The 57,671-nt window shown below is 55.6% G+C and carries 46 protein-coding genes (2 of these 46 cut by a window edge); 28 read left to right on the plus strand and 18 right to left on the minus strand.

The genetic code is table 11. The features are described 5' to 3' along the window. From SH678x_RS22415 to SH678x_RS22425, 3 genes are all read right to left on the minus strand, one after another. On the minus strand, positions 1-758 hold the start of the coding sequence (locus SH678x_RS22415) for an AbgT family transporter (RefSeq protein ID WP_496920698.1). Its footprint begins 859 nt before the window's first position; only the first 758 of its 1,617 coding nucleotides appear in the window; it begins with the start codon at positions 756-758; its stop codon lies beyond the left edge, outside the window. Between the two features lie 36 nt (positions 759-794). Further along, positions 795-2,612 (minus strand): SLC13 family permease, encoded by a 1,818-nt coding sequence (locus SH678x_RS22420; RefSeq protein WP_496920699.1) that lies wholly within the window; start codon positions 2,610-2,612, stop codon positions 795-797. A 149-nt stretch (positions 2,613-2,761) separates the two neighbouring features. Further along, positions 2,762-4,354, minus strand: coding sequence for a DcaP family trimeric outer membrane transporter (locus SH678x_RS22425; protein ID WP_496920700.1), 1,593 nt, complete (start codon positions 4,352-4,354; stop codon positions 2,762-2,764). A 576-nt stretch (positions 4,355-4,930) separates the two neighbouring features. Here SH678x_RS22425 and SH678x_RS22430 point away from each other — a divergent pair. Then, complete coding sequence (locus SH678x_RS22430) at positions 4,931-5,809, plus strand: DUF4142 domain-containing protein (RefSeq protein ID WP_496920701.1); 879 nt, start codon at positions 4,931-4,933, stop codon at positions 5,807-5,809. Between the two features lie 69 nt (positions 5,810-5,878). Here the strand turns inward: SH678x_RS22430 and SH678x_RS22435 are convergent, their stop codons facing one another. Continuing rightward, positions 5,879-7,072: a polysaccharide biosynthesis/export family protein gene (locus SH678x_RS22435; protein ID WP_496920702.1), complete on the minus strand. Its 1,194-nt coding sequence runs from the start codon at positions 7,070-7,072 to the stop codon at positions 5,879-5,881. A 10-nt stretch (positions 7,073-7,082) separates the two neighbouring features. Further along, positions 7,083-8,555, minus strand: a complete 1,473-nt coding sequence (locus SH678x_RS22440) for a tetratricopeptide repeat protein (RefSeq protein WP_496920703.1) — start codon at positions 8,553-8,555, stop codon at positions 7,083-7,085. 278 nt (positions 8,556-8,833) lie between these two features. On the opposite strand from SH678x_RS22440, the gene SH678x_RS22445 reads away from it, so the two are divergent. Next, positions 8,834-9,052 carry a hypothetical protein gene (locus SH678x_RS22445; RefSeq protein ID WP_496920704.1) on the plus strand — a complete coding sequence of 73 codons (219 nt, stop codon included), beginning with the start codon at positions 8,834-8,836 and terminating at the stop codon, positions 9,050-9,052. Next, entirely contained in the window at positions 9,019-9,354 is a 336-nt protein-coding gene (locus SH678x_RS22450; RefSeq protein ID WP_496920705.1) for a type II toxin-antitoxin system PemK/MazF family toxin, read from the plus strand. Before SH678x_RS22445 ends, SH678x_RS22450 begins: the two co-directional genes overlap by 34 nt. Before the next feature lie 16 nt (positions 9,355-9,370). Here the strand turns inward: SH678x_RS22450 and SH678x_RS22455 are convergent, their stop codons facing one another. Then, positions 9,371-10,330: a hypothetical protein gene (locus tag SH678x_RS22455; RefSeq protein ID WP_496920706.1), complete on the minus strand. Its 960-nt coding sequence runs from the start codon at positions 10,328-10,330 to the stop codon at positions 9,371-9,373. A 49-nt stretch (positions 10,331-10,379) separates the two neighbouring features. Next, a complete protein-coding gene (locus SH678x_RS22460; RefSeq protein ID WP_496920707.1) occupies positions 10,380-10,766 on the minus strand; it encodes a RidA family protein in 387 nt (128 codons plus the stop codon). A gap of 397 nt (positions 10,767-11,163) precedes the next feature. Here SH678x_RS22460 and SH678x_RS22465 point away from each other — a divergent pair, with 397 nt between their 5' ends. From SH678x_RS22465 to SH678x_RS22490, 6 genes are all read left to right on the plus strand, one after another. Then, a complete protein-coding gene (locus SH678x_RS22465; protein WP_496920708.1) occupies positions 11,164-12,900 on the plus strand; it encodes an ATP-binding protein in 1,737 nt (578 codons plus the stop codon). A 2-nt stretch (positions 12,901-12,902) separates the two neighbouring features. Continuing rightward, entirely contained in the window at positions 12,903-14,168 is a 1,266-nt protein-coding gene (locus SH678x_RS22470) for an SIR2 family protein (protein WP_496923094.1), read from the plus strand. A gap of 707 nt (positions 14,169-14,875) precedes the next feature. Continuing rightward, positions 14,876-16,069, plus strand: coding sequence for a hypothetical protein (locus SH678x_RS22475; RefSeq protein ID WP_496920709.1), 1,194 nt, complete (start codon positions 14,876-14,878; stop codon positions 16,067-16,069). A 175-nt stretch (positions 16,070-16,244) separates the two neighbouring features. Then, positions 16,245-16,499, plus strand: coding sequence for a hypothetical protein (locus SH678x_RS22480; protein WP_496920710.1), 255 nt, complete (start codon positions 16,245-16,247; stop codon positions 16,497-16,499). A gap of 95 nt (positions 16,500-16,594) precedes the next feature. Further along, positions 16,595-17,494: a tyrosine recombinase XerC gene (gene xerC / locus SH678x_RS22485; protein ID WP_496920711.1), complete on the plus strand. Its 900-nt coding sequence runs from the start codon at positions 16,595-16,597 to the stop codon at positions 17,492-17,494. 509 nt (positions 17,495-18,003) lie between these two features. Continuing rightward, on the plus strand, positions 18,004-19,383 hold the full coding sequence (locus tag SH678x_RS22490) for a sigma-54-dependent transcriptional regulator (protein WP_496920712.1): 1,380 nt from the start codon (positions 18,004-18,006) through the stop codon (positions 19,381-19,383). Positions 19,384-19,753: 370 nt separating this feature from the next. Here SH678x_RS22490 and SH678x_RS22495 read toward each other — a convergent pair whose 3' ends face one another. Then, a complete protein-coding gene (locus tag SH678x_RS22495) occupies positions 19,754-20,161 on the minus strand; it encodes a DUF6960 family protein (protein ID WP_496923095.1) in 408 nt (135 codons plus the stop codon). Positions 20,162-20,429: 268 nt separating this feature from the next. On the opposite strand from SH678x_RS22495, the gene SH678x_RS22500 reads away from it, so the two are divergent. The 3 genes from SH678x_RS22500 (at position 20,430) to SH678x_RS22510 (ending at position 23,601) form a co-directional block, all read left to right on the plus strand. Continuing rightward, positions 20,430-21,935, plus strand: coding sequence for a hypothetical protein (locus SH678x_RS22500; RefSeq protein WP_496920713.1), 1,506 nt, complete (start codon positions 20,430-20,432; stop codon positions 21,933-21,935). A gap of 131 nt (positions 21,936-22,066) precedes the next feature. After that, positions 22,067-22,615: a nuclear transport factor 2 family protein gene (locus SH678x_RS22505; protein ID WP_496920714.1), complete on the plus strand. Its 549-nt coding sequence runs from the start codon at positions 22,067-22,069 to the stop codon at positions 22,613-22,615. A gap of 536 nt (positions 22,616-23,151) precedes the next feature. Then, positions 23,152-23,601: a hypothetical protein gene (locus SH678x_RS22510; RefSeq protein ID WP_496920715.1), complete on the plus strand. Its 450-nt coding sequence runs from the start codon at positions 23,152-23,154 to the stop codon at positions 23,599-23,601. A 126-nt stretch (positions 23,602-23,727) separates the two neighbouring features. Here SH678x_RS22510 and SH678x_RS22515 read toward each other — a convergent pair whose 3' ends face one another. Beyond that, positions 23,728-24,333: a DUF4339 domain-containing protein gene (locus SH678x_RS22515; protein WP_496920716.1), complete on the minus strand. Its 606-nt coding sequence runs from the start codon at positions 24,331-24,333 to the stop codon at positions 23,728-23,730. 187 nt (positions 24,334-24,520) lie between these two features. Between SH678x_RS22515 and SH678x_RS22520 the strand changes: the two genes are divergently transcribed. The 8 genes from SH678x_RS22520 (at position 24,521) to SH678x_RS22555 (ending at position 33,945) form a co-directional block, all read left to right on the plus strand. Beyond that, positions 24,521-25,318 carry an undecaprenyl-diphosphate phosphatase gene (locus tag SH678x_RS22520; RefSeq protein WP_496920717.1) on the plus strand — a complete coding sequence of 266 codons (798 nt, stop codon included), beginning with the start codon at positions 24,521-24,523 and terminating at the stop codon, positions 25,316-25,318. Positions 25,319-25,721: 403 nt separating this feature from the next. After that, entirely contained in the window at positions 25,722-26,039 is a 318-nt protein-coding gene (locus SH678x_RS22525) for a co-chaperone GroES (protein ID WP_496920718.1), read from the plus strand. Between the two features lie 111 nt (positions 26,040-26,150). Further along, on the plus strand, positions 26,151-27,770 hold the full coding sequence (gene groL, locus SH678x_RS22530) for a chaperonin GroEL (RefSeq protein ID WP_496920719.1): 1,620 nt from the start codon (positions 26,151-26,153) through the stop codon (positions 27,768-27,770). Positions 27,771-27,959: 189 nt separating this feature from the next. Next, on the plus strand, positions 27,960-28,751 hold the full coding sequence (locus SH678x_RS22535; protein ID WP_496920720.1) for a hypothetical protein: 792 nt from the start codon (positions 27,960-27,962) through the stop codon (positions 28,749-28,751). 84 nt (positions 28,752-28,835) lie between these two features. After that, complete coding sequence (locus SH678x_RS22540; protein ID WP_496920721.1) at positions 28,836-29,084, plus strand: antitoxin family protein; 249 nt, start codon at positions 28,836-28,838, stop codon at positions 29,082-29,084. 186 nt (positions 29,085-29,270) lie between these two features. Beyond that, positions 29,271-30,821, plus strand: a complete 1,551-nt coding sequence (locus SH678x_RS22545; protein ID WP_496920722.1) for a sulfatase family protein — start codon at positions 29,271-29,273, stop codon at positions 30,819-30,821. 222 nt (positions 30,822-31,043) lie between these two features. Continuing rightward, complete coding sequence (locus tag SH678x_RS22550; protein ID WP_496920723.1) at positions 31,044-32,066, plus strand: LacI family DNA-binding transcriptional regulator; 1,023 nt, start codon at positions 31,044-31,046, stop codon at positions 32,064-32,066. 91 nt (positions 32,067-32,157) lie between these two features. Further along, the gene (locus SH678x_RS22555; RefSeq protein ID WP_496920724.1) at positions 32,158-33,945 is read left to right on the plus strand and encodes an MFS transporter; all 1,788 of its coding nucleotides are present in this window, start codon (positions 32,158-32,160) and stop codon (positions 33,943-33,945) included. A 7-nt stretch (positions 33,946-33,952) separates the two neighbouring features. Here SH678x_RS22555 and SH678x_RS22560 read toward each other — a convergent pair whose 3' ends face one another. Beyond that, entirely contained in the window at positions 33,953-34,804 is an 852-nt protein-coding gene (locus SH678x_RS22560) for an endonuclease/exonuclease/phosphatase family protein (RefSeq protein WP_496920725.1), read from the minus strand. A 31-nt stretch (positions 34,805-34,835) separates the two neighbouring features. Here SH678x_RS22560 and SH678x_RS22565 point away from each other — a divergent pair, with 31 nt between their 5' ends. Both SH678x_RS22565 and SH678x_RS22570 read left to right on the plus strand, forming a co-directional pair. Next, positions 34,836-36,200 (plus strand): GH1 family beta-glucosidase, encoded by a 1,365-nt coding sequence (locus SH678x_RS22565; RefSeq protein WP_496920726.1) that lies wholly within the window; start codon positions 34,836-34,838, stop codon positions 36,198-36,200. Positions 36,201-36,258: 58 nt separating this feature from the next. Further along, complete coding sequence (locus SH678x_RS22570; protein WP_496920727.1) at positions 36,259-37,173, plus strand: AEC family transporter; 915 nt, start codon at positions 36,259-36,261, stop codon at positions 37,171-37,173. A 7-nt stretch (positions 37,174-37,180) separates the two neighbouring features. Here the strand turns inward: SH678x_RS22570 and bglX are convergent, their stop codons facing one another. Both bglX and SH678x_RS22580 read right to left on the minus strand, forming a co-directional pair. Beyond that, positions 37,181-39,457, minus strand: coding sequence for a beta-glucosidase BglX (gene bglX, locus SH678x_RS22575; RefSeq protein ID WP_496920728.1), 2,277 nt, complete (start codon positions 39,455-39,457; stop codon positions 37,181-37,183). A gap of 165 nt (positions 39,458-39,622) precedes the next feature. Continuing rightward, positions 39,623-41,053, minus strand: coding sequence for a glucoamylase family protein (locus tag SH678x_RS22580; protein ID WP_496920729.1), 1,431 nt, complete (start codon positions 41,051-41,053; stop codon positions 39,623-39,625). A 195-nt stretch (positions 41,054-41,248) separates the two neighbouring features. Here SH678x_RS22580 and SH678x_RS22585 point away from each other — a divergent pair, with 195 nt between their 5' ends. The 5 genes from SH678x_RS22585 to SH678x_RS22605 all read left to right on the plus strand — a co-directional run bounded on the left by SH678x_RS22585 (position 41,249) and on the right by SH678x_RS22605 (position 48,778). Beyond that, positions 41,249-44,917 carry a GH36-type glycosyl hydrolase domain-containing protein gene (locus SH678x_RS22585; RefSeq protein WP_496920730.1) on the plus strand — a complete coding sequence of 1,223 codons (3,669 nt, stop codon included), beginning with the start codon at positions 41,249-41,251 and terminating at the stop codon, positions 44,915-44,917. A 54-nt stretch (positions 44,918-44,971) separates the two neighbouring features. Further along, positions 44,972-47,086, plus strand: a complete 2,115-nt coding sequence (locus SH678x_RS22590; RefSeq protein WP_496920731.1) for a dockerin type I domain-containing protein — start codon at positions 44,972-44,974, stop codon at positions 47,084-47,086. Between the two features lie 84 nt (positions 47,087-47,170). Beyond that, complete coding sequence (locus SH678x_RS22595; RefSeq protein ID WP_496920732.1) at positions 47,171-48,034, plus strand: hypothetical protein; 864 nt, start codon at positions 47,171-47,173, stop codon at positions 48,032-48,034. Positions 48,035-48,144: 110 nt separating this feature from the next. Beyond that, positions 48,145-48,378, plus strand: coding sequence for a hypothetical protein (locus tag SH678x_RS22600; RefSeq protein ID WP_496920733.1), 234 nt, complete (start codon positions 48,145-48,147; stop codon positions 48,376-48,378). Continuing rightward, positions 48,356-48,778 (plus strand): PIN domain-containing protein, encoded by a 423-nt coding sequence (locus SH678x_RS22605; protein ID WP_496920734.1) that lies wholly within the window; start codon positions 48,356-48,358, stop codon positions 48,776-48,778. Before SH678x_RS22600 ends, SH678x_RS22605 begins: the two co-directional genes overlap by 23 nt. A gap of 41 nt (positions 48,779-48,819) precedes the next feature. On the opposite strand, the gene SH678x_RS22610 is transcribed toward SH678x_RS22605, so the two are convergent. From SH678x_RS22610 to SH678x_RS22635, 6 genes are all read right to left on the minus strand, one after another. Then, a complete protein-coding gene (locus SH678x_RS22610; RefSeq protein WP_496920735.1) occupies positions 48,820-50,430 on the minus strand; it encodes a serine/threonine protein kinase in 1,611 nt (536 codons plus the stop codon). 249 nt (positions 50,431-50,679) lie between these two features. Continuing rightward, the gene (locus tag SH678x_RS22615) at positions 50,680-51,330 is read right to left on the minus strand and encodes a hypothetical protein (protein ID WP_496920736.1); all 651 of its coding nucleotides are present in this window, start codon (positions 51,328-51,330) and stop codon (positions 50,680-50,682) included. A 175-nt stretch (positions 51,331-51,505) separates the two neighbouring features. Further along, entirely contained in the window at positions 51,506-52,609 is a 1,104-nt protein-coding gene (locus SH678x_RS22620) for a hypothetical protein (protein ID WP_496920737.1), read from the minus strand. Then, entirely contained in the window at positions 52,606-55,491 is a 2,886-nt protein-coding gene (locus SH678x_RS22625; protein WP_496920738.1) for a protein kinase domain-containing protein, read from the minus strand. The genes SH678x_RS22620 and SH678x_RS22625 overlap by 4 nt, the downstream gene beginning before the upstream one ends. Positions 55,492-55,710: 219 nt before the next feature. Next, positions 55,711-56,331 carry a sigma-70 family RNA polymerase sigma factor gene (locus SH678x_RS22630; RefSeq protein WP_496920739.1) on the minus strand — a complete coding sequence of 207 codons (621 nt, stop codon included), beginning with the start codon at positions 56,329-56,331 and terminating at the stop codon, positions 55,711-55,713. A gap of 162 nt (positions 56,332-56,493) precedes the next feature. Beyond that, positions 56,494-56,937 (minus strand): RrF2 family transcriptional regulator, encoded by a 444-nt coding sequence (locus SH678x_RS22635; RefSeq protein ID WP_496920740.1) that lies wholly within the window; start codon positions 56,935-56,937, stop codon positions 56,494-56,496. A 236-nt stretch (positions 56,938-57,173) separates the two neighbouring features. Between SH678x_RS22635 and SH678x_RS22640 the strand changes: the two genes are divergently transcribed. Continuing rightward, positions 57,174-57,671: the 5' portion of a protoglobin family protein gene (locus SH678x_RS22640; protein WP_496920741.1), read on the plus strand. The gene runs 105 nt beyond the window's last position; the window shows 498 of its 603 coding nt (coding positions 1-498); the start codon lies at positions 57,174-57,176; its stop codon lies beyond the right edge, outside the window.

A 57,671-nucleotide genomic window follows, 5' to 3' on the forward strand; every position in this document is an offset into this window, starting at 1 on the left:
ATAGAAAACCAGAGATTGGCCGTGAGGCCGATCGTGAGGTCGGGATTCACTAACTGAATCGCGTCGTTGGTGAACTCGGTGAGAATCGCGTCGAGCGGCTTGATGAGCATGTTGACCGTAAAGGCCCCCGCCACGGCGGCAAAGCCCGCGGCGAGTCCGGCAAGCGGATGCCGACCGACGCTCAAGAACGCCGTTCCCGCGAGGGGAATCAAGACCAAGTAACCCGCGTCGGCGGCAATGCTGGAAAGAATGCCCACGAGCACCAGAAAATAAGTGAGGGCTCCCTTGGGCGACACGATCACGAGCTTGCGAATCAACGCGTTCACAAGGCCCGACTCTTCCGCCACGCCGACGCCGACCATCGCCACGATGATCAAACCGACGGCCGTGAAACTCATGAAGCTGGGAATGAGCGTCGTATAGATGAAGCGCATGCCGTCGAAGGTCAACAAGCTCCGCACACTCGTCGTGGTGGTTTCGACTTCATACGACGTGGGAAGCTCCACACCGTAGGCCACGTCGGTACCGAGTTGGTACGTGTCGTAGGGATTCGCCTGTTTGATCGTTTCGTATTCCGTGGGGACGATCACTTCGTGGGTCTCCCCGGCCCCCGCGAGATACAACACGTGCGAGAGCACGATCACTAGCGCGATCAAAATCAAAAAGATGATCGCCGGGTGAGGAACTTTATTCCCGACGCGCTCGACAATATCCAGCAGTTTCTGAACAGTGGACTTGGAAGCTTCTTTCGTGGCCATTTGTGGTCCTTTCGGGAATAAACAACCAGCCGGAAATTAAAACGGTAGTAGCCATGGTACCATCGCGACACTCACCACCAACACAACCAAGCTAAAGGGGACACCTACTTTGACGAAATCGCCAAACGTGTAGTTGCCCGGCGTGACCACCAACGTGTTCACGGGTGACGAAACCGGAGTCATGAACGCGGTCGACGCCGCCAGGGCCACGATCATCGCGAAAGGGTAGGGAGAGGCATTGAAGTCCCCAGCAATCGCCAGTGCCACGGGTGCCATCAACACGGCGGTGGCCGTATTGGAAATGAACATCCCCAAAATCGCCGTGATCGCAAATAAGGTAGCGAGCACAACTCGTGGACCGGCATTGCCAATCACATTCATCAATCCATCCGCGGCCATTTCGACACCGCCGGTCCGTTCGAGTGCGAGCGAAAAGGGCAACATGCCGACGATTAGCACCAACGTCTTCCAATCGATCGCGCGATAGGCGCTGTTGAGATCGATGCAGCCGAGGGCCCCCATCAATAAGCAGCCAATCAACGCGGCTTGCACGTTGGGGACCACACCACTGACCATCAGCACGATCACCAACAACAGACAAAATACGGCCTGCGCCATCCTGCCGGGGACGGGCAAGACTTCATCAAGTTCCACCGGCGTGTTGTAGACCACCACGTCGCGGCCCATTCCCGAGAGATTGCGAATCGCCGTCCAGGGACCAATGACCAAGAGCGTATCACCGATTTTGAGTTTTTCTTCGCGCAAACCCACTTCATAGGTTTCCTGCCCACGGCGCAGACCGATCACGGTCAGGCGATACTTGCGGCGAAAGTCGATCTCGATCAACGTTTTGTCGATCAACTCCGAGTTCGCCGGCAGGATCACTTCGGCCATGCCGATTTCTTGCGAACGATCGGTGAAGTAACCGCCCGTCATGGGGAGTTCGGTGAGGCCGTAGCGCTGCCGGAGTTCTTCGAGCCGCGCGTTTTCTGCAAACAGATCGACGAACAAAATATCGCCGACGCGAATTTCGGTGCTGGGGCTGGGTTGAATCAAAGAGCCGTGCCGCTCGATGGCAACCAAATTCGCCCCCGAGTTGTCGCGCATCCGGGCGTCGGCCACCGATTTTCCCACCAAGGGTGAGCTTTCGAGCACGCGGACCCGATGCTCGCGGTTGGCAAGTTTGTATTCTTGCACCCAATCAAGCAGCGTTGTCCGCCGCGAGAGACTCTCATCACCCACCTGGCCCGTGCTCAGCCAACGCCGCGCGAACAGCATGTAGCCAATCCCTAAAGCCAGAATCGGCATGCCGAACGGAGTGAAGCTAAAAAATTGAAAACCCTCGGCCCCATGCCGCGTAAGTTCGCTGTTGACCACCAAGTTGGGTGCCGTCGCCACGAGCGTCATCATGCCACTGATCAATGCGGCGGAACTTAGCGGCATCATCAATTGGCTCGGCGCCGTGCCCGTGCTTTGAGCGATTCGTAGCGCCACGGGAATAAAGATCGCCGTCACGGCCGTCGAGCTCATCATCGAACCCAAGCCGCAGACCACGAGCATCAACAGCACGAGTAACTTTGTTTCGCTGCTACCCGCTTTGGCGGTCAGCCAATCGCCCAGATAACGCGCGACGCCCGTGCGGACCAAGCCATCACCAATCACAAACAGCGCAGCAATCAGCACGATGTTCGGATCGCTAAATCCCGTGAGCGCTTCGCCCATGCTGAGCACACCCGTGAAAGGCAATGCCGTCAACATGATCAGCGCGACGGCATCCATGCGGGGCTTGTTGACCGCGAACATGATGATCGCGGTCACGAGCAACAACAACACAACGACGAGCTCAAAACTCATGTGTTCCAAACAATTGAAGAGTTCGTGGCGAAATAGTGCAGTGTTGGCCGTTCCGTCGCCAAGCACACGATCATTTATAATCTGGCTGTTTGGTGACCACCAGTGGAAAGGTGGTTGATTCCCCGTGAAAAGCTGTGATTTTCACACACTTAGAAGTTGTATTGCAGCAGGGCGTCGATGCGGTTGGCGTCGGCGGATTGGCCGTTGAAATTCACGCGCTCGCCCCACAGATATTCGATGCCACACGACAACCGTGGAATGGGGAGCCACCACAAACTGGTGGCCAGATAGGTGCCCGATTCATAAGTCGTACCCGGCTGGCCGATGTTGTCGTCGGCGTGAGCTTGCGAGTAGGTCGTGTTGCACAACCAGTTTGCGTTGAACCAATGTTCGTAACTCGCGTTCCAACCCAGTGCATCAACCAATTCAAATTCTCCGGTGATCGGGTTCACTTGCCCGTCGAGCCCTTGGCCGACGAGGTCTTGCACATAACGGCCGATGCCCGGGCCCCACGTGCATTGCATCAACATCCGGCTCCGCGTGAGTCCCGAGGGATCGGGATCGTGGACGGGGTCGGTACACATCAACATGGCCCACGGATGAATCACCGCGCTGCCGCTGATGCCCACCCCGGTTTCGGTTTCCGTTTCTCCGCCCGTGGGTCGATAGCCGATCGAACGCAACAACGAAGAAACTTGCAAATGCCCGCGCGTGGCTTCAAATCTCAAGTGCGTGCTGAAGTCAGGAACTTCTTGAACGGCCGTACCTAATCCACTGGTCGTAATATCCGAGAAGGGCCGTTCCATCGCGGTGGCCCAAAACAAGCGGTCGGCAAGCGGCAACGTCATCCGCAGCGATGGCTGCCGTTGGTTGATCCACCCGTTGGGGCCATTGAAATCAACCAGGCTCGGCCAGTTCTGGGCGTCCATGAACGCGGAATTTTGTTGGCCGAAGCGAAAGATGCCGAAGTCGACAAAGGCGTGCCGCAAACGAAACGGATTGCCGCCGCCACCAGCCGCTTGAGCCGGGCCGTTGAAGAAGTCCCCTTCGATAAACGTGTGAACATTCCAATCGCGGAAAGTCGTCGGTGTCCATGATTCAAGGCCAAATCGGCTCATCCGAGCGCTCACGTTGAAATTGCGGCCTTCTTCCTGCGGCACCGGAATCGTGTTCGGCACAAAGGCATCGGTGCTGCCCATGGGATTGAAGTCGCCCAAGGCCATCAACCGTGCGAAGCCACGGAAGCGGAATGAGGTGGTTGATCCCGGCACGAGGAACGAACCGGGGAACATCCCTTGCGTCACATAGTTGCCAGATCCTGTGCTGACGCGAACCGGCGTGGTGATCCGTGAAAATTCCGGCACTCCCGGCGCGTCTTGATAATCGCGAGGTTCGTAACCCCCAGGAGCGTAGTCGGGCAGGGCCCGCGCACCGATGTCGGGCGTGTTGTAATACGCGGGATTGAAATAGTAGCTCGGAAATTGCGGAGCCGTGCAGCGATAAGTATCGTAATCGCGATACGCATCCGGCGCGTTCTGAATTAGCCCAGGATCATCCTCGAGCGCGTATTCCAGCGGTTGTTGCATCGCCACCTGCAGCGGTGCTTCTTCCAGATTGTCAATTGATTCTTCTTCGGCAACGGGCGGTAGTTCCAGCTGGGCGAACGCCAATGGCGCGTACAGAACGACGAACAACATCGTCGTGAGAGACGCTAACCAGCCGTGTGCGCCGCCAAAAGCCATCGGAGAAACCGCCCAAATAGAAAAGGGTTCGCCGCAAAAGACGACGGAACACTCTACTTAATCGGCAAGGCTTTCCACCAACACCAGAAATTGTGGTGGAAGCGTGACCAAGAAGAGCTGCCAGCAGGGGTTGTGATAGCAAATGCCTTTTACAACTCCCCCTAACCCCTCCCGCAAGGGAGGGGGATCAACCAAGTTTCAAAATTCAACTGTGCGTTTTGCAATACAAAGACGGTCTTGTCGTTACTATTGTGATATATGTGTTTTCGCGGAAGGAGGTTGTTCGGCGAACAATAAGCCACCATGCATGTCTCGTCGGCAATCACCTTGTCTGCTTGCGGTTCGCCATGAGCTGAATCACTACCAACCACGCGAATCACCGCAGGCCATTCTTCGCAGTATTCGTCGGTCATTTTCAGAGCGATCAAAGATTCGCCAATTTCTCTCGTCGGCACGAGAGATGCTTCTTAAGTTTTGCTCATTCATTGTCGCGGCTGAGCGAATGCTCGCAAAACAAGAGAATTTGTCCAAGCTGCGTGGTGTTTCCCAGACCCGTGTTTCAGAGGGAGAACGATCATGAGAGTAGTTAGGTATTCAGCCTTGGTGTTGGGGCTCGTTTGTTGCAATTTGGCGATGGCCCAAACCCAAGTCGACATCGATGCCGATGTCAATCGCGGTGATCGTGTCGAAGATCGCCGCGATCAACTCAGCGAGAATCGTGACCAACGCCAAGACAATCGCCAAGACCGTCGCGCGAATCGCGAAGGCGTGGTCGAACGCATCGGTGATACCATCGAAAACAATACGGCCAGCAACAATGCCAATCTCGATCAATTTATCGCGACTTGCTTGTTGATTGGCAATCAAGAAGAAGTCGCACTGGCTCAAGAAGCTGTTGATCGGGCCGAAAATGAGCAGGTCAAGCAATTCGCTCAAAAATTGATCGACGATCATCAACAGGCGATTCAAAAGCTGCAGCAACATGCCAATCAAAGCATGGGCTTGAACGTGAATGTCGATGCGACGGCAGATCGTTCGGGCGAAGCTGCCCGTTCAGCGGAAGGTGAGCAGTATGCGTCGAATCAACCCTCGACCGCTCAGCGCTACACTGCAAACAAAGTTGATATCAACAGTAGCAACAGCAGCAGCAACATGGCCAGCAGCGGTGCGCTCAATCAAGTTCTGCAAATGAACCGCCAAGCGGCTCAAGAATGCTTGTCGATGACCAAATCGATGATGCAAGATAAGCAGGGTGCCGAATTTGACAAGGCGTTTGCCGGCAGCCAAGTTGGCGCCCACGTAGGCATGCTTGCCAAGCTGAAAGCCAGCCAGCAACATGCTTCGCCTGAGCTGGCTTCGATCATCAAAGAATCTGAGCAAACCGTGCAGCAACACTTGGATCATGCCAAGCAGTTGTGCCAAGAACTCGAATCGCAACAAGCGAGCAATCGTTAATTGTTGACAAATTCTCGATAGAGCCACCGTGCTTCAATGTACGGTGGCTTTTTTTATGCGCGTTCAAAACTACTCAATCGCGATCGTGCGGAAGTTATCGAAGTTAAACTGCCCGAAAGCAAATTGAGGGAACAAGCTGTACAAACCGCGTGTGAAGTACTGCTGAATGAACTCGTCTGTCGCTTGAATTTGCGTCTTGGGCACGACCACGATATCGGAATCATTCAGCCAAATTTCGTCGGCCGGGGCAGGGCGGCGGCCGTAGAGTGCGCCCTTGATGTCGAGCATCGTCGCCATGAGCCGCCAATCGTCACCCCGACGAAACACAACGACCTGACGCAAATTGGCGCCGGGCTGCCAACCACCGGCCATCGCGAGGGCTCCCATCAAAGTCGTGGGACCGGTGAGCGTGTATTGCCCCGGTTTGACGACTTCACCCAGGACATACACATAACGCGGCGCCCGTTGATCGAGCACGGGCGTAACGTCGACGCCGGGAATCGTCGCATTATAACGGGCATCAATCTCGTCGCTCAACTCTTCGAGCGTCAGCCCTTGGGCACACAAGGCACCAATGCCGGGCATGTAAACCTTGCCCGCCGGGGTGACCGTCAGTTTGAGATTGATACCACCCACGCCTTGCCGCGCGTCGACCGAGGCGATCAAGTCTTGCAGGCGCGTGTTGACTTTGATCGGCGTGACCGTGATCGCAGGGACCTTGTAATATTTCTTATATAGCTCTTCTAGGTGCTCGCGAAGACCATCAACAGTCATCCGTGCCGCGCGGACTTGTCCCAACAACGGGAGCGTAATCGTGCCGTCAGGTTGAACTTCGAGTTCACGAAAAATGCGATCCCCGGAACCGGAGTTGTCGCTTACACTCGCTGAGGGGGCCGTATCGCCCGTGAGCGATTCCACGCGGACGACGTCGCCGACTTGCAGTTCGTAGGGCGTCGATGTTTCTTCACGAGTCAGACGAAACACGAAGGCAATCTGATCGTCCACCCGCAGCCTATACTCGGGCACATGGGGCGTGCGGGCATGTCCGACGTACTCGCCCTGGGCGTAGGATTGCCAATCGACGCTGTGCGTGCGAGCTTTCCACCCCACTTCGCCCTGACCGACTCCCGATGTGCTATCGACCGACCAAATCGGAAAGGGGGCCGCCGGGTTCACGCATTCCTGCGCATGCACAAACGTCGCGCACAGGAGCACGACAAGCGTCAGCCAAACTTCGCAGCGGATCATTCGTGGAAAATTCATGGTGTGTGTCTTAACGCCAAACGGTCGTGGGGGCGGCCTGCGCGGGAGCAGCAGCCCGGTTGGCCACTTGCGGTGCGGGTGTCGTAAATGTATTCATCTGATCGCGGGAAAATTCTTGTTGCGAAACCCAATTCACATTTTGCCGTGGGCCGCGTCCTTGCTGGGCCAGCAATTGCGACTTCGTGCGGCTCGACTGAGCGTCCTGGGGCCGTCCCATCTCCTCCTGCACGCGGGCCAAATTGCGATAGACAACCGCGTTGGGTTGCTCGGCGGCGACTTGCGAAAGCAAATGTTGGGCTTCTGGGAAATGCCCCGTCTCGGCCAATAGCACGCCGAGTTCATGGGCGGCAAGATAATTTTCGTTGTGAGCGAGTAGTGCCGCCTGCTGGAAGGCCACCGCGCGGCGCGTGGCATGGGGGTGATGCTCGGCTTCGGTGGCGCCAAGTTGGCTGTTGAGTTTCCCCAGCGAGTACAACGCCATCGAACCCGCGGGTTCGCCAGCAACCGCAACCGCCAATTTGATTTGGGCATAGCGGTTATAGCGTTCCATCATTTGGGTGGGCAGAATTTTCGCGAGGTCGAGTTCCCGCGCGAGGGGCGTCCGATGCGCGGCACAGACGATGTCGAGCCTCATCTCGGCTTCAAGTTGCGAACCACTGGGAGCAAAATCCTCGGCTTCGTCCAAAGCTCGCAGTCCCGCCGCCAAACTTTCGGAGCGCGAACGGGTCGATTCGCGGGCGTCCTTGGCTTGGGAAATCAGCCGCAGCACTTCGATCAACTGCTTGCGAGCCGCGTAAGCGGCACCGCGTTGATTCAATTTGTAAGCCGCGGCAATTTTCTCGCGACATTCTTGATCGAGCTTGGCATCGGTCAGCACGCCGGTGGTGGCGGTCAAGGTTTCGTGCTCGATGACGTTGAGCAGATGCCGCTCTTCGCGCGAGAGTTCGTTGTAAGCAGGGACTTCAATCGCACGAACGCGCGGTTTAGCTTCGGTAGCAGCTTCGGGCTCGGGCATGGGAACATCCAAGCCGGCAAACTCATCGGGCGAGCTGAAGCCTTCGGTGGTCGATTCTGCTTCCGGCAAATCTTCCTCGGCTCGATTGACCTCGCCCAGGGTTTGCACGGTCGAAGGAAATTCTAATTCTGGGGCTGGCTGATCATCGGAAACACTTGGCAAACAAACCAGTCGGGTATCATCTGAGAATTGCCAGTAGGGCGAGGGTTGGGCAGCAACAGGCGCCGCTGCTTTGGCAACGGATTCGATGGCGGGCGCCGGTAAAGACTCGGCTTCGACAGCGACTGACCAGACTTGGTTCGTCTGCGAGGCATCCCCCGACCATTCCAAATACAGCCGCTCCATTTCCACGGGATCGGTCTTGTTGCAGCCCGACAAGAGCAGCGCGCAACCGACCCACAGGTGCAAAGCACACGTGAAACGTTGCAGTCGATGGCGACGGCGGCGCAGCGAACGATGACGGGGCATCAGTTCAACCTTCCCTGGATGAACGATTGCGGTGGGCAGCACTTCCACGGCGGGTCGTACTTCGTGATTTTGATTCGACCACCGCGGACGGGTCGAATCAGCAAAACCGTTACCATCGGACTTGAGTCGTTCGGCGCACCCGCTACAAACGCTACAGACTGACCGTCCTATTTGCTAGCAGCGGAATAATCGACAGAGTTTGCCACTTTCCCCGAGCACAACGCGTTCAATCGACTTTGCTTTACTGTCTGCCTGGGTGGGACTAAAATGACAGCACTATGAAGACCGTGGAAGCCATTATCGAGCCCTCAGGCGAAATCCGTTTAGTCGAGCCAGTCCTTGTTTCCATATCAACTCGGGCACTTGTCACGATACTCGACGAACCAGCCACGGCACGAGATTCCGCACTCCTGAGCGAAGGGGCGTTAGCGGAAGATTGGAATCGCCCTGAGGAGGATGCTGCATGGGCACATTTGCAGCCGGGCAAGTCGTCTTAGTTCGATTTCCTTTCTCTGATCTTTCGTCGGTCAAGTTACGCCCAGCAGTCGTGTTGGCAAGTGCTGATCGCAGCGACTGGATTCTCTGTCAAATCACCAGCAACCCCTATGGCGACGTGCGTGCGATACCGCTCGGCACAGCGGATTTGATCAGTGGTTCACTCCACCGCGAGAGCTTTATCCGTCCAACTAAGCTCTTCACGGCCCATAGCAGCCTGATCACAGTGACCATCGGTGCACTACAAGCTCATTCGCTCTCGGAAGTACGACACGCTATCGTACAGATCATCCAAGCTGGCTGAAGATAGTCAGGTTCTTCTAAAACATCCGCATCTGAAAACGCCCCGTGACCGGATGGGCGTTGAAGCCCGCCGCTTGGAGATGCCCCACGAATTCGGCGGGGCCATGGGTGCAATAGATTTCGGCCGCCCCGACGCGCTCCGCCGTTTCCAAAAGTTGGTCGAAGTCGGCGTGATCCGACAAGGGGAGCGCATAGTCCACGCCGTAGCGGTACTTCGCCCCCGCATCCATGGCCCAACCGCTGACCAGAAAGCTGACGGGATGCTGAATCCCTGTCAGGCGAAAATTTTTCATGCCGCGCGGAAGCGTCACCACAGCGTGGTCGGGCTTGAGTTTGCCGTTGAAGACCGACACCTCGCCCAGATCCATACCGCACTTCTTGTAAACCTGACTCACCGCGAAAATATCGGGATGCTGCTGCACGGGAATCCCCGCGAGCGTGAGGATCTTAGTCACTTCTTGGGACTTGCCCAAAGCATAGGCGTGAATCACCGGCGTGCGTCCTTCGCCAAGCACCTTACGAACAAGCTCGATCAATTCGGCGATGACATCTTCGCGCGGCGGGATGCGATACTTCGGTTTGCCAAACGTGCATTCCATCACCAGGATGTCGGCTTGCGGAAGCTCGGCTTCTTCACAGGTCGCCGACGGACCCAGTTTGAAATCACCCGTGAAGAGCAAACGCTTGTCGCCGTCATCGGCGAGCAACATGGCCGAGCCCAAGCAATGCCCCGCGGGATAGGTCGTCAGCGTGAACGGACCGAAGGGCACGGGCTGGCGATGCGGCAAGTCGGTCGTTCGGCGCAATCCCAAGCGGTGCTGATAGAGCTTCGACGTGGCCGACGTGCAGAGAGCCAACTCATGCCGCGCGATGTGATCGGCATGGGCATGCGAAACAAAGCCGACCTTCTGCCGCCGCGTAACGTCGAGCGCGAGCCCCGCTTGAGTGAGAAACAGACCCTGATCCCAGTGAAACATGAGAGATATTATAGCGGAATCTGTTCCAGGGGCGACGAAGAACGCCACGTCATGCTGGCTTGGCGGCCCACATCTCGATTTCCACAAGAAAACCTGGATACAGCACGCAGCCGATCGTCGTGCGCACTGGTTTGGGGTCCGGCATGTGCGCAACGTACACGTCGTTGAATCGCGACCAATCCTCCATGTCGGCCAGAAACACGCTCACCTTGAACACGTCGTTGAAATCGCAACCCGCCGTGGCCAACTGGAGGCGGCAATTTTCCAACGTCGCCCGCGTTTGTTCCTCGATGGTCTCACCAACGATGTTCCCTTCGAGGTCCACGGCGACTTGGCCGGATATCACAACCAGCGTATCAGCACGCACCTCCAGGACCGGCGAATACGGACCAGCGGTGGCATCTTGCACAGCACCAGCGGGAACTTTTTTACTCATGGGGATTCTCTACGTTTCAATTCTTTGAGGGCTTGGCTATTGATCGCTTCAGCACGCGGTAAACACGGCGTCGGTGAATGTCAGTTGAGCGATACACGGGACGGCCGGTGCCTGAAGGGCTTAGGGAAAGTCAGGACTTTCCGCAAAGGCCTGGTGATGATTATGGCACAAGCACTTGAGTAAAGGAATTCGGATAAAGTATTAATCGTTGATCGATGACTAACTGAGAATCTAACCCTTAGTCCGCAGGTAGTTGGCTCTACTCCAGCAGAGGAGCAATTCCTTAACGCTTTAGAACGTATGTACTTGCTTTTTCTTATTAGACCCTTTACTTATAGTGTTAAAGTCCTGGGTATCCAGCAGGTCAATCTCCAAACTTCCAAAGTCGTCATTGGTTATGTCGCAAAACGTAAGCTTGCAGTCAGACGCAGGTACACCTGCTGATGGTGAAATGAGTGCAGAATTAGCTTGGCCACCTAGCTTCACGCTTGATCAAGAAAAGATTCTAAATCTCCTAACTGGTGATCGCTTTTATTCTAATGCAAGTGCGGCTCTGAGAGAGGCGGTTCTGAACGCAATTGATGCATGCCAAAGACGACGCATCAATGAACCGACACTCCCAACAGACATTCGTGTTGAGTTCTGTCGAGATTCGTTGACATTGTCAGTCAAAGACAATGGTGACGGGATGGACAAGACGGCGGTAAGTGAACTTTTCACGCGAGTTGGCGCTTCTGCATCTAAACTAGAGGATAGCGACGCAGTTGGAGAATTCGGTATAGGAGTTGTGAGCTATTTCATGGCAGGAGATACATTTTCGATAGAAACCTGCGGTGGCTCCTCAATGCCGATTGGACTAGAGTTTTCGCGCGAAATGCTCGGCGGTGGTCAAGCGAAGCCGTTTGACGTTAGCCTCCACGAGCAGGGAACAAGGGTGACGATAAGAATTCGTGACGAAAGTACGTTCAAAACTATCAAATCTAGCTTTCCACATTGGTGCCGCGATGTTGAAGGTTTGATTGCTGTAGACCTTTCTGACGGTAAGGAGCTAAGTCAAGGCGGATCTGCCAGACCTGACGATATTATAGAACTGAACCTGCCGAACTGGATCGAACACGCCCATCTTGGACCTGTCTCAGAACCGCTAGGTTGGGGGAATATGTCAGGCAGTTCCACAATTTCTGTTCTCTACCGAGGTGTTTTTGTCCAAGAATTTACTGTGTCTAAACTCTGGGGCATTGATGGCTCAATACACGTTGATCCCAAACACTTTAGACCCAGATTAAATCGAGAAGGCTTTGTTCAAGACAACTTCGCACAAGAGGTAGAAGAGGTCCTTACGCAAGCTCATCCAAGGATACTAAGATCACTTGCAGAGCGCCTCGCGGAAGCTTTTTCTAGTGGCACTTTGGAGAAATGGGACGCGCGAAGATGGGCAACGCTGTGGCTATCAATCCCTAGAACACCTGCCTATGCCGAAACGAATCGGTTGTGCGATACCGTCTTTCGCGCATTTCCCGCATTCGAACTTGGGGTAGGCAATAACTGGACTTCCATCTCACTCGAAAAGCTTCTTACGCTCCCAAAACCAATATACATTTCGCCGCTGAAGAACAACGAACGCAATTCGGAACTCACCAAGGCTGCGGCCAGACTCCTCCGAAATACAAACAGAACCTTAATTCGTGGCGTACGCGTCGATAAACAGTGGCTAAGAGATTTAAAGTACTCATTTTTCTCAACGTCCGAATTAATAGCCAGTGTTTTTTCTTCGGAACTCGATCCAGTCGTTGACATAGAAACAGGAGCCGAGCAGATCCTCCAGGAGATAACACCGGTTGCTACTTTATATGTGCACAGTCCATCTGTCGAACTCGTAAGAATCGGTGCTGAAGGACCGCCAATCCTAAGACTGTCGACGAGACTTATCATAAATATTGATCACAACATAGGGAAAACGATCGTCGACGAGGCGATCTCAGCTAACACGGGAAGATGGTCTCTCATAGCCATCGTTGCCCGTCACTCTCACACACATATCTCGGAAGCTGCGGCCTCAATACGGAAATTTGGAGGCACAACGGAGTATTTGGGCCTTGTCAAACGCAGATACATTAGAGGGCTTTTAAATTGAAAGTGCTCCTTTTTGCAGGTGCAGGAACATCAGTAGAGCTTGGTGTACCGGCCATGGCAGGGTTAGCCACTGATTTCTTAACTCATTGCGAGCAATGGAACATTGAGTTTGCGTTGGCTAAGCAAATAATGGGTCATACGTGCGATGTAGAATTCTTAATTGAAAACTTAGACAACCTTACAACAGCCAGCAAAGCCATCGAGACACTTAGCAATAGTCTCCCCATAGAGCAGGTACAGACACTCCGAGCTGAAGTGGAGTGGTTCGTACAACATGCGGCAGAAAAAATATCATCTTCTGATGCTCATCTAATGTGGGGACCCACTCTAAGGGCCATGAAGGGACATTCTATAACTTTCGTTACCACCAACTATGATCGAGCAATTGAACTTGCCGCCAATGCCGAAGGCATAAAGCTCGATGATGGCTTTGCAGATTTTACTGGCAGAGAACTTGCGCCATGGAGAGGTTTTCTAGAGAATCCCATTGCTCCGCAAATAGTAAAGCTGCATGGCTCTACTGATTGGTATTCAGACACTAGCTCCGGCGATCCGCAGAAGCTTCGACACCCTATGCCTTTGTTTGGTCGGGGCACCCTGAGACTGCAAAGCAATGAAGAGCTTTGCTCCTCGATGGTTCTACCTTCGAGAGAAAAGCTACTCAATAACGCACCATACCCTCGAATGTCGCACGCATTTTTGACTGCCGTAGACAGCTGCGACTTCGCCGTTTTCATTGGCTCTTCATTTCGTGATCGTCATATTCGCGATCAAGCAGCTACTATTGCAGCGCGCAAGCCGCTATTCATTGTGAATCGACGCGGTCAGGCGAATGGAATCAATGGCGCGTTGGGGATTGGACAGCCGGCAAGCCAATTTTTAATTTCCACCCTTCCCGCAGCACTCCTGAGCAGTAATCCCATCGAATTCTTATCGAAATCTCTTGTTGCCGCAGATGAGACACTTAATGTCCTCCAATTGCTCAGTATTGCAAACGATTCCGCCGAAATATCCGAGCGACGCTGTAATGCGATTGAACAACTCGACAGTCTGCCGATAAATCTGGACGAATTCTTAGTCAATCAATTGCTTTCTGACACTGACTCTACCGTTGCAAAATTTGCTCTCGGTCTAGTACCCACTTCACTAGCTCAAGAATCGCTTCTCGACTGCGCAAAGAAATCAGAACACAAATTGAGCCCTGACTTCGCGGAGGAATTAGATTTGCTTGAGCAACTACTCTCAATGAAAATCGCAGCCAGTTACTAGACGACTGTCCATGGCTTTTCATCTCCGTTTTATTTTTGAATATTTGCGGAGTTCCAGAGTTTTGACAACAGTTCGTTCGTGTCCTAATGAATATGCGCAGCGCGCCCCCCGGCCAAAAATGAATGTGTACATCCGTCCATAATTCACGATAATGCGAGCAAAGCCGTCAGCCCTGAGCGTTCGGCCAAGCAAAGTGCTGAAAAGCTTGCGTGCCAGAGTGACGGCATGTTCTTTGACAACCAGGAAGCTCTTAGCCATTAGCTGTCAGCTTTTAGCCAGATAGGTCAGCGCCATCGGTACGCGCTGAAGTGAGATTTCCCCCTTCCGCCCTCCGCCTTGGAGCCACTCTATTTCTTGTCCCCTTCGGCAAAGCTTGGCCGCTTGGGCAAAAAACAGAGAGTTCGTTGGCCGCTTCGAGAGAATGCCGAGGATTACGCGGGGTGCCACTGCTGGCTTGTCCAGCAGTGCCTAGACGACACGGTTGAACTCGAAGACACGGGTGGGCAAGCCACCCCTGGCACCCGTTTCATAAACTGAAAAAAGCTCTGGCTCCGCTAGCAGTGCCGGCATTTTGGTTGATTTGACAACGTTTTCTTGCAGCGACTCTGCCGGCTCTGCCGAAGATACCGACAACACTGTGTGGCATTACGCCGCGCTGTGGCCAATTTGAAAGGGGGGCTACCTTTCACGTTGGAACGTCGACCACCATGCGTGGCACGCTTGTCTTACTTCTGATGTGCGGAATGCTGCTCGCGCAGTCGGGTTGCAGCTTGGTGCTGCCCACGATTAGCGACGAGCCCGTGATCCGCAATCCGTTCCCACAACTGAGCGTTGTGGCGATAGCACCTTTCTTCAATCAAAGCGACGAACCGACTCTCGACGGTCGCGCGGTGGCGATGGCTTACTTCGCCGAGTTGCAAAAGACGCCCGGCTTTGAAGTCGTGCCGGTGAACGTCGTCGAAGAAGCGATCATCCTGCATCGCATCGATCTGGCTGGCCCTGGCGAAGCACGTCGGCTGGCGCAGATATTGGGCGTCGATGCCGTCATCATTGGTTCGGTCACCGACTATACGCCTTACTATCCGCCGCGGCTCGGCTTGCGCGTCGAATGGTACACAGCCAATCCCGGCTTCCACGAAATTCCTGCTGGCTATGGCTTGCCGTGGTACACGCCCGAGGAAGAGTTCATCCCGGATTCGCTCGTGTATGAAGCGAAGATGTCGCTGGCTCGCGCGCAAATGGAAGGGCAGGCACCGGCTTGCGATCAAGTGATCCAACCGTTGCCGGCACCAGGCAAGTCGCCCACGCCAGCCACGCCACCGCAAAGCGATTCCGAAACTTACGAACTCGAATCGCGCGAAAGCTTGTTGGAAGAACATAGCAGTACCAGCACTTCGAATGAATTGCGATTGGTGCAAGCGACTGAAGAGCTCCCCCTGACGGCACCCACGCCCGCGGAAACAATGCCAGCCCAAGCTATGCCAGCGCAAGGAGCGCCAGCAGCGATGTGCGTCGGGAATTCTTCCGCAGCAGGCATGGAAGGACCATGCCTCACAAACGGACCAGGCGGAACAATCACCCCATACCCACTCACTTGGGAAGGTGGAGTGGGCTTTGCGCCACCACTTTCAGACACAGAACGGCCCGCTTGCATGCCCAACAATGGGCCCGTACTGATGCACACGCGGATCTATCGCGGGACCGATCGCGACCTCACCGAAGCATTAAAAGGCTATGTTTATCATAGAGACGATGCACGCTTCGGTGGCTGGGAGGCTTACTTGCAACGCAGCGACGACTTCATCCGCTTCTGCTGTCACATGCATATCTCCGAAATGCTGTCAGCGCGCGGTGGGGCGCGAAAAACACGGGTGTTGTGGGCATGGCCTGAAAGCCGATAGAGGCGTAAGGAAACTGTTCTCGCCGGAATGAAGTTTCCACCGAGCCGGAGGCTCGGACCCCATTGCCCGAGTAGTGACCCCTATTCGAGCGAACCCCGCGTATGTCCCTGCTGCCATGGACCGGCACTATGGATGCAGAGCTTCCCCCCGCGCTGCCGCACGGAGAGCTGCAACTGTGAACGATGACGACATCAATGTGTTAGCCCTGGTCAAAGGCCAAGAGCGCTACATTTTTTTGTACGACGACTCGCAACGGGCCGAGGCTCTGCGTGTGCTTGGTCGGTACGCTTCGAATCCTGAATTGAGTTTCAGTTGGTACGACGCCGCCGTGCTGAGCCAAAAGATTCGTCAGATGACGCACGAAGCCAAGAGCGAAGCCAAACCCAAGAATCGCATCTCGCTGACGCAGCCGCTTGATTTTGAAGAGTAGCAGAAAGAGGTCGGCGGCCAGACGTCTGAGATCAGATTTCATGACTCCGACTTCTTATCCTGACCACCGACCTCTCGCCTCTGGCCTCTACAAAGATGCAACGCCAAATCGCTCAATTCTTGCGTCACTTGCAGATTGAACGGGGCGCATCGCATTACACGCTCAAGAGCTACCGCGAGGATCTCACCGCGTTCGCCGATTATTACAGCGAAGAAGATGGCAGCTGCCCCGAACCGGCCGCGATCACGCCGATGGAACTTCGCGGTTTCCTTTCGGCGATGCACGAAGCCGGCTACGCGAAGACTTCCATCGCGCGCAAGCTCGCGGCGTTGCGGAGCTTCTATCGCTTCGGCCAGCGCGACGGTTGGGCCAAGACCAATCCCGCCACGGCGCTGCGCAATCCCCGCAAGTCGCACAAGCTGCCGCATTTTCTTTCGACCGACGAAGTGGGCAAGCTGCTGAGCGCACCTCAAGGTAAGACCGCGATGGCGCTCCGCGATCGTGCGATCCTCGAAACGCTGTACTCAGGTGGTTTGCGGGTGAGCGAGCTCGTGGATCTCAACGACGGCGATCTCGACTTCGCGCAAGGGATTGTGAAAGTCCGCGGCAAAGGCCGCAAGGAACGGCTCGCCCCGCTGGGTTCATTCGCTGCGAAAGCGCTCAAAGATTGGCTCGCGGAACGCACCTTAGCAAAGAACGAAAAACAGGGCCGCGAAGCGCCCGTGTTTGTGAATCGCCTGGGAACGCGGCTCACTACGCGGAGTGTGGGCCGCATGTTGGAAAAGTATCTCGCGCAAGCAGGACTTGATGGCCGCACGAGCCCGCACACCCTGCGGCATAGTTTTGCGACTCATCTCTTGGATCGCGGAGCCGACATCCGCAGCGTGCAAGAACTTTTAGGCCATAAGAGTTTGGTGACCACTCAAATCTACACGCACGTGAGCACCAACAATCTGCGATTGGCCTACGAAAAGGCCCATCCTCGGGCGAAATAGTTGCTAGCGGCTTACGGGTAAGGCGGCAATCCGCGCTCGTCTCCGACTCGCTTGCCTCGCGGCTAACTTTTCTTGTAACACTTTTCGCGGCTTCTCGCTTAGCACCGTAACCACAGCAACCTTTTTCGTCGGCGGCCGTGGTTTTGGGTGAGCAGGCAACTACCCGGCACTCGTTGTGTCGGCCACGTGCCGCCGGCGATTTTTCGTAACCGGCGATCAGGTCTGATCGCGGCCGTTTCATGCGCAGTCGTTAAAATCGGAACCTCTTGTCGCAACTTCGGCGTCGATTTTTTGACCGCTGCCTCTTCGTAACGTAGATATTTAGCGACAACCCATTGTGAAATCTCCCCACCGGTAATCGCCTGTTTCCGCCACTCCCCAGCGGCAGGTCGCCGTTTCACATGCTTTGCACCCGCGAAGCGATTTGGTTGCACCAGACCACATTTGCATTTGCGCTGGAAGTTTCTCGCGAAATTTCTACCGCTTCACGCCGGGGAGTATCTCGCACCATGTTTCAAGGTTCCATGTTGTTGGTTGACGACGACCGTCACGTCCTCGAATCAATGGCCGATTGGCTTCGCAGTCAAAGTCTGCAAGTCGAAACGTCCACCGGCTATGCCGACGCCCTCGACAAGTTGCGCCGCAAGTCTTATGAATTGGCGCTCGTCGACGTTCGTCTGCAAGACGGCGATGGCTTCGATCTGCTCGAACAGATTCGCCGCGGCTTTCCTCAAACCAACGTCGTGCTGATGACCGGCTACGGCGATGGCGATTCCGCGGTCGAAGCGCTCCGTTCGGGTGCGTTTGATTATCTCACCAAGCCGCTCATCGACGAAGAATTGTTGATGACGATTGAGCGCGCCTTCGCACAACGCGAAGTGATTGAAGAAAACAAGCAGCTGCGCAAGCAACTCGACAAGCATCACGCGATGGACAGCGTCGTTGGACAAGACCCGCGGATGCTACGCGTGTTTGATATGGTCACCAGCGTGGCCGACACCAAAGCCACGGTTTTAATCACGGGTGAAAGCGGCACGGGTAAATCGATGATTGCCCGCGCGATTCACCGCCAAAGCGGACGCAGCGGCAAACCATTTATCGAAGTTGCTTGTGGCGCGCTGCCCGAAAATTTGCTTGAAAGCGAATTGTTCGGCCACGTCGCTGGTGCCTTCACGGGTGCCACGGGCGATAAGATCGGCAAGTTCATGCAAGCCAACGGCGGCACGATCTTTCTCGACGAAATCGGCACAGCCAGCCCCGCGATGCAAGTGAAGTTACTTCGCGTGCTGCAAGAACTCGAGTTTGAACAAGTCGGCGGCTCGAAGACATTCAAAGTCGATGTGCGCGTGATCTTAGCCACGAACGAAGATTTGGCCCAAGCAGTTGCTGCCGGCAGGTTCCGTCAGGATTTGTACTACCGCATCAACGTGATCAACGTCGAGCTGCCCGCATTGCGGGAACGTCGCAGCGATATTCCGCTGTTGGCACAAACCTTCCTTGCCGAACTTCGCGAAGATACAAACCGTCCCGTGACAGGTTTCAGCGACGAAGCCTTGCTGGCCCTTGAATCGTATCCATGGCCGGGCAATATCCGTGAGTTGCAAAACGTCGTCGAGCGGGCCGTGTTGCTGGGCAAGGGGGAAGTCATCGTCCCCGCGGATTTGCCACGCGAGATTGCTGGTGGTCCCACGATGACCATGTCGCGAGTGGGTAGCCGAACGCTCAAAGAGGCTCTTGAAGAACCCGAGCGGCAGATCATTCTTGATGTGCTCGAGTCGAACAATTGGAACCGCAATGCCACGGCTGACTCATTGGGCGTGAACCGCACGACGCTCTACAAAAAGATGAAAAAACTCGGCCTGGAAGACGGGAAATACGCAGAAAGATAATGTGCAGATTTTGAACATTCGCAAATCCCAGGGACTGCAATCCCTGGGATTTTTCATGGTGGTTTTCACCGCTGGCGCTACCACTGATTCATTCGCGAAAACAATCCAACAATTTAGTTGCTTCACTTGTAACCCCTCATTACATTCTGAGTAGATTCAATTCTCGAGTAGCGGAGGGGACTATATTCCGCAGCTCGAATCCGTAAGTGCGGCCGTGTGAAACGCGGCGATTGATTCATCATCGATTTCGGGGAAACCTCTAGTCGTGAATCCACGGCCGCATCGCATTGACACCATGATTGGCACCTTGAGTACAGACGCTAAGCCGCGAGCAACCGCTTGCGGCTTAGCGTCTTATTGATGTGCCACTTCAATATCGTGTCGGCTCGACGTGCCGCAGATCCTCGGCACTATATTGATTCGGAACGAGTTGTTCGTTCTCGGCGACTTGATAGCGAATCGCCCGGGCGTTGCCGTCCCACGTGATTTCTTTGATCACTGCCGTGCGAGGCGTATTGCGATAACCGCGCGACAAAACTTCGACCCAGTCGCCGATTTCAAAACCTTCGGGCACAACCTCTTGCCACAGCGTGCGCATCACGCGCAAGCGAACGTCGCCGTAGTGGAGAATCACATAAGGATTCTCTTCGCCATCGCGGCGAAAGATGCGCTGGCTCGGAATCATTTGCCGAGCAAGCTCCACGTCCTCGGGATGGACCCAATCGTTGCCATCTTCCGGCCACCAAGGATAGCAGCCATATTTCGGATCAACTTTCATCGCGCCTCGTGCTCGGCCGAAGAACAGGCTGCCCCCCAGGCTGCCAGCCGAACCCCTTCTCATTTGTCAGTTTATGCTGGGATGTACGAATTGTCACCCATGGTGTTAGCCGCAGGCGGCAGCCGTCGGTTCAACCACGATCACTGCTGGCTTCCACCTGCGGCTAGTAGGAATTCCACGACAATTTCCAATTAAGCTCGTGGGTCACATTTGCACGGTGAGCAAACTATACTTGAGGAACAACAAACCGCACCCTCCAGTTACGGCTATGAATCTTCACGAATTTTTCGATCACCACGGCATGGCGAACAACCCGTTCGCGGATGAAGACGCGCAAACCGATCCCGTTTTTCAAGGCCGTTGCCGCACGAGCACGTTTCATCCCAATTGGGACAAGGTGTACGGCGATCCCGCGAACCCCGGCACGTCGATTGTGTTTGGCGAAAAGGGAGCGGGCAAAACGGCGATGCGGATGCAGGTCGTGGCCCAGATCGAAGAGTTCAACCGCCAGCACGAAAACAATCGCTCGTTCGTGATTGAATACGACGACTTCAATCCGTTCCTCGACCGCTTTGCCGAACGGTTGAGCGCGCGGACCCGCCGCAAGCCAACCAAGGTGCTCGACGAATGGAAACTTTGGGATCACGTCGATGCGATTCTCTCGCTCGGGGTGACCAGCGTGGTCGACCGTTTGCTCGGCGTGTCGCAACCCAGCGGCCCGGCGGGGAACACACTGCCCGACGATGCCGTCCGGCGGCTCGATCGTTTTCAACGCCGGGACTTGCTGTTGCTTGCCGCGTGTTACGACAATTCCCTTACCGAATCATTTGATGCGCGTTGGTTTCGCTTACGCCGGAAACTGCGTTACATTCCTTGGCAGAATTGGGGCATCAAGCTCATCGGCTTGCTCACGACCATTGGTGTCATCGGTACGGCGTACTATCAACAGCGCTTCGATTGGTTCAAAACGGTTTGGCCGTGGTTGATCATTGCGCTGGGTTGGGCACCGCTCTTGGCCCAAGTCTGGCGGTGGTGGATGCAATCATTCAGCATATCGCGCAACTTGCGCACCGTGACCCGCAACATTAACCCGCTCCGCCGCGTGTTGATGCAATTCTCCGGCCGCGACATCAATGGCCAGCCGCTTCCCAGCAAGCGCCGCACCGACGACCGCTACGAACTGCTCTACAAATTCCAAGGAGTGCTCAAGGCCCTGGGATTCTCGGGGATTGTCGTGCTGGTCGACCGCGTCGACGAACCGCATCTGATCAATGGCTCGCTTGAAAATATGAAGGGGCTGGTTTGGTCGATGCTCGACAACAAGTTCCTCAAGCAGCCTGGTTTGGGCCTCAAACTGCTGCTGCCGATTGAGCTATCGCAGTATGTGCAAAACGAGGGGCACGATTTCTTTCAGCGGGCTCGGCTCGATAAGCAGAACATGATTCCGTCGCTCGAATGGACGGGGGCCTCGCTCTACGATTTGGCCAACGCCCGCGTGGCAGCCTGCGCCAAGGAAGGGGCCTCGCCGAAATTGCAGGAGATGTTCGATCCCAGCATCAGCAGCCAGCGCTTGATCGATGCCTTCGCGATGTTGCGCGTTCCCCGACATTTGTTCAAATTCCTGTACCGGTTGCTCGTGGCCCACTGTCAAAGCTTTGTCGATAGCGATCCTTCGTGGCAGATCAGCCCCGCGACGTTTGAATCGCAGCTAGCACTCTATCGCCGCGATAAAGAAGCGGTGGATCGCGGTTTGTCGGTCGCGTCACCTATATAGCCGGCATCGTCCCGATGCCGTGGATTCTCGGTCGTGGGACGCGACCGGCTAACCTTGACCGCGCTTGGCCCTTTTGACACACTCCGCCCCCTTGAATGGAGTTACTGTTCCCCGAGCGAAGAGGTGCCGCGATGCGTCAACAAATCTCCCTACTGTTCGCGATTGTCATGTTGGCAATATCAGCCGGCTGCGGATCGCCAGCGTCGACGGGTGAAGAAGCGATTGCTCAAGTCGTGCAGCAATTCCTTGACGGCGTGCGTACCGCTGATGCCGAAACAACCAATCGACTGCTCACCCCCAAGGCCCTGGAACAAACCACGGCCTACGACATGGAAATCGCTCCGCCGGGAAGTCCCACGGCCAAGTTTGAAATTGGCGCCATTGAAATCGTGAAGCCTGATCGCGCCGTAGCCGAGACCGTGTGGCGCGACGTCGATCCCGATGGCAAACCGTTTGAAGACAATATGACGTGGGCGCTAAAGATGATCGACAACGAGTGGCGGATCTGTGGCATGGCCGCCGAAATTGGTCCCGATCAAGAACCGATCGTGCTCGACTTTGAAGATCCGACCGAGATCTTGCGTCTACAAAAGAACAGGCCAGCGCAGCAAACCCCAGGCGAGACACCACTCCAAGCGACTCAGCCTCCGCAAGACCCATTTCGTACGGTCCCCCGCTAACTGTGCGGTGAGTAGCAAAAACTTTTTCATAGAAAAATCGCGACATCGTGTCTCGCTATTCTTCTCATTTTGCCCTTTCTCACACTATCAGGGCGTATGACTGAAAAGTAATTTTTGCCGGTGTATACAGGCTCAATTGCGAATCAATCGTATTTCCTACGGCGTTTCATAGCGCAATGGTGAAAAAGCCCGGTGCAATGCAGGTCTTTTAACAACCAGCGGCCATTGACACTCAAAATGACCATGTTATTTTGTCGACCTATGTTCACCAACGAGCAAGGTCAGCTCAATCCGCAGGGATTCTGATTTCGCGCAAGTTGTGACTAGCTAACTAGAGCAGTCGAGCGAATGCGAGTGCTGAGACCAATTGGCCCGTAGTTGCTTGCTGAGCAAAAACTTTCGTCTTCCCCGCCGCTACCAACCGTCGTGGCCCTGGGGACAAAACAATTTTGACGGTGACACAGAGAATTGTCGCGTTGCAGGAGGGACATGTGATCCCCCGCGATGCCCCAGATTTCCCAAGAGGAGGAATTTTTATGAAAAATGTATTGGTTGCTTTGACCGCCTTGGTCATGGTTGTGACAAGCTTCGCCGTTACGGATGCCGAAGCTGGTTTGTTCCGTAATCGTAAGAACAAGTGCTGCAAGGAAACTTGCTGCGAGCCAGTTTGCTGTGAACCAGCTCCTTGCTGCGAACCAGCCCCTTGTGCTTGTGAAGCTCCTGCTCCCGCTCCTTGCGGTTGCGAAGCTGCTGCCGCTCCTTGCGGTTGCGAAGCCTCGCTGTGCAGCTGCCCAACCCGTCGCGAAGCTCGTAAGGCTCGTCGTCACGGCTGCTGCGCGCAGACCTGTGGTTGCGAAGCTGCCGCTGCTCCTTGCGGATGTGAAGCTGCTGCCGCTCCTTGCGGTTGTGGCGAAGCCGCCCCTGCTATGGAAGGTGCTGCTCCCGAAGCCGCTCCTGAAGCTCCTAGCAGCGATTCAACCACCTGAGTTGGTTTGAATTGTTTGAAGTGTTAAACGAACAGCCGGATCTCGCTCGTCGAGTTCCGGCTTTTTTTATTGCGCCGCCGCTCGCGGCTTAGCGCCATATTCCGTGGCAAAGCGACGGGCCAAATATCACCGCAGCAACACCACCAGCATCACGATCAACAACAAAATAATCATGCCCCCCAAGAACAGGGTCAGCGTTTTGATCTGATCCTTCTTCTGCCGCTGCCGACGACGATACATGCTCGTCACTTGCGGATCGCTAGGCAACTTGGTTTCCGTCTTGATGCTGACCGACTCTTCCACGAACGATTTGGGCCGCACGAGGGGCACGGCCTCTAGCACCGCCCCCAATTCGGGAAACACATCGCTCGCGCGTTGCCAATCGAGCCAACCCGTCTTCCACACCCACGTATCGCGGCCGATCGTGCCGTCCGTAATCCACGTCTTCACCAGCGACATCGTCGCGGGGCCCTTTTGCTCACCGCTGCTTGTCCGCACGTGCCAGAGCTCCGTGGTCAGCTCCGCGGGAGCAACCGGTTCGAGATCTAGCTCAAGATCTTCTTCCAACGGCATGATCGTGGGCACCGCATCATCGATGGCTGCGACCGTACCGCCACTTTCCATCGGCACTAAGAACTTGGCATCGCAGTCGGGACAGATCCCGCGCTTGCCCGCGAGAAACGCTTTCACGTTCAACTTGTGGCCGTTCGGACAGTAAAAGCGAATACCCATAACTTCAGTTTAACCAGCGTGACAATTGGGGAGAAGCGCCACAGACGCGCGTGAAATTCCCCGCTATAGTGCGAACTCCGAAAAAATGACCACTGTTCAATGACCAAATGACCAAGACGAACCCATTGGTCATTCAGAGCTTGGTCATTGGTCATTTCTTCCTCAGACCTCTAGCCTCTCAGCTTCTATGTCCTTACTCGCCGTAATCATCATGGCCATTGTGCAGGGAATCACGGAATTCCTGCCGATCAGCAGCGACGGTCACCTCGCCGTGGTTAACGCGCTCATGGAATCTTTCGGTGGCAAACCGGCGCCTGATCTGTTGGAAGTGACACTCGTGTTGCATTTGGGGACTTTGGCCTCGGTGCTCGTCTACTATCGCAATGAACTTGTGCGGCTGTTGTTTCAAGATCGCCGCGCGATCGTGCCGATCATTTTCGCCACGATCCCTGCGGTGATCATTGGCCTCGGTATCGAAAAGGGCCTCCCCGACAGCATTAGCAAACCCCTTTTAGAAAGCCCGCTGCTCGCCGGGTTTGGTTTTCTGATTTCCGCGGCCGCCTTGTGGTGGGGATCGCGGAGCGCTCCCGGCAACATGCACTACACCGAGCTTCCCCCCGGCAAAGCCACGCTCATCGGTATCTTGCAATCGATCGCAATCCTCCCCGGCGTCTCGCGCAGCGGCATGACGATCTCCGGCGGGCTCGGCGCGGGACTCGAACGCGGAGCCGCCGCGACATTTTCATTCTTGATGGCCGTACCCGTCATCGCCGGGGCAGGGCTACTGAAAATGCTTGATCTCTACAAGCAAGGTTCAACGACTACGCCGATCCCCAATCTCGCGGTGGGCTTCGTCGTGTCGATGATTGTGGGCCTCGCGGCAATCGCCGTATTAATGCGATTTGTGAAAAAGGGCAAATTGATGGTCTTCGTTTACTATTTGGTGCCGCTGGGGATCGCTGTGATTACCTGGCAGCTTAGTTAGCCGGCATCGTCCCGATGCCGTTTAGACTCCTAACCGAAGGGCAACGCCCCTCCGGATCTCCGTGCTTCTCTGGATCGCGTTGCGATCCGGCTAAGGAGGCCCTCTGCCAAAATGGCAGCGATCTTCCGGTTTTCTTCGCTTGGACAGCGAAAATGGCAGAAACGGCCAATTCGCTCGTTTTTCTTAATCCGTTACCACGCCGCAACTTGCGAATTGTCCAACAATTGGCGCGAACCTTGCTTTTGGCCCATTGCCAGCGGGGACGTTCTGCGCCCTAATAACATGTTTCCCCGTGCTTCAAAACACAAAACAGGGGCCCTGCGATTCGTTGAATCGCGGTTAGGCCGTGTCGCAACGCCGACACACCGTATTCAGATCTTTTACATTTCGGAGGACAACACACATGGCAACCGCCACCAAGAAGAAGAGCAAGGTCACGCTGCAACCCCTGGGCGACAAAGTCGTCGTCGAGCGTGAGGAATCCCTCGACAAGACCGCCGGCGGTATCTTTCTGCCTGACTCGGCCAAGGACAAGCCTTCCCGCGGCACGATCATCGCCATCGGCACCGGCAAGTTGCTCGACGACGGCACCCGCGGCGCGATGCAAGTCAAAAAGGGCGACCGTGTCCTCTTCACCAGCTACGCCCCCGAAGCAATCAGCATCGACGACGAAGAATATCTGCTCATGAGCGAGAGCGACATCCTCGCGGTGATTGAATAGGCGCGAGTCCCGAGTTTCGAGGCGCGAGAACACAGTGCGCCACGATTTCTCTTTGCTCACAACTCACAACTCATAACTCATAACTCGAAACTTTAAAAAGGAACCTAATCAATGGCCAAAATGATCGCTTTCGATCAAGAAGCTCGCGATGCCATGCGTCGCGGCGTCGGCAAACTGGCCCGCGCGGTCAAAATCACGCTCGGTCCCAAGGGCCGCAACGTCATCCTGCAAAAATCCTTCGGCTCGCCCACCGTCACCAAAGACGGTGTTTCGGTCGCCAAGGAAATCGAACTTGAAGACACCTATGAAAACATGGGTGCTCAAATGGTCAAAGAAGTCGCCAGCCGCACGAGCGACGTCGCGGGCGACGGCACCACCACCGCCACCGTCCTCGCCGAAGCCATCTTCAACGAAGGCCTCAAGGCCGTCGTCGCGGGCGTGAATCCCGTGCAAATGAAGCAGGGCATCGAGAAGGCCGTGGAAGATATCACCGCCGAACTCAAGAAAATGGCTGTGAAGATTAAGACCTCCGAAGAGATGGCCCAAGTTGGCACGGTGGCCTCGAACGGCGACCGCGAAATTGGCGACATGCTCGCCAAGGCCATGGAGAAGGTCGGCAAAGACGGCGTGATCACCGTCGACGAAGGCAAGAGCCTCGCCACCGAAGTCGAATGGGTCGAAGGTATGCAGTTCGACCGCGGCTATCTGTCGCCTTACTTCGTGACCGACAGCACCAGCATGGAATGCGTGCTCGAAGATTGCTACGTCCTGGTTCACGAAAAGAAGATTAGCAACATCAAGGATTTGGTCCCGTGCTTGGAAGCCGTCGTCAACAGCGGCAAGCCGTTGTTGATCGTCGCTGAAGACATCGAAGGCGAAGCTTTGGCAACGCTGGTGATCAATCGTCTGCGTGGCACGTTCCAAGTTTGTGCCGTGAAGGCCCCCGGCTTCGGCGATCGTCGTAAGGCTCAGCTTGAAGACATCGCAACCCTCACGGGTGGTCAAGCGATCTTCGAAGATCTCGGCATCAAGCTCGAAAGCGTCGGCCTCAAGGAACTCGGCCGCGCGAAGAAGGTGATCGTCGAGAAGGACAACACCACCATCATCGAAGGCGCCGGCAAGAGCGATGCCATCAAGGGCCGCATCGAGCAGATTCGCCGCGAGATTGAAAACACCTCCAGCGACTACGACAAGGAAAAGTTGGAAGAGCGTTTGGCGAAGCTCGCCGGTGGCGTGGCCAAGGTCAACGTCGGTGCCGCGACCGAAAGCGAAATGAAGGAAAAGAAAGCCCGCGTCGAAGACGCCTTGCACGCCACGCGTGCGGCCGTCGAAGAAGGCATTCTCCCCGGTGGTGGCGTCGCCCTGTTGCGGGCGAGCAAGGCTGCCAAGCCTGATGGCCTCAGCCACGACCAGGAAGTCGGCTACAAGATCGTCGTGCGTGCTTGCCGCGCTCCGCTAACCGCCATCGCTGCGAACGCTGGTCAAGACGGCGGCATCGTGTGCGAAAAGGTCGGCGAAGCCAAGGGCAATAACGGTTACAACGCCGCGACCGACGTCTACGAAGACATGGTCAAGGCGGGCGTGATCGACCCCACGAAGGTGACACGCACGGCACTGCAAAACGCCGCGAGCGTGGCAACCTTGCTGTTGACTTCGGACGCCTTGATTGCCGAAGCCCCCAAGAAGGACAAAAAGGCCGCCGCAGCCCCCGGCATGGATGACATGTATTGATGAGTCGCGAGTTAAGGGTGGCGAGTTGTGAGAAATGACTCGCAACTCGAATCTCAAAACTCGCGGCTATTTTGACAACTTAACGACCCCGGTGGAGAGCGATCTCCATCGGGGTTTTTTGATTCGCAAGTATCAAATTTTTTATGACGGAACTTAATAGGTTGCGATACTTTAGCACGAGGAATTTCAATGGATTGTTTATATAAGTGCAATTCCAATTCGCAATCGACCCAAAAATACCATATTTATCCTGCCAGTGCTTCAAATCTTAACTTAGTGCTACAGACAGGTGTGGTATGTGATAAATGCAACGAATACTTTTCTAAACTCGAAGGATATTTCGTTCATCATCACCCAGGTTCATCTCAAAGGTTGATGCAGTTGCAATCTACACGAAAAGGCAAATCACCCAAATTGGAGACGGAGGCTGGTACTGTCACTCGTAAGCCCACTGGACCAGATCAAGTGGAATTCACTTTCCCACTGAGTGATTTGAGTTACGAATTAACCGAGGTAGGAAACATAGTTTTCAAAGGTGCGGCACACTGTTATCCGTATGATTCGCTGAAAATCAGCAGGGTATTAGCAAAGATGACGCTTGAGTATCTTTGCGGCATGCGCCATATTCCTGAGTTTGATCCTTTCAGCAGCAACTACGATCAACTTCGCCAATATGCCAGATTCGGACCAAGAAAAGCCGGATTTATTTGGTTTGCATATAAGTTGGTAACGGGAGAAGAAGGTTTGCCAGGTATTGTTCACTTTGATCATATAAAACAAGGGCGACTGGGATCGATGAGCTGCTTCAGATTTCCTGGTGTGAATTATCTTTTTCCGCTTCCATCGCTAAGTAAACTAGATGAAATCCGAGAACTGATTGACGATTGGACCTTCATTGAAAATGCAGGTGACCATAGACCATCCGATCTTAATGTAGAATTTTCGCTGATTCGAAGACCCGCTGAATCACAGTCAACGTAACATCGAATTTTCACATTACGAGAATCAGCACTTCGAATTCCTCTCACATTGGCTTTTGGCCCCAACAGAGGCTAAACTTAAAGCATGACCATCGAAGCCACCTATCGCGACGGGGCCTTTCATCCCGTTCATCCGATTAGCCTCCCCGAGAATACCCGGGTCGAGGTGAGCGTCCCCGCGCAACTTTCTCGCGAAGAGATCATCGCCCTGCGGCCGAAGGCGCCGAAGATTACCGTTGAAGAGTTCGATGCGATTATGAAGAGAAATAAACTCTCGGCACCGTCCTTGCCGGTCGACTTTTCTAGAGAAGACGTCTATAGCGATCACGATTAATGTCTTATCTGCCATTAATTCTTGTCTGATTTATTCGTGCAGTTCGCCCGATTCGTGGTTTCTCTGACTTTAACATCACACATTTAACCAGCGAATTTGACCGCGCAATCTGGTATCCTGTCTTCCTGACGAGCCTCCCGCATGGGCGGGGGGAGCTTTTCTGAGAGACCTTTCGCGGAGTATCTCATGCTACGCCTTGCCTTGATCGTTCTACTGGGGCTGACACTATTCGCTTCCAACATCTGCGTTGCCGATGAGCGTCCAAACATTGTGTTCATCATGTCCGACGATCACGCCTATCAGGCAATTTCGGCTTACGGCTCGAAGCTTAACGAAACGCCGAACATCGATCGTATCGCCAAAGACGGCATGCGCTTCGACCGTTGCTATGTGACCAACTCAATCTGTGGGCCGAGCCGCGCGTGCATCCTCACCGGCAAGTACAGCCACAAAAATGGCTATTACGCCAACGAAAAACAGTTCAACGTCGACCAACAAACCTTCCCAAAGCTGCTGCAAAAGGCCGGCTATCAAACCGCGCTCATCGGCAAGTGGCATCTGGGGACCGAGCGCAATCCAACCGGCTTCGATCATTGGCAGATATTTCAAGGGCAGGGCCAGTACTATCAGCCGCGGATGATCACCCCGCTGGGGCCAGTCGAATATGTTGGCTACGCGACGGAATTGGTGACCGACCAGTCGCTCGCCTGGCTCAAGCAGGGCCGCGATCCGCAGAAGCCTTTCTTACTGATGATGCACCACAAAGCGCCGCATCGACCTTGGGCTCCCGCGCCGGAACATCTCAAAGATTTTGCCGGCAAGGAATTCCCAGAGCCAGAAACGTTATTTGATGACTATAAGAACCGCGCCTCCGCGGCCGCGCGGGCCGACATGCGGATTAGCAAAGACATGGTCACGACGGGTCCCGATCTCAAAGCCTGGGACCTGCCGCGATTGAATTCCAAGAAGGATACGCAGGACCGCAACTTCTTTTACAACCGGATGACGGTCAAGCAAAACAAAGCCTGGAAGGACGCCTACCTCAAAAAGAACGAAGCGTTCTATCAAGACGATCTGAAGGGCGAGGCATTCACGCGGTGGAAGTATCAGCGCTACATGCAGGATTATCTCGCTTGCGTGGCGTCGGTCGACGAAAGTGTCGGCGCGCTGCTCGACTATTTGGACGAAAGTGGGCTCGCTGATAACACGATCGTCGTTTATTGCTCGGACCAAGGCATGTACCTGGGCGAGCATGGTTGGTTTGATAAACGTTTCATGTACGAAGAATCGCTGCGCACACCGTTATTGATTCGCTGGCCGGGGGTAACGAAGGCTGGTTCGGTGAATAATGAAATCGTGTCGAACGTCGACTTTGCGGAAACATTTCTTGATGCCGCGGGTGTGGAGATCCCCAAGGACATGCAGGGGAAAAGTTTTCGGCCACTACTCGCGGGCAAGACGCCCGAGGATTGGCGGAAGATGTTTTATTATCACTACTACGAGGGCGTTGATGGCTGGCATGCCGTCTGCGAACACTACGGCGTGACCGATGGTCGGCACAAACTCATTCATTACTACAAGATCGATGAATGGGAACTTTTTGATCTCGAAAATGACCCGCAAGAATTGCACTCCGTTTACGGCGATCCCGATTACGCGACGGTGCAAAAGGCGATGAACGACGAACTCCAGCGACTCCGCACGGAGCTAGAAGTGACAAGCAACGATCCTACGTGAGCCGCAAGGCGCTAGCCGCGGATTCTGGAATTTGAGGCTTAACATGTAGTCACCCGACGCTAGCGCGTATCGGCTCATGGCTTCTGCGCAACTGAAAGAATCGCCAATCTTTACCTCGCGAATCGTTGACAGAGCCTGGAAATCCAAGATATTATGCAGTGAAAGCGCTGTCATATTCGATGCCGCTTTTGGGCCTGCCAGGGATTGTCGAAGGAGTGTCTTGTGCCAGTTTCCATCGAAGATGTTGCTCAACGGGCGAATGTTTCGATCAGCACCGTTTCGCGCGTGCTGAATCGACGCAATATCGTCAACGACAAGACACGCAAACGCGTCGAATTGGCCATTCAAGAGCTCAACTATCGGCCTAATGTCTTTGCCCGGGGATTGATGCTCCAGCAAAGCAACATCCTCGGCTTGGTGCTGCCCGACTTGCACGGCGAGTTTTATTCCGAAATCATCCGGGGGGCGAATCTCAAAGCCCACGAACTCGGCTACCAACTGATGGTGTCGTCTGCCGGTGGCAATCACGACGGCAACACGGTGCTCTCGGCGGTTTCCAATCACGGCTTGGTCGACGGCATTGTCGTGATGGTTTCGGATATCGATTCCAAAACCAAGAAGACCTTGGGGCAGGTGATGATTCCCTTCGTCGTGCTCGACGGCCAAGTGGACGGCGTGAAGCACGACAGCGTCGTGATCGATCAACGCCACGGTGCCGAGGCGATGGTCAAACATCTGATCAACGATTGCGGGGCCAAGCGGATTGTGTTCGTCGGCGGCTTGAAAACCAACATCGACACGATCGATCGTTTGGAAGCGTACAAAGATGTCATGCAGCGGGCCTCGCTGCCGGTCCATGACGACGACGTTTATCATTTGGACTTCAGCTACGAAAAAGCCTTCCAACTGGCCAGCAAGCTGGTCGAAGACTGGGCCGACACGAGCGCGTTTGTGTTTGCCGCGAACGACGAAATGGCCGCCGGCATCATCGACGCTGCGATTGAAAAGGGAATTTCCGTTCCCGATCAACTCCGCGTCGTGGGTTTCGACGACACGCGAATCGCTCAAATGACCCGGCCGCGGCTCACCACGGTCCATGTGCCGATGTCGAGCATGGGGGCGCTGGCCGTCGAGGTTTTGTGCCAGCGACTCAAAGATCCGCAGCGCCCACCCACAAAGATGACGCTGCAATCGGACCTAGTTGTGCGCGAATCCTGCGGCTCGGCCACGGCAGAATCGCTGTAGTGTATTGTTCGGGCCGGTGGCTCGGTTCTTGTCTTGTTGCCTTTTCTCAAAATCTTTTCTTTAACACGACCGTCGTTTCCTTAGGAATCACATGGCAAACCCCGAGACAGTCCCTAACCCAGCGGACCGTGTGCCGTGGCATCAACTGATTGCCTACGGTTTGGGCGGTTTGATTCCGATTGCCCTCTTTAACATTGCGGGGCAACTCATTGGTTTGCTGGGTAATATCTCGTTGGGTTTGAGCGCGTTTTTGTTAGGGACCATCTTGATCATTCCCCGACTGTGGGACGCGGTCTCCGATCCAATCATCGGTCACTTTTCGGACAACGTGCAGACCCCCTGGGGCCGACGTCGGCCTTTCATTCTCGTCGGAGGGATCGCGGTCGCGTTGAGTTTTGTCGCCATGTGGTGGGTGCCGCGGGGGGAATGGATTCGCGAAATTTTCCCGAGCGAAGCGGCTTACAACTGGTTTCAATTGGTTTACATTCTCGTGGGTCTGCTGGTGTTCTTCACGGCGTGCAACGTGTTTGAAATCCCGCACGGCGCGCTGGGCATGGAAATGTCGAAGGACTACCACGAGCGCACGAGGCTCTTCAGTGCCAAGAGTTTCTTGGGAAATACGTTTGCGTTGGGAACGCCTTGGCTCATTTTTTTCGCGACGATGGAATTCTTCCGCGGCCCTTCGGGAGATCTCATCGACGGCATGCGGTACGTCTCGATTGCTATCGCGGCCGTTCTGATCCCCATGAGCTATTGGTGGTTCCTGACGCTCAAAGAACCAGGTTTCGAAGGCTCCAAAGATAAGCCTCGCACTGCCTTTTGGGCGGACATGGGCACCGCGGTTGTGAATAAACCCTTTTTGTTGCTCGTGACGTGTGTTTTTACGCTTGCGATGGGGTTCAATTTTGTCGGCAACTTTAACAACTATATTACGATCTTTTACCTGTATGGCGGCGATACCACGGCGGCGAGCAAACTGCTGGGCATCGCCGGCACCACATGGGCCGTCACCGGACTTCTGGCGGTCTTCCCGCTGAACTGGATCAGCAAGCGGATCGGCAAAAGATCAACGTTGCTGATGGCGATTGCCATCATGTGTACGGCACAAATTTCCAAGATTGTGTGCTACGATCCTGCGCATCCCTATCTGGTGCTGATCCCGACCATGCTGCTTTCGGCAGGCATGTTGATGTTTTTCACGCTTGGTTCGTCCATGGTTGGCGACGTTTGCGATCAGGACGAACTGCACACCGGCAGTCGGCGCGAGGGAACCTACTACTCGGTGTTTTGGTGGTTTATCAAAATGGGAACCGCATTTGCCAGTTTTGTTACCGGAGCTTTGTTGCTTTACACAAGCTTCGATGAAAAGCAAAATGTGCAGGTGGAATCCTTGCTGAGCCATCTGGCCGCGGTGGGAAAGGCAACCGAAACCTGGGAAGGCGAGAGTCTGGCAACGCCTCTTCAGCAAGAAGCCATTGAGGGTGAAATTCGCAAGCTGGTCACTAAGTCCGAAGAAACGTTCGGCTATTTTGATCGCAAAAATACGGGGGCGCATCCCACGGATCACACCAAGACGCTGATTACGCGAATGGAGGACATCAACAATCGCGTCTCGCAACTCGCGGCAGATACGGCTTTGCTCGGTAATCGCGAGAAATTGAAAGCGGAACTAAAACAACTTTCAGAATCTGCAGCAACCCTCAAAACCCAGGACCCGGAAACGCTGTTTCGGCTACGCTACGTGGAAATCGGCCTGCCGCTGTTGTTAAGCATCGCATCGGCCTACTTTGCGTGGCGGTATCCTCTCACGGAGGAACGTTGCTACGAAATCAAGCTCGAACTGGAACGCCGTCACGCGGCCGAAACGTCGACGGCCTAGGTTGAGATCACTGCGACTCGTTTAATCGCAACGTAGCCGTCACGGGGAAGTGATCGGAAGGAAACCGTCCCTCACGTTCGGTCTTGATGATCGCGGCGTCGATGACTTGCCATTGCTGGCTCACCAGAATCGCGTCGATCTTGCCACTATTGCTTTTACCTGTGAAGGCATGGAATGTGCCGTCGTTTGCTTGTTGAGGATGAACTTCTGCAAAGCTGTCGCGAAGTCCCACCTCAGCAAGAGGTTCACGCGCCGGATTGTTCGCGTCCACGTTAAAGTCACCCATCACAATCACGGGCTCATTTTTGGCTGCTTCACGCAACTTACTGGCGATTAGTGCGCCGCTTTTGAGTCGCGAGGGCTGTGAAACGTGATCCCAATGGGTGTTGTAGACGCGAATGACTTGGTTATCGGTGCGATCCAGCAAGCGAGCCCACGTGCAAATTCGCGTGATCTCGTTCCCCCAAGACGTCGAGGCACGAACCGTGGGTGTGTCGGAAAGCCAGAATGTTTCGGACTCCAGCACATCGAATCGCTTGCGGTCGTAAACAAGTGGCGAATACTCGCCAGCGCCGTCTTGTTCGCGACCCACCCCTACGGCAGAGTAGTTGGGGAATGCATCCAGAATTTGATCCAATTGATCGCGCTGAGCCTCCTGCATGCCAAGGATTACTGGCTGTTGCTCTCGAATGACGTTAAGGACCATGTCTTGTCGATTCGGCCAAACATTCTCGCCGTCAGGAGCCGTGCCATAGCGGATATTGAAGGTCATCGCCCGAATCGCCTCGCCATCGGCCACGCAGAATTGCGCCAACAACGCTTGTGCAAAGAGCACTGCCACGAACAAAATCTGTTTCACAGTTATTTCCGCCTTAAAAGAAAAGTTCACGATGTCCGATCAGTTGCCCAAGTTTCCCGAAAACTTCACCTGGGGTGCCGCCACCTCGGCCTTTCAAATTGAAGGTGCCGCCCAAGACGACGGCAAAGGCCCGAGCGTGTGGGACAACTTCTGCACGATACCCAATAAGGTGCGCGGTGGCGATACGGGTGCGGTCACTTGCGATCATTATCATCGCTTTCGGGACGATGTCGGTTTGCTCGCTGAGTTGCAAATCCCCGCTTATCGCTTTTCGATTTCCTGGCCGCGCGTGATGCCCCAGGGCTTGGGCGAAGTGAATGCCGCGGGACTCGCCTTTTACGACTCGCTCGTCGACGAATTGCTTGCGAAGGGGATCGAACCTTGGCCGACGCTCTTTCATTGGGATTATCCGCTGCGACTGTACGAAAAAGGGGGCTGGCTCAATCCGGCCAGTCCCGAGTGGTTTGCCGATTACGTGCGCATCGTCGTCGAGCGATTGTCCGACCGCGTGAAGAATTGGTTCACCATTAACGAACCGCAATGCTTTATCCGCTTTGGCCACGGCGACGCCACGAACGCGCCGGGGTTGGTGTTGTCGCTGGCCGATCGTTTGCTGGCCAGTCATCACACGATGCTTGCACATGGCCGTGCCGTGCAAACGATTCGCGCCCATGCAAAGCAGCCTGCGAAGATTGGTTGGGCACCCGTGGGAGTGGCCGCCGTGCCGGCATCATCGAGCGCGGCCGACATTGCCGCTGCCAATCTGGCGATGACCGAAGTGCCGGACATTTTGTGGACGAACACCTGGTACAACGACCCCGTATTTTTCGGCCGCTATCCCGAGGAAGCGGAGCGTGCCTTTGGTGCCGCGATGCCACGTTACACGGCCGAAGAAATGCAGACGATTGCTCAGCCAGTCGATTTTCTCGGGCTGAATATCTACACCGGCACGATTGTCGAAGCCGACGAAGCCAACGGTTACCGCGCGTTGCCATTCCCGGCTTGGGCGATGCGTTCCGCCTTTGATTGGCCGATCATTCCTGAAACCCTTTATTGGTGCCCCAAGTTTCACGCCGAGCGTTATCAAGTCCCGCTCTACATCACCGAGAACGGCATGGCGAACATCGACTGGGTCGATCTCGATGGCCACGTTCACGATCCCCAGCGCATCGATTATCTCCGGCGGTATATCCACCAAGTTGAGCGGGCGATCAACGATGGTGTCGATCTGCGCGGTTATTTTCTGTGGTCGCTGCTCGACAATTTTGAATGGGGCGAGGGCTTTAGCAAACGGTTCGGCTTGGTCCACGTCGATTTCACAACCCAACAACGCACGATCAAAGACTCGGCCAATTGGTATCGCGAATTAATCAAAACCAACGGCGCATCCCTCTAACTAACTTACGTTCATTAGCGCCCATCAGCGTCAATTAGCGGTTATCTCTTAATCCTCCATGGCCGAAGTTCTCACCTCTGTCCTGCCGATCTTCCTGCTGATTCTGCTCGGCTGGGTGTTTAAGCGCAGCGCGCTGCTCGAAGACTATGGCTGGGTTGCGCTCGAGCGGCTCACCTATTACGTGCTGTTTCCTTGCTTGCTCGGTGTGACGCTGGCCGAAGCGGAATTTCACGATTTCGCCATTCGAGGCGTTGCCGGGGCGATCATCCTGGCGATTGCGATCGTCACCGCCGGTTTGCTGGTGGTACGGAAGGTGTTCTTTCCCGATGGGCCGCTCTTCACGAGCGTCTATCAGGGGAGCGTGCGGATGAACACTTACATCGGGCTGTCGATTGCCGCCACGTTTTATGGCGAAGCGGGGCTCGCCGCCGCGGCACTGGCGATTGCGATTATCGTCCCGCTCGTGAATGTGGCCTGCGTGCTGATGCTCGGTTGGTTCGGCAACGCCGCGGGCCAAGGTTTGCGCGGCATGCTCGACGCCTGCTTCAAGAATCCGCTGATCGTGGGGTCGTTTGTCGGTTTAGCTTTGAATGTGACAGGCATCGGCATGCCACCGCTGTTAGGTCCCATGGCCCAGATTCTCGCCGAAGCGGCGTTGCCATTGGGACTATTGGCCGTGGGAGCTGCCTTGCACTTTGAGGCCATCAAGCAAACCGGCGCGATCGTCGTGGTGACGGCGTCGATTAAACTCGTGGTGTTGCCGCTACTGACGTGGGGACTTCTAAAACTGTTCGGCGTAAACGGCGTCGAAGGGGCCGTCGCGATTCTGTTCAACGCACTCCCCACGGCAACGAGCTCTTACATCCTCGCCAGCCAATACGGCGGCGATGCCAAGCTGATGGCCAGCATCATCTCGATCGAAACACTGCTCTCGATGTTGACGCTCTCAGCCGTGCTGGCGTTGTTGATGTAAGCAGGCCTTACTCAACAACCTCGAACGTCCCAGCCAGCGGCGCGATGGAACTGCCGCCCACGTACAGCTCAAATTTGCCGGGCTCGAGGATTTGCTCTTCGTCGTTGTTGTAGAACTTCAGATCATCCGCCGAGATGGCAAATTCCAGCACGTCGCTCTCCCCCGGTTCAAGATGCACGCGCCGAAAGGCCTTCAGCTCGCGCACCGGCCGGGCGATGCTTCCCACGAGATCGCGGATGTAGACCTGCACGACTTCATCGCCGGCAATATCACTGGTGTTCTTGATCGGTACCCGCACGGCGAGCACCTGTCCCGCCTTGAGCTTTTCTGTGGAGAGTTCGACCTTGCCGTACTCGAAGTTGGCGTAAGACAAACCATAGCCGAAGGGGAAGAGTGGATAGGCACCGACGTCGAGATAGTTGGAATTGTAGCCTTGGTCCAAGTCCAACGTTTCATCGTAGGATTTGTCCTTCGCAAAATCGTATTCTCGCGTCGGACGGCCCGTGTTCACATGGTTGTAGTAGAGCGGAATCTGCCCCACGGATTTGGGGAACGTGACCGGCAGCTTGCCCGAAGGGGATTCCTTGCCCCACAGCAGATCCGCGAGCGCGGGCCCCGCCATCGTTCCTGCGTGGAAGGAAAATAGCACCGCGTCAACTTGCTCCACTTCTTTGCCAATCGTCAACGAGCGTCCCGCTTCCACGATCATGACCGTGGGTTTGCCGACCTTGGCGATCGCTTCTACAAGCTCGCCTTGCGCACCGGGCAGATCGAGCAGAGCGCGACTGCGTGCTTCGCCCGAAAGGTTAGCCCGTTCGCCGACGACCAAAATCACCATGTCGGCTTGCTCGGCCGCTTTCACGGCGTCGTCAAAATCTTGCGTGCTGTCATCCAAATCGTCTTTCAAACCGGGGACAAATTTGACTTCGATCTCTTTGCCCGCCGCTTCACGAATTCCAGCCAGTGGCGTGATGCTATCTTCTTCGCGACCATCGGGAATCCAGGTCCCCAGTTGCTCGCGTTTCATGTCGGCGAGTGGTCCGATCACCGCGATCTTCTTGACCTGATCCGCCTTGATGGGAAGCGTGCCGTCGCCATTCTTGAGCATCACCACCGATTGCCGTGCGATTGCGCGGGACGATTCCAAATGCGACTTATCGAGCAGCACTGAAGGCTTCTTTGCATCGACATAAGGATCTTCAAACAAACCGAGTTGGAACTTCACGCGCAGAATCTCTTTCACGAGTTCATCGACGACGCTTTCGGGGACGACATTCGTTTTGACAAGTTCCACCAAATGATTGTGAAACGTGAGGCTCGTCATTTCCATATTCACACCCGCGAGTGCTGCTTGAATGGCGGCTTCGCGTTCGTCGGCAGCAAAACCGTGGGGAATCATTTCACGCACCGATTCCCAGTCGCTCACGACAAAACCCCGAAAGCCCCATTCGCCGCGCAATACGTCTCGCAATAAATACGTGTGCCCCGTCATGGGAACACCGTTCAGATCATTGAACGCACTCATCAACGTGGCCACGCCGGCATCGACCGCCGCGCGGAAGGGGGGGAGATAGACGTTTCGCAACAGCGAGGGCGAAATCACCGTCGTGTTGTAATCGCGGCCCCCCTCGGCGGCACCGTAGCCGACGAAATGTTTCACACAGGCAGCGATCCGGTCGTTACTAGCCAGATCATCGCCTTGATAGCCACGCACCGAAGCGGCCGACAAAGCACTGGCGAGCAAAGGATCTTCGCCAAAGCTTTCAGCAATGCGTCCCCAACGCGGATCGCGCGAGATGTCGACCATCGGGGCGAACGTCCAATGAATTCCCACCGAGCGAGCTTCCTTGGCGGCGACCGCACAACCTTCTTCCACCAACTCGGGGTTCCAGCTTGCCGCCTGACCCAACGGAATCGGAAAAATCGTGCGATAACCATGAATCACGTCGCGGCCAATGATCAGCGGAATTCCTAAGCGACTGTCTTCCACCGCCACGCGCTGAAATTCATTGACTGTTTCGATGTTGATTTCGTTGAGAATCGAACCAAGTTGGCCGTTGCGAATCAATTGATAGAGTTCGCTGCCAGCCACAACATTCTTGGCATCGCCCGTCGCTGCACCGCCGATGCCGTTGGTCTGTCGCAGCTGCCCGACCTTCTCTTCGAGCGTCATTTGCGAGAGCAGCTCTTCCAATCGCTCGTCGAGATCGAGCTTTTCATCAAGCCAAATCTTGTCCACGGCAACCGTGTCCGCGGCCAACAGCGAGGGAAGGGATACAAGCATGCCCCAGCACAGTAAGGCAGTCGCTAGAGAAAAGATACCAACACGCGAACGAAACGAAGTCTGCTTAGCCAAAGTCATTGCTGTTCCAAATCACGAAGAAAAAAGTTGCCGCCCTAAAGAAGTTCTATTTTGCAGAATAGTCCCGCTGGCTGGCAACCGATAGGGTCACTTCTCGGGAAACAGTTTCAGCTTTTCGCAAGCACGTTTGGCGTATTCGTGCTCCATGAATAATTTCCAAATCAGGCCCGTGCGAGCATTCTCAATCGCGAGAATCATCGGCCCCACGTCGATGGCCACGTTGTCGTCGCAGGCCACTTGCTGGTCGAGATTGAAACTATCAGCAAAGGCATACCCCCCCTGCGCAGGGTCACGCCATACCAAAGGCCGACCATCTTCGCGCTTCAAATCGCGAAACGCGCGCAGGGCAGCCATCGTTTCCTGGGGCGTGAACATGATCGAGCAGCCGGCGGCGTAAGGGGCCACGGTCCCCATCTTCAAATCATCGTTATTGCGAATGTTGGGTTTCAATTCTTGCACGATGTAATCCCAACCCGGACGCTGTCCTGCTTGCCCCATGCAGGGGCTCAGCCCCCAGCGATCTTCTGCGAACGTGCGATATTCTTTCGCCAAATCGATGCAAGCTTGGCGATGCGCGAGCGTCCCGCGCCGGGAATTCTCGAACCAATCGACCCGCGGGCCCTTGCCGCCGAATTGCTCGGGATTGTCCGCCGGCATGTCGCGGTAATCGATATAGCAATGGCTGAAGAAATAGGTGAACAGCAGGCCGTTCCACGACATCACGAACGGGGGCATATCTTTGAGCTGTCCCAGGTGGCGTTCCAGCTTGTAATAGCTGGTGGGCGAAATCGCAAATTCCTCGGTGGGTGCACCGACGGCCATGAAATAAATGATCCGCTCTTCATCGGTGGCCAAATGCCATTCGAGCGACATGTATTCCCCTTCGCCCCCCAACCGTGAACGGTCGTGGGGCTTCCAGGCAAACGTCAGCAAACCGCTGTCGGTGCGCTGATAGTCTTTCCAATTCGTTTCTTTGGCAAATTTATCGATGATCTGGGCCACTTCGCCCTTGAAGTAGCTCGCCGCAGGCAAGGCACCCGCCAAGAACAGAGCGTGATCGACCGTGCTGATCTCATTATCCCAGGGACGATAGATATTGCCGTCGTCAGCGCTCACGAAGTGCAGGAACACGCCGTTACGGCGGTTCTCAGGGGCGTCACGAAGTGTCCGCAAGATCGTGAGGGCCCGGTTTTCCGCTTCTTCGCGCGAAATCCAGCCCCGCTCGACGCCGATGGGGAGTGACGACAACTGGAAACCAATGCCCGCCAAACTGGCGACAGCGGCCGTCCGGCGATCCTTAGCTAGGCGTCCCGGCGCACCCACTTCGTTCCACAAATAATTGAAGCAACCCCGTTGAATCTGCTCGAGCAGCTGCTCATCGCTTTCAGAGAAATCGTAATCTGGAGTTTCATTACGGCTGATTGTTATCGGTGGGGTGGTCTCGGCGTAGTTAGGGGCAAGGGAAAAGCAACCACACCAAAAACACAGAAAAACACTCTGAAAACGATTGAAAAACATGCGGAAATCCCGGTGACAAAGTCTGGACGAAAAGGGAAATCGTAGGTTAAAATGACTTGAAAGCGCTGTCAATGTTTTCGCTCTTCAGCTCGCCTTCTTCACACTTCTCCGAAGCTGCTTTCAGAAGACAGCTGCTTTCAAAAAGCAAAAACGCGCTCTTGGAACAATTTGTAGGCAATTCTTCCGTTGGTTTCGATGAAAACAAACACACTCCCCACTCACAGCTGTGAAGTCGCTCGATTTGGTCGGGGCTGCCTTGATCAATCCCCCACGCCTCTGCAGCTTCTCACGAACGGACAGCTGGTCACGCTGCTAACGGCCTCAGGTACAGGTTATACGAATTTTGCTAAGCAGGCGATCACCCGCTGGAAATCCGATATTTCGGCCGATTCGTTGGGCTACTTTTTCTATCTCCGCGATCTGGAAAGCAACGAATTTTGGTCGCTGGGCTATCAACCCACCTGCCAAGAGCCAACCGAATATGATTTTTCGCTCACCCCGGGCACGGCTTCTGTCACGCGGAGTCAGCAAGATATTTCAGCTCGGCTGGATGTTTGCATTCACGAAGAATGGGACATTGAACTCCGTCGCTGCACGCTGACCAACAACGGCACGACCACCCGTTCGATTGAGCTCACCAGCTACGCCGAGTTGGTTCTGCAAGATCCGGTGGGCGACCAAGCGCATCCTGGTTTCTCGAAGATCTTTGTCGAAACGTCGCGTACCGATTCGGGCATTTTGCTAGCCCACCGCCGACCACGCCGCAATGGCGAGCAAACGCTCTCGGCCTGTCATTTCTTGGTTCACGATGGCGAAGCCGTCGGGGTGAGCGAATTTGAAACCGACCGCAACCGCTTCATTGGTCGTGGGCGATCTCTCCGTTCACCAGCGGCCCTAAACAGCTCACGCCCGCTCAACGGGACGTTGGGCAGCGTGCTTGATCCCGTCTTCAGCTTGCGAACTGTCTTGATTTTGCCCCCCATGGCGAGCGTTACCGTCATCTTTGGCCTGGGTGCCGGATACGATCAGACACAAGTGATTCGTACCGCCGAACAACTCAACACACTCTCCGAATGCGATCGCGCGTTTGAGCGGGCCGATGCCGCCACGCAAGAACGTCTGCTGCAAGAAGGCTTGAATGCCGCGGACCTCAAGCCGTTGCTGACCAAGGCGACTCAACAGCTTTACGGTCTCGCTTGTTCCAAGAGCGCCGCGCACGAAACCAATGGCAACGGCGCCGCGCACAATGGTCACGCCCATGCTGCGATCGACGACGAAGCCGCAACCAGCTTCCTCGCGCTGTACCACATCAAGCCGCTTCCCAGCTATGTCCATGGAATAGCGCCCACGACTACCAAGCGTGTTCCTACGGTCGAGAAACCGCGCAACAAACAAACAGCCCAGCAGACTCAGAACGAATCGCTGGAATTCGCCAACGGCTTCGGCGGCTTTGCCGAGCAGGGCCGCGAGTACGTGATTCGCCTCGAACCCAACGCGCAGGGCGATTTGCAGTTGCCGCCCGTCCCTTGGAACAACGTCATTTGCAGCGAATCGCTCGGCTTCATCGCTTCGGAAACAGGGGCCGGCAACACCTGGGCCAGCAACAGCCGCTTGAATCGCTTGACCCCTTGGCAGAACGATCCGGTTCTCGATCCTCATAGCGAAGCGATTTATTTGCGTGATCGCGACAGCGGCGAATTCTGGTCGCTCGCACCCGGGCCGGTTCCCCAAAACGTGTCGTATGAAGTTCGCCACGGTTGGGGTTACACGATCTATCGCCATGAAAGCCAAGGATTGTCTCAGGAACTCACGCAGTTCGTGCCGCGCGTCGAGCCGGTGAAGATCAACCGCATTGTGATCACCAACAATGGCGATCAACCGCGCCGCTTGAGCTTGTATGGCTACGTGCAATGGGAACTCGGCGAAGGGTTGAACTTCACGCAGTTCGCGACGAAGACTACGCTGAGCCCCAATCAGCAAGCCGTGTTCGCGACGAATTCCGCTCGCGGCGAATTTTCTTCAGCCGTCGCGTTTGCCGCTTTGGCGGGTGCTCCGGGTCAATGCCACCTCACGGCAGATCGCACCGAATTCCTCGGCCTGCAAGGCAGCACCGCCGCGCCACGAGCAGTCGCTTCCGGCGAGCAGCTTCGCGGTCACTCGGGGAGTGATCTCGATCAATGTGCGGCGTTGCAATCCGACTTCGTGATCGAGCCCGGCCAAACCGTCCGATTGAGTGTCTTACTTGGCGAGACCGATTCCACGGAGCAAGCCGGTGAGATTATCACCAAGTACCAGACTCCACGAACTGTGAATGACGCCCTCGCCGAAGTGCAAAACTATTGGCGTGAACTTAACGGTGCGTTGCAAATCGAAACCCCCAGCCGTGAGATCGATTTGATGATCAACGGTTGGTTGCCGTATCAAAACATCAGCTGCCGGTTCTGGGGCCGCACGTCGCCGCAACAATCGGGCGGTGCTTATGGCTTCCGCGATCAGTTGCAGGACGTTTCGTCACTCATATTTCATCGGCCCGACTTCACGCGGCAGCAAATCCTGCGGAATGCCTCGCATCAGTTCGTCGAAGGGGACGTACTCCACTGGTGGCATCCGCCGCTAAGCAAGGGCATCCGTACGATCTTCGCCGACGACTTGTTGTGGATGCCGTTGGTGGCCTGCGAATACGTCAATTCCACCGGCGACGAAGCGATCTGGAACGAGCAAGCTCGCTTCCTCACCGCCGAGCAAGTTCCTGCCGGGGAGGCTGAGATTTTTCTTACACCCCAGGATTCCGGTCAAAGCGGTTCGCTCTACGAGCATTGCTGCCGAGCGCTGGATCGCGGGCTCACGCGCGGTCGTAACGGCCTACCTCTGATGGGCTGCGGCGACTGGAACGACGGCATGAATCGCGTCGGCCAGGGCGGTACGGGCGAAAGCGTGTGGATGGGGTTCTTTATCGATTACATCCTCGAACGGATGCTCCCTGTCTGTGCCCAGCACGGCGACCAGGAACGGGTCGAGCGCTACTCAGCCTATCGCGAGCAGTTGCGGATCGCCTTGGAAGAAGCCGGCTGGGACGGCAATTGGTATCGCCGCGCATACTTCGATGACGGCACACCACTCGGCACGGCCAGTGGCGACGAATGCCAGATCGACGCCCTCGTGCAAGCTTGGGCCGCGCTATCGGGCGCTGTGGCCCCTGAAAGGATTGCCAAGGCACTCGCTTCGGCGGATGAACGACTTGTCGACCGCGAAGCCGGCATCATTCGTCTGTTGCATCCGGCCTTCAACAAGATGCCCCAAGACCCTGGCTACATCAAAGGCTATTTGCCTGGCGTGCGCGAAAACGGTGGCCAGTACACCCACGGCGTGCTCTGGCTGATTCGAGCCATGGCAGAATGGGACATGGGAACGAGAGCTTGCGAGCTGTTGGAAATGCTCTCCCCCGTGAGCCACGGCAATTCGCCGGAAGCCGTCGACATCTACAAAGCGGAGCCCTACGTGGTCGCCGCCGACGTCTATGGCAGTGCTCCTCACGCCGGCCGTGCGGGCTGGTCGTGGTACACCGGCTCGGCGGGATGGATGTTCCGCGTGGCCGTGGAATCGCTCCTGGGCCTGCATCTCGAGCAAGGCACGCATCTGAGGATCGACCCGTCCATTTCCAGCGACTGGCCGGAATGCAAGATTCGCTATCGTGTCGACGACAAACGCACGATCTACGCAATTACGATACGCAATCCCAACGGCGAGCAACGGGGCGTGAAGTCGGCCAGCTGCGACGGCCAACAGATTGTGGTCGACCACAAAGGGGCGCATATCCCCATGGTCCATGATGGACTCACCCATCACGTCATCGTAGAGTTGTAAGAGAGGCAGATATTAGACGGCGTACCGCCGTTCTTTTCTTTGAGGCGGAACAGCATGAATGGGCATTTCAACAGTTGGCTGAAGGCATGCTGCTTGGCCTGCGCGTTAGCTTGGGCATTTGGTGGGAATCTGACCGCCGGGGACTTGGGCTTGGTTCCCTTGTTCGACGGCGAACGCTCCGACAACCTCAATCTCTGGGGTGGTCCGTTCAACAGCGGCAACATCACCAGTTTCACCAAGCAATCCTCAGTTGTCCGCACAGGCACGAGCGCCTATCAAGCCAATTTGGGCTCGATTCCGGCTGACGGCTTCCGTTTCTTTCAAACCTTTTCGAGCGCGGTGAACGGCACACCGGGCTACCGCCAAGACCGCGATCTCACACAGTATCAGACGCTGGAAGGCTACGTTCGCAACACCACGACCACCCCGCTCACGTTTTCCTTGGAGCTTAAGGATTACCGCGATTCCGGTAGCCACAGTGCTCGTCGCAGTTACACAATCCCAGCGGGCGGCTGGACCAAGATCGATGCCCCGCTCGATCTGGGCTCGGGTTGGAGTGTCAACGGCTCCCCCGATTTGAAGCGGACTTTCGCGCTTGGTTTTCTGGTTGATGCCGATTTCGGCGCCACCAGTGGCTCGTTGTACCTCGACGATTTTTCGTTGCGCGAGAACGGCCCGAGCATCGATCCCGCGACCGCGCCGATCGACGTCGTCGTCGAGCGTTTGGCCAAGCGACAATTTAACGGCCTGTGGGCAGCCCGCAACAAAACGACCGGTCTTGTTCCCAATACGTCCGACGACGTGATCACCGGCGCGCTCAACACCACCACGGGTGTGGTTTGGTCGCTCCCCGGCGCAATCCGCCGCGGTTGGGTCACGCAAGCCGAAGCCGACAGCTATATGGGGACGCTGGTCAATTCGCTTAACACGAATCGCAACCAGACGACCTATTTGCCGACGCGGTTTCTAAATCTCGCCACTGCGGCCCCTCAAGGGGGTGAAGAATCTTCGGTCGATGCCGCGTTTATTGCCCTCGCGCTGCACAATTATAAATCGCAAACGGCCACCCCCGCACCGCTGCGCGATGCAATCGATACCTTGCAGAATCGTTTTAACTTCGCTGCCTTTAACACCTCCGGCGCGTTCCGCATGGCCTACAGCGCCCAAAACGGCTTGAGTGGCAACACCTACGCTGGTTACACCAACGAAAACAAAGTCGTCGCGATGGCCGCCGAAGTGTCGGACGCCCATCACGTTCCTTTGGAGAATCAATGGAATAAAGACACCGGCCGCACGCTCGACTATCTCAACGATCCGACGCAAAAATATTTGGTGTACTCGTTCAGCGATGATTACCGCGCCCCATTTGCACAGGCGTTGATCAATCTGTTCGTCGACACCTCGGAACGTGGAGTCGATACTTACTCGAATCGCAATTTGGCCCGCAACCCGTGGACAAACTTCGTGAAGTATCACGCCGACGTCGCCGCGGAACTCGCAGAGCAGGGCCGGCCTTACTTTTTCCAGCCCGATGCCGCGCGTGGAGGAGGGGGGTACGAGGCCTTCAATATGTGGGAGGACTATGGCCAACCCAATCTGTTCATGCCTTGGAGCGTTTCCTTCGCCTTGATGGCCGGCGCGGAGAATTCGGAAGATGCCTTGCGGTACTTATTGGATAACGGACTCGGTGGCGGGCTCGATGGCCCGCTCGGCTTGGCGGATTCCGCTCAATGGGCCACAGGGGCCAGCGATCCCACGCAAGTTCCTTCGCTGGCCGACAACTGGAACGTGACTTTGTCGACGCTGGCTTTGATGGAATTTCTGGATCGCTATCAAGGCGTGGAAAGTGGCAGCCAATTCTTTTCCTCGCTCTCGGAAGTGGACACCGCCCTGGATGGTGTCTTTCGAATGGGCGACTTCAACGGCAATGGCGTGACCAATTCCACTGATTTGGCGATCTGGCAGAATAATTTCGGCACGGCGCACAGTGCAACGCCAGCCATGGGTGATGCCGACGGCGATGGCGACGTCGATGGCCGTGATTTTCTGATGTGGCAACGTGGCTACAACGGTTCGGTCGGCCTGCTAGAAGGTGTTTCCGTACCCGAGCCGGCGACTGGATTGCTACTACTCTTGAGCCTTGCGGGCTTGGCACTACGACGTTCTTAAGGCGTTACTCGGACTCGTTTTCTAGATTTTCCGCTGGTTAACGTGTCTTATTTTGGCTAGCGGTCGATTTGCTATAATCTCCGCATGGTGCGTATTATCCTTGTTTCGATGATCTCTCTGACGATGGCTCACGTCGTCGTTGCCCGTTCGCCCGACGAACTGCCGAACTCGCCAATTCCACCGCTGTACGAGAAAGTACAGCAAACAGCACCAGCAGCCGCTTTGCCCATGCAGTTGGACATGACGGTGCGACGAACGCAACACGCGTATCCGCTACCTTTCACCGCCAATCCCGCGCAATCGCAAACCAAGAAAAACATGGCCGCGGGCTTCGGTCCCGAGAAACTGGCAATCTGGACCAGCGCTGAAATGCACGAAGCAAGAGCAGCTATCGAAGAATTCTGCCGTTTGTCTGCGCGAACCAGCCCCGCCGAAGGGGAGCAGTTTCTTGAACAACTCGCGACACTCACTCCTCACGAGCTCCGCGATTGGCTCGGCCGTTTCCAAGAACGACGCCTAGGATTGGAACTGCAATTGGAAGCCGAGCAACTCGCGCGGCAACTGATGCTCTCCCACGCACTTTCCCGGCAAGAAGCCATGCGGCAAGCGTACGAAAACATCAAATACTTGCGCAGCCAAGCAACCGAGACGGGCGAACCCTCGTATATGGATCAGCAAGCACAGCGTCTGCGAGCCGGGCGAATCATGCAGGGACAAGTGGCAGTCGCTGCCTGTGAAGAATACGATCCCCTGGACGCGACGACCGATCCCATGAATCCGCGCGGTTATCGCAGGCAAGTGGCGGGGGCAATGACTCTGCCCGGCGATCTGTCGCGCAGCGACCCCAGGAACACCATGCGCCATGCCGCGGATTACGGCGAATGGGCCACGAGCCGAGATGCTCAGCCGCCAGAGGAAACGATGCTTGAAGATCTCGGATCAGAGTAGCAATTTCCGCCAAATGTCTCTTGGAAGCGTTGATCGGGACAGATAAGAGTAGCCTCGGCCAAAATTGTTGGCCATAATTGCAGAGAGGCATGTTTCTCGGAATTAATCCCATGAGCCAATTCGAAACATCAAGTACCGTTAGCAGCCAAGGTGAAATCCACCTTGTGGGTGTGCCCTTTACGCCCGGGACCGAAGTGGAAGTTGTGATCAGTTCCAAATCTGATACGCCCGATGGCAGCAAACATCTGTCGTCCTTATTTGCTGCATTAGACAGCGCTCGCAACACACAACCCATCGGCCAACTCCGCCGTGAAGACTTCTATGACCGCAATGGTATTCGTTGATACGAACGTGCTGCTTTACGCCGCGTCCAATGCCACTGCCGATCGCGAGAAGCGAGAAATTGCTCGTCAAGTTTTAGCCGACTCAGGAATTCATTTCTCGGCGCAAGTGTTACAAGAATTCTACGTCGCCGCGGTAACGAAGCAGCGTCTGGAAATGACTCATGACGAAGCGTTGGCCGTACTCAAATCACTCGCAGCGTTTCCCATTCAATCGGTGACGAGTGACCTCGTTATGGAGGCAATTCAAGTCAAGCAGCGATTCGGAATATCTTACTGGGATGCGGCCATTCTTGTCGCGGCGAAGCAATTGGGCTGCAGTACTGTTTACAGTGAAGACCTCAACAACGGTCAAGAATATGCAGGCGTGAAAGTTGTGATTCCGTTTGCTGTACACAAATAGTTGTAACCTTGCTCGAAATACGACGTTTCGCTATTCGTCAATCAATTCTCGCCAACCAGACGATTGAGTTGTGCTCGTGCTTGATCGATTAGTGGCTGTAGCTGGCGATTGTCTTGGTACGATTCGAGAATGCTTTCTAGTTTCTGCCGTGCCCGCAGGAGCTTTCCTTCTGCAATGAGTTGCTTGGCTTCGTTGAGACTTTCCTGGACGAATTCCTGTTGGCTTTTGCCTGCGTCGGGGTCGCGTTTGAAGGTTTGAATCCGTCGCCGAGCCAGACCAGCATACGCCCGATCGAATTCGTCTTCACTTTTCTCGAACAAAACATTCAACGCATCGTATTTTTGCCATGCTGTGAAGCGATCCCCATTTGTATCGAGTTCCCACGCTTCGAGGTACAATCGCTCGGCTTCGCTTTCGGGCAGATGTCCCGTATTTTGGTTCATCCGCGCCCGCGTTTCTGCGCGGTACATCGTGTACTTTTCTTGAAAGCGATCGATCTCGGGTTTGAACTCCGTCTCCGGATAATTTTCCATCAGCACGGGAATCAGGTTCTGTGCTTGCCGCCAATCAACGACATCTTCGGAAGCAATCAGCGGTTCGAGTTGGGCGATCAGTTTCTGTTCACTGGGGGGTTGGAGCGCCCAGATGCCACCGATGGCCAGCAGCACCAGGCACATCCCCAAAAACCACACCCGCTCGTAGAACGGGCTGTGATCGCGCTCCTTGGGCTGCATGTGCTTTTTCAATCGCACGATTTCGCTGCGGTCGGTGTCGACTTGCAGCATCCCTCTGCGCCCCGACAGCATTTGCTGCGTGGCACTAACTCCCTTGGTGACTTTTTCCTTCGCCATGAGAATCGCACGATGAGCTTCCTCGGCCGAAGAAAGTCGTTCGGCCCTTTTCACGGCGAGCAACTTGGCGGTCAGCAAGTCGAGCCACACGGGGCAGTCGAGTTCTTTGGCCGACACGCGCGGCGCATCGCCATCGCGACGTGCTTGCACCAGCTCCGCAGGGGAATTGGCTTTCCACGGCAAGTCGCCGGACAGGCATTCGTAAAGAATCACGCCGACGCTGAATAAATCAGCCGGTGGAAGTGCGGCGGATTGTTTGCCGCGGAATTCCTCGGGAGCCAAATAATTCGCCACCGACATCGGCACACGCAAACCGAGCACGTCGTCCTTGTCGGCCCACGCGCAATCAAAGCCGCAGATCTTCACTTCGCCCGTGGGCTGAATGATGACCCGCGAAGGGGTCAGTCTCTGATGCACGTAACCGAACTGATGAGCGTGCTTGAGCGCCAAACAGATGCTGTCGACAATCTCGACCGCCAACTCCCACGGCAATTTCCCTCGCCGATCCAAAAGATCGCGGAGCGATTCGCCTTTGACCAGCTCCAGGGCCAGATAAGGCTGCCCCTCTTCGATCGCGCCCCCCAGGCAGCGGACGATATTGGGATGCACGAGCCGCTGCAAGCGTTTGACGTCGGCGGAAAAAGCGTTCCCCGCCATGGGGCGATTCACTAAGCCCAAGGGCAATAGCTTGACGGCCATCGAGGCTTTGCGCTCGAGATGCAGACCGCGCAGCACGTTGCCGCCTCCCTCGTGATCGAGAGATTCCTCTAAGGCGAACGGGCCGATCCGCGATCTTTGCATGAACTTTCGCTTTGCCGAGAGGTAACGGTGCAGGCGGATCGCGAACCACGCCGACGTGCGGATGGCGTTCGAATCGTACCGTTCTCTCGCATCTTGAGGACTCGGGAGCTTCTCTGTTCCGAGTCAAGAAAGCGCTGGCTCGCTAGGTTCCATTGTAACCGGGTTGCCACGCGTCGCAATTCAAACTTCAGCGAGCCGGGTCGTCACGACCCCGACAAACACCGGCATCGGGACGATGCCGGCTAACAATCACGCTGGTGTTGGAGCATCAGCAGGCACTTCTGGGGGTTCTGGCTTACCGTTGGTTATCAGCGCGGGGTCGATATTGGCTTCCACTTTGCGCAGAATTTGCCGCGTCGGGTCGCGTTGAAAATAGAAATCGTCGATCCGAATGCGATCAGTCCCCGCGTCGGTTTTGTAACTCACAAAGGCAATACCTTTGTTCTGCCACTTCTTTTTGTTGAGCTCCGTGATGTTGGCATAGGTCGTCTCTCGGCCGGACTTGTCGCGCAAGTGGTTTTCGTCGCACTCGATCCAACGCCGAAACATAAACGCAAAGCGAGACAGAAATCCAAGTGCGGCCAGCCCCGCCGCACCGGCGTAATAGAACTGCTCGTTAATCTTCACTACGGCGAGAGGTTTGTTCGTGTCGGCATCAAGAGGATTTCCTTCTGGCCAATTATTCTCACGTGCGTATTCATTCCATTTATTCACGCGATCGAGCTCGTCCAGAGCGGCGTTCTCTTCCATGAATTTTTCGTAGGCAAAACCACGTTCCCGCTGAGCAGGATAACCGACGAAGCCGTCGTAAAGGAAATACGCCCCGCCGAAGGCGCAGAACAGCCCCACTAGGCCGAGCCGCATGAGATAGCCACGACTAACATCCGCGCGTATGGTCATCGAAAAAAGCCTCCGAAGAAAAGATTCTGTACGAATCTTCGATTGTAACGCACGCCCGCCCCGACTGGAGCGCTCCCACGAATTTCTTCACGGGGGAGTGTTATGCCCCGGTCTAATCGTAGCGAAAAACCGGTCTGTAAGGGACCAAAGCGTTTGTCCCGACTTCAAGAATGAATTAACCGAGCCACGATCCCAGCTTTTTGCGTGGCGGTTGCAATTCGCTAGTCCGCGAATTGCGGCGATGCCGTGCAATCAGGCCCCCTCCTACCAGGACAGCCACCGTCGGCAACGCGATGTAGTACTTGCCCCCTTCGTTGCCGCGCAGAGAAACAGCGACTTCCTCGGCCATGAGCTCATCGCCCCACAATTCGTCTAACACTTGATCGTGAGCTTCTGCGGTGGAAAGCTCATCATCAGCCGGTAGCGATTTCTCGTCCCGTGCACTCTTCGCCTCGGGAACAGCTGGCCGTTCCGCCGAACGCATCAATTGAGCCGCTTCCTCAGGAACATCTCCAGGCTTATCAGTCTGGTTCGCGGGTTGTGATTCAGCCGCTGGGATCTTGTTGGCCGCGTCCTCGTTGGGCTCAGCCTTCGGTCGCAAACGATTTGCAATGTCGGTCAACATGGCCTGATCATCAGGGCTCTGACCTGCGGCCACATTGAGAGCCGTATGTTTGCCGCGCGGCTGCAACGTCGTGGAGAGCGAAGCGACTTCAAAATAAACGTCGCGGGCTCGCGCCAACGTAGGTTCCTTTGCCGACGAATCAAACGCCGTGAGCTGCGACCCCTCGGACGCGCTTTCCACCTGGGTGTATTCCGACCGCGGCGAGCTTTGCAGCGACGAGGGCAGAAAAATATTGCTCAGCTCGATCGTGCCGCCCGGTTGCTCGACTTGATTGTCGGGCTGAGGAATCGGCGTGACCTGATCGAAGTCCGTCGCTGCGGGACCACTTTCTTCTGCCCCTTTGACCAGCTCTTCGTAATAGGAGGCTGCCGCGGGGTGCTCCTCTAAAAATCTCTCCACGCGATTGCCATCCACGCGATCGATGATCGACTGGACTTTGTCGTTATTGAAGCTGAAACTAATCGCGTTGTCGGTAGCGAGTACCAATCCTCCCTGATTCAAAACCAGACTATTGATTGTGCTCCCGTTTGCGAACACCTGTATATCGCGATTGATCGCAAAATCAGCCGACAACGCTAGCCGCTCTTCCATCCGTTCAAAAGCCAGCGCGCGACTCTTAATCTTTCCGCTCAAGGCTGTAATCTTTCTGTTCATGGTTGCACCTCAGCGGCAATTCGGTTGGCGATTTGATAGCGGGTTCGCAAGTTCTTCGGAATCTGTTGCATGTTTACAGCGTAACCCGTGGCCTCGGCCTGCTGCAACGTGACGATTGCTTCATCGAGCACGCGCTCGCGTGAAAACTTTTTGTCCTGGGAATCCGCAGGAATCGCGTCTCCAACGACGCCCAATTCCATGGCCACTTGAAACAGTTGCTCGCCGTTGTCTTCCCACAACTTGCGGCGTTCAAGCGCCAGCTTCGCGGCAGCAGCGGGTTCGTTGAGCATTCGCAACGTCCGCGCACAGTTGAAATAGTGCTTGCTTAAAAAATCGCGATACTGCGTTTGCTGTGGCGCTTGCAGGACGGCGATTTGTTGATGTTCGATGGCTTGCTTGTAGGCCACCAACGCCTGTTGAAAATCCCCGGCCAACTCGCTGGCCATGCCACGATTGTTCAGCACCCCCGCGAGCGAACTGCGGAAGCGAATATCACGCGGGAAGTCTCCCACAAGTTGTTCGAACAAAACTTGCGCTCGTTCGTAAGCTGATGCGGCTTCTGTGTTCTGATCATCACGCGCTAGCGCCTGGGCTAAGTTATTCCAAGTGATCGCCAGATCGCTCCGATATTGCACCACCACCGGGGCTTGGCGGACCAATTGCTCCTGCAACTTGACCGCCTGTTGAAAGGCCACGATCGCGTCATCGTTCTTGCTTTGATGCCCCAAGATCGCGGCCAGATTGTTGTAGCTGAGTGCGAGATCGCTGCGAGCCGACGCCGATTGATCATCTTCGGATTCTTCAACCAGTTGTGTAAGCAACGAAACCGCCGCGCGGCACGAGGCTTCCGCCGCGGTCCAGTCGTGCTCCTGTTCCATGAAGCTGCGATTGTTAAATGCCATCGCCAACGCATGCCGCGTTTCGCGATCCGTCTCTTTGGTCGCGACGATTGTTTCGAGGATTGCGATGGAATGTGTTAGCGATTTCCGCGCCGCATTCTGCTCTCCAATTTGTCGTTCGAGCAAACCACGATTGGCGAACATCTCGGCCAACACACGCTTGGCAGATGCGCCCTGATCCTTGCTTGAAGTGACTTGAGTTTGCAGACGAATCGCCGCCGAGTATTGCTGGCGAGCCTCGGCCAATTGGCCTTGCGCGGCAAACAGCATGGCGAGATTGTTGAGGGCCGTGGCATGTTGTTGCTGAAACTCAGCGGGCTTCTCGGCCGTGGCAGCTAATTCGCCGAACAACTTGGCGGCCGTGCGAAATGCTTTCTCCGCCGTTTCTTGATCGCCCAGTTGATCGGCAATCGTCCCCGCCTGCAATTGGGCATTCGCCAAATCGGCTTGAAGCAGCGGATCATTCGCAGCGCGATCGATAAATTCTTGGTAGTACTTCAGTGTATCGCTCAACACCTCTTGCCGCAGCGGTTCGCTCCCCGGCAGACGCGCCAACTGTCTGGAAAATTGCGTCCCAAAGCGATCCACCACTTCGCGGGCCTGTTTCCAGTTGACTTCCGCCGTGGCTAACGCAGCCTGCTTGCGACTGTGTTCGCGCGAAAGCAGAATGGCCCCCGTTGTCGAAACAGCGGTGAGAATCAGCAAGAACGCCGCGGCGAGCGAAACAATCGTCCGATGCCGCCGGACCCATTTCGCCGCGCGATCGGCCACGGTGGGTCGCTGCGCGAGAGTCAGTTTGCCTTGGAGAAAACGGTTGAGATCGTCGGCCAGTTGCTCGGCCGTCGTATAGCGTTCGTCGCGCGACTTGGCCATCGCCTGCAAGACGATCGTTTCCAAATCGACCGGGATAGCCGGATCGATGGTTCGCGGCGGGGTCGGCTCTTCGTTGCCAATCGCCTGCATCACGGCTTGACGATCTTCGCCCGGGAACGCTGGCCGCAGCGTTAGCAATTCGTACAGCGAGGCCCCCAGCGAATAGATGTCGGTCCGCGGGTCCACAAGTGCATGCTTGCCGGTCGCCTGTTCGGGACTCATATAACGGAGCGTGCCGACAACGTCGCCGGTGACCGTCACGCCTGGACTGTCTTGCACCCGCGCGAGGCCAAAGTCGGTGATCCACAGTTTGTTGCGATGGTCGACCATCAGATTCGAAGGCTTTACGTCGCGATGAACCACGCCGCATTCGTGGGCGTAGTGCAAGGCGTTCGCCGCCTGAATTCCCAAACCGGCAATCGCGCGGCAATAGCGTGTTTGTCCCGCCGCATGCTCGGACGACAATTTTGAATTCAACGTCGATTCAATGGCCATCGTCGAGACAATGCATTGATCGACCTCCTGCACCGCTTCGCGACGTAACTCGCCTAAGATCTGGTCGAGCGAACGCCCCTGGATCAACTGCATCGCATAGAAATGAACGCCCCGTTCTTGCCCCACGGCAAACACCGGCACGATATGCGGGTGATGCAGCTGGGCCGCGGCCTGGGCTTCGTTCTGAAAGCGAGCGATCTGCTTATGATCCCACATCGCCGCGAAAGGGAGTACCTTCAAAGCCACTTTGCGCTGCAACGAAATTTGAGTCGCTTCGTAGACGACCCCCATCCCGCCGCGACCGATCTCGGGACCAATCTCAAAATCGCCCAGCCGCTTTTCGCTGTGCCGTGAGAGTTGCTGAGATTCCACTGGCTTGGGAACCGCCAGATTTGCCTCCGGCTCGTGAAGGCCGTGCGTGGCGCCGTGGAGCATCTCGATGCTTTCCACGAACGAGCGAATGTCGGTAGCCAAGTGCGGATGATCGGCGATCAAGCGTTCAACATCGAGCGGCGTATTTTGTTCCAACGAAAGCAAATAGCAATCGAGCACGTCGGCCAACTCGCGGTCAGTCGCCGAACTTGTCGAAAACGATTTGGTCGATTCGCTAATCATGCCTACTTTACTGGCCGTTAATCAATGTTGTCTGGTTTTTAAGTACATCTTTAAATCCAGAATATTTAGCCACTGATGAAACACGGATTGAACACTGATCATACAGAATAAATAACAGTTCTTGTCACAACACAGGAACATATCCTTTTATCCGTGTTTAATCCGTGTTACTCCGTGGCTTTATGTAATTTCAATTAGACCTGTATTAGGGTTAGTGCCTCAAACTTCCATCTGCTCACGCAATTGCCGGATCGCGCGGAGCCACAGCATCCGTACCGCACCGGCGGAACGGTCCATCCGTCGCGCGACTTCTTCAAACGGCAACGATTCGATATGACGCAGCACGATCACTTCGCGATAATCGGCCGGCAGGTCCGCCACGACGTTCGCCAACTCGAGTTGTTGTTCGTGCTTTTGATAATTCATGCTCGGCGACGTGCCGGGGTCAGGCAGAATCGCATCTAGCCGCGTGGTCGAATGCTCCAGCGACGTCGCCATCGCTTCGAGCGAAACTTCACGGTGGACGGTCCGCTTTTCAGCCAGTACGTGCTGCTCCACGACGCGGTGGAGATTATTGACCAAAATCCGCCGCAGCCAGGCGCAAAACTCGCCACTTGACCGGCCGCGGAATTGGCCAAAATCGCGATTGGCTTCTAAAAATGTTTCCTGCACCACGTCGGAAGCGCTGATTCGCCGCTGGAGTTTCTTCTCCAACTGCGACATTACGAGCAGTTTGAGGTAGTTGCGGTAGACGTGTAGCAGCCGGCCGAAACATTCGTTCGAGCCCGCAAGTGCTTGCGACAACAAGAGATCGGGATTGATGGCAGAGCTATTTGACATGGCTGGGTCGCCTGTGGGGGGTCGGAATCCTTCCTCGTGCGAAAGGCAGGATCTCCCTGCGATTGTCACGGAGAGGTCTGAGAATTTAGCAGAAAATATAAGTCGTCCTGACTGGCCCGCCCCTGAGCATAACGTGGGGACCCCCCAGGGGCAAACCGGCTGCTAGCGGGCGTTGCGCGCCGACGGCACCTCGCACAACGGCTTCACTGACGACGGGTCGGCCAAGACTTCGGCCAGGGTCGTTTTGCCGAAGGCCTGCTCGACCTGGGCCAGCGCGGCGTCCAGGCGGCTGTGCAGGGGGCAGAGCTTCTTACCGTGTGAGACCAAACCCAAGGGGCAGGTCTTAATCCGCTGCAACGGCTCGACGACGTTCACGATGTCGAGCACGGTAAGTTTCTTCGGATTGCCAGCGAACGAAATGCCTCCCCCCGAACCGCGCTGCGAATGCACTATCCCCGCACGGGCCAAACTTTGAACGACCTTCGACAAGTAAGCCGCGGGAACTTGGGTCACCTCGGCAAGCTGCGAAGTGGTGCAAGACGCAGGGGCAATCCCCGCCAAATGCACGACCGCCCGCAGGGCATATTCGACGGTTTGAGATAGCATGGCCAAAACTCGCAATCTGGATGTTGACATCCAATTTAGCGACCTCTAAAGTAACTATAATTGGATGTCTTTGTCCAATTATTGTAACAAAGAATTTCGTATTAACAAAGAACCACCTGTCTAATTTTTAAACCGCTAATTGACGCTAACGGTCGCTAATAAACCAATAAGCGACGATAAGCGAACATTAGCGGTTTATCCCGATACGACTTACAGATTGCCAGGATTAAATCGCTATGAAACACATCGACGAAGCACGATTGGAAGAGGACTTGGAATATCGTTTTGGCTATTTGGCCGAGTTCATGGAGTTCGGCACCGAGGAGATCGCCGCCATTCATGCCGCGGCGGGACCGTTGAGCGATCACGTGGGAGCACTCGTGGACGCGGTCTACGTGAAGCTGTTTTCCTTCGACGCCACGAAGCGCCACTTCGTCCCCCCACAACACGGCTATCAGGGCGAACTCGCCGACGACGTCGAAACCTTGTCGCTCGACGACGATGTGATTGCTTTCCGCAAGCAGCATCTGGGTCGTTATCTGACCACACTCGTGACGAAACCTTACAACACCAAGATGGTGCAATATCTCGACGCCGTCGGTTCGATGCACACGCCCGACATGGGGAACAAATCGATCAACGTGCCGCTGGTGCAAATGAACGCGCTGCTGGGCTTCGTCGCCGATGCCCTGAACGCCACGATCCTCAGTCTGGGCCTCCCGCGTGAGAACGAG

This window comes from Bythopirellula superficialaquae, from assembly GCF_059632245.1.

Coding starts and splice junctions, on each gene's coding strand:
- SH678x_RS22635 (WP_496920740.1), bottom strand. CDS start 56,937: ATGCTATCTCAAACCGTCGAATATGCCCTGCGGGCGGTCGTGCATTTG.
- SH678x_RS22425 (WP_496920700.1), bottom strand. CDS start 4,354: ATGGCTTTTGGCGGCGCACACGGCTGGTTAGCGTCTCTCACGACGATG.
- SH678x_RS22545 (WP_496920722.1), top strand. CDS start 29,271: ATGCTACGCCTTGCCTTGATCGTTCTACTGGGGCTGACACTATTCGCT.
- SH678x_RS22540 (WP_496920721.1), top strand. CDS start 28,836: ATGACCATCGAAGCCACCTATCGCGACGGGGCCTTTCATCCCGTTCAT.
- SH678x_RS22630 (WP_496920739.1), bottom strand. CDS start 56,331: ATGTCAAATAGCTCTGCCATCAATCCCGATCTCTTGTTGTCGCAAGCA.
- SH678x_RS22520 (WP_496920717.1), top strand. CDS start 24,521: ATGTCCTTACTCGCCGTAATCATCATGGCCATTGTGCAGGGAATCACG.
- SH678x_RS22590 (WP_496920731.1), top strand. CDS start 44,972: ATGAATGGGCATTTCAACAGTTGGCTGAAGGCATGCTGCTTGGCCTGC.
- SH678x_RS22625 (WP_496920738.1), bottom strand. CDS start 55,491: ATGATTAGCGAATCGACCAAATCGTTTTCGACAAGTTCGGCGACTGAC.
- SH678x_RS22620 (WP_496920737.1), bottom strand. CDS start 52,609: ATGAACAGAAAGATTACAGCCTTGAGCGGAAAGATTAAGAGTCGCGCG.
- SH678x_RS22580 (WP_496920729.1), bottom strand. CDS start 41,053: ATGTTTTTCAATCGTTTTCAGAGTGTTTTTCTGTGTTTTTGGTGTGGT.
- SH678x_RS22565 (WP_496920726.1), top strand. CDS start 34,836: ATGTCCGATCAGTTGCCCAAGTTTCCCGAAAACTTCACCTGGGGTGCC.
- SH678x_RS22510 (WP_496920715.1), top strand. CDS start 23,152: ATGAAAAATGTATTGGTTGCTTTGACCGCCTTGGTCATGGTTGTGACA.
- SH678x_RS22465 (WP_496920708.1), top strand. CDS start 11,164: ATGTCGCAAAACGTAAGCTTGCAGTCAGACGCAGGTACACCTGCTGAT.
- SH678x_RS22600 (WP_496920733.1), top strand. CDS start 48,145: ATGAGCCAATTCGAAACATCAAGTACCGTTAGCAGCCAAGGTGAAATC.
- SH678x_RS22610 (WP_496920735.1), bottom strand. CDS start 50,430: ATGCAAAGATCGCGGATCGGCCCGTTCGCCTTAGAGGAATCTCTCGAT.
- SH678x_RS22475 (WP_496920709.1), top strand. CDS start 14,876: ATGCGTGGCACGCTTGTCTTACTTCTGATGTGCGGAATGCTGCTCGCG.
- SH678x_RS22420 (WP_496920699.1), bottom strand. CDS start 2,612: ATGAGTTTTGAGCTCGTCGTTGTGTTGTTGTTGCTCGTGACCGCGATC.
- SH678x_RS22515 (WP_496920716.1), bottom strand. CDS start 24,333: ATGGGTATTCGCTTTTACTGTCCGAACGGCCACAAGTTGAACGTGAAA.
- SH678x_RS22585 (WP_496920730.1), top strand. CDS start 41,249: ATGAAAACAAACACACTCCCCACTCACAGCTGTGAAGTCGCTCGATTT.
- SH678x_RS22495 (WP_496923095.1), bottom strand. CDS start 20,161: ATGAAAGTTGATCCGAAATATGGCTGCTATCCTTGGTGGCCGGAAGAT.
- SH678x_RS22435 (WP_496920702.1), bottom strand. CDS start 7,072: ATGAATTTTCCACGAATGATCCGCTGCGAAGTTTGGCTGACGCTTGTC.
- SH678x_RS22615 (WP_496920736.1), bottom strand. CDS start 51,330: ATGACCATACGCGCGGATGTTAGTCGTGGCTATCTCATGCGGCTCGGC.
- groL (WP_496920719.1), top strand. CDS start 26,151: ATGGCCAAAATGATCGCTTTCGATCAAGAAGCTCGCGATGCCATGCGT.
- SH678x_RS22455 (WP_496920706.1), bottom strand. CDS start 10,330: ATGTTTCACTGGGATCAGGGTCTGTTTCTCACTCAAGCGGGGCTCGCG.
- SH678x_RS22605 (WP_496920734.1), top strand. CDS start 48,356: ATGACCGCAATGGTATTCGTTGATACGAACGTGCTGCTTTACGCCGCG.
- SH678x_RS22460 (WP_496920707.1), bottom strand. CDS start 10,766: ATGAGTAAAAAAGTTCCCGCTGGTGCTGTGCAAGATGCCACCGCTGGT.
- SH678x_RS22450 (WP_496920705.1), top strand. CDS start 9,019: ATGGGCACATTTGCAGCCGGGCAAGTCGTCTTAGTTCGATTTCCTTTC.
- SH678x_RS22535 (WP_496920720.1), top strand. CDS start 27,960: ATGGATTGTTTATATAAGTGCAATTCCAATTCGCAATCGACCCAAAAA.
- SH678x_RS22430 (WP_496920701.1), top strand. CDS start 4,931: ATGAGAGTAGTTAGGTATTCAGCCTTGGTGTTGGGGCTCGTTTGTTGC.
- SH678x_RS22500 (WP_496920713.1), top strand. CDS start 20,430: ATGAATCTTCACGAATTTTTCGATCACCACGGCATGGCGAACAACCCG.
- SH678x_RS22555 (WP_496920724.1), top strand. CDS start 32,158: ATGGCAAACCCCGAGACAGTCCCTAACCCAGCGGACCGTGTGCCGTGG.
- SH678x_RS22445 (WP_496920704.1), top strand. CDS start 8,834: ATGAAGACCGTGGAAGCCATTATCGAGCCCTCAGGCGAAATCCGTTTA.
- SH678x_RS22525 (WP_496920718.1), top strand. CDS start 25,722: ATGGCAACCGCCACCAAGAAGAAGAGCAAGGTCACGCTGCAACCCCTG.
- bglX (WP_496920728.1), bottom strand. CDS start 39,457: ATGCTTGTATCCCTTCCCTCGCTGTTGGCCGCGGACACGGTTGCCGTG.
- SH678x_RS22490 (WP_496920712.1), top strand. CDS start 18,004: ATGTTTCAAGGTTCCATGTTGTTGGTTGACGACGACCGTCACGTCCTC.
- xerC (WP_496920711.1), top strand. CDS start 16,595: ATGCAACGCCAAATCGCTCAATTCTTGCGTCACTTGCAGATTGAACGG.
- SH678x_RS22595 (WP_496920732.1), top strand. CDS start 47,171: ATGGTGCGTATTATCCTTGTTTCGATGATCTCTCTGACGATGGCTCAC.
- SH678x_RS22505 (WP_496920714.1), top strand. CDS start 22,067: ATGCGTCAACAAATCTCCCTACTGTTCGCGATTGTCATGTTGGCAATA.
- SH678x_RS22570 (WP_496920727.1), top strand. CDS start 36,259: ATGGCCGAAGTTCTCACCTCTGTCCTGCCGATCTTCCTGCTGATTCTG.
- SH678x_RS22440 (WP_496920703.1), bottom strand. CDS start 8,555: ATGCCCCGTCATCGTTCGCTGCGCCGCCGTCGCCATCGACTGCAACGT.